Here is a 44,199-nt window from a genome sequence, read left to right on the forward strand (position 1 = left end):
CGACCGTGCTCAGCCCCTCCTTCGTCGGGGCCTGCGCGCGGTCGGCCCCTCGACACCGGCGCGTCCCTGCGGCTCTCTCACGCTGTAGGGCGCCCCATGGCCCTGTACGTCCACCCCGCCCGCCGCCACAGCTCCGGGTCGAGGGCGTTGCGGCCGTCCAGGATGAGCCGCGTCTTGACCGCCTCGCCCAGCGCCGCCGGGTCGAGCTCGCGGAACTCGCGCCACTCGGTCAGGTGCAGGACGACATCGGCGCCGTGCGCGGCCTCGACGGCGGAGTCGGCGTAACCGAGCGTCGGGAAGAGCCGCTGGGCGTTGCCCATGCCCTTCGGGTCGTACACCGTCACCTGGCCGCCCTGGAGGTGGATCTGCCCGGCCACGTTGAGGGCGGGCGAGTCGCGTACGTCGTCGGAGTCGGGCTTGAAGGTGGCGCCGAGGACGGCGACCCGCTTGCCCAGGAACGGCCCGCCCCCGAGGGCCTGCCGGGCCAGTTCCACCATCTGGCCGCGCTGGCGCATGTTGATGGAGTCGATCTCGCGCAGGAAGGTCAGCGCCTGGTCGGCGCCCAGCTCACCGGCGCGCGCCATGAAGGCCCGGATGTCCTTGGGCAGACAGCCACCGCCGAACCCGATCCCGGCCCGCAGGAACTTCTTCCCGATCCGGTCGTCGTACCCGATCGCCTCCGCCAGCTTCGCCACATCCCCGCCCGCGGCCTCGCACACTTCGGCCATCGCGTTGATGAAGGAGATCTTGGTGGCGAGGAAGGAGTTCGCGGAGGTCTTCACGAGCTCGGCGGTGGGGAAGTCGGTGACGACGAACGGCGACCCTTCGCCGACCGGCGTGGCGTACACCTCGCGCAGCAGCTTCTCGGCCCGCTCGCTCCTCACCCCGGCCACGATCCGGTCGGGGTGCAGCGTGTCCTGAACGGCGAACCCCTCCCTCAGGAACTCCGGGTTCCAGGCGAGCTCGGCGTCCTCACCGGCCGGCGCGTGCTCGGCGAGGTAGGCGGCCAGCCGGTCGGCGGACCCGACGGGCACGGTCGACTTGCCGACGACGAGGGCGGGAGCGGTCAGGTGGGGTGCGAGGGAGGCGAAGGCGGCCTCGACGTACGACATGTCGCAGGCGTACTCGCCGTGCCGCTGCGGAGTGTTGACGCACACGAAGTGCACATCGCCGAACGCGGCGACCTCGGCGTAGTCCGTCGTGAACCGCAGCCGTCCGCTGGACCCCTCGATCCCCGCGACATGCTTGCGCAGCAGCTCTTCCAGCCCCGGCTCGTACATGGGGACCTCGCCCCGCCGCAGCATGTCGATCTTCTCTTCGACAACATCGAGCCCGAGCACCTCGAACCCCAGATCAGCCATGGCCGCGGCGTGCGTGGCGCCGAGATAACCGGTGCCGATCACGGTGATCTTGAGGGCCATGGACGCTCCAAACAACTAGGTGCCGGCGCGTCAGCGCCGTCGTTGAGGGGTGGTGGTCGGGTGACGGGTGGGCATACGGGCCGGGGTGCGCTGCCTGAGCATAGTCGGGGCGTGTTCGAGCCCTTCACCGGGCAGATTCCCCCTGTCACCAAGCTCACGTACCCGTCCCGTGAGCCGACCTCTAAAATTTGAGTTACTTAACGGTAGTTAGCGTCAGCACCACACAGTCTCCCCTTCTGTTCTCTTCTATTTCGTCCGTTTTCGTCTGTCTTTCGTCTTTGGAGCGTGAGAGACCTTGGCCGGATCGGCTGATTTCGACCTGTACCGCCCGTCCGAGGAGCACGACATGCTCCGCGACGCGATCCGATCCCTCGCCGAGGCGAAGATCGCGCCGTACGCCGCCGCCGTGGACGAGGAGGCGCGCTTCCCGCAGGAGGCGCTCGACGCCCTGGTCGCCAACGACCTGCACGCGGTGCACGTACCGGAGTCGTACGGCGGCGCGGGCGCGGACGCGCTGGCGACGGTGATCGTGATCGAGGAGGTGGCACGCGTGTGTGCCAGCTCCTCCCTCATCCCCGCGGTGAACAAGCTGGGCTCGCTCCCCGTGATCCTCTCCGGCTCGGAGGACCTGAAGAAGAAGTACCTGTCGCCGCTCGCCAAGGGCGACGCGATGTTCTCGTACTGCCTCTCCGAGCCCGACGCCGGCTCCGACGCGGCCGGCATGAAGACGAAGGCGGTCCGCGACGGCGACCACTACGTCCTCAACGGCGTGAAGCGCTGGATCACCAACGCGGGCGAGTCCGAGTACTACACGGTGATGGCGGTGACGGACCCGGAGAAGCGCTCCAAGGGCATCAGCGCCTTCGTGGTCGAGAAGTCGGACGAGGGGGTCTCCTTCGGTGCCCCGGAGAAGAAGCTCGGTATCAAGGGCTCCCCGACCCGCGAGGTCTACCTCGACAACGTCCGCATCCCGGCGGACCGCATGATCGGCGACGAGGGCACCGGCTTCGCCACCGCCATGAAGACCCTGGACCACACCCGCATCACCATCGCCGCCCAGGCCCTCGGCATCGCCCAGGGCGCCCTCGACTACGCCAAGGGCTACGTCCAGGAACGCAAGCAGTTCGGGAAGCCGATCGCCGACTTCCAGGGCATCCAGTTCATGCTCGCCGACATGGCCATGAAGGTCGAGGCCGCCCGCCAGCTCACGTATGCGGCGGCGGCGAAGTCGGAGCGGGGCGACGCGGACCTCACCTTCCAGGGCGCGGCGGCGAAGTGCTTCGCGTCGGACGTGGCGATGGAGGTCACGACGGACGCGGTGCAGCTGCTGGGCGGGTATGGCTACACACGGGACTATCCGGTGGAGCGGATGATGCGCGACGCGAAAATCACACAGATATATGAAGGCACGAATCAGGTCCAGCGAATCGTGATGGCGCGGAACCTGCCGCAACGATGATGATCGGGAGCAACCCCGGCCGACCGTACGGGCCGGACGGGGCTGCTTCTTCACACATCAAGCCCCTTCACGTACTCCTTGAAGGGCACCGACTCAGCCAGGGCGATGCGCTGGTACTCGCGGATGGGCGTCACGTCGCCCTCGAACACTTCCCGGCCGATCTGCGTACCGTCTGCCTCGTAGTGCATGAGACGACTTCCCCTGGTCAAACAGCCAGAAGTCCTGGACGAGGCTCTATGGCGAGCCGACCAGGGAGGACTCCTTTACGGCGAAGACGGTGTCACATCGGCCGCGGACGTAGTCGCTGTGGGTGGCGATGACCACAGCGCATCCGGCCTCGCTCATCTCACGGAGGATGTCGACGACCATGGTGGTGTTGGCGTCATCGAGGGCGCCGGTCGGCTCGTCCGCGAGCACGAGAGCCGGCTGCTTGACCATGAGGCGGGCCAGGGCCACACGCTGCTGCTCTCCGCCACTGAGGTGGTAGATCTTCTCCTTCTCCCGCCCGCCCAGGCCAACGCGATCGAGGGCCTCGGCGATAGCTGTGCCAGCCTCGCCCTGCGAGGACCGCCGTGGTTTGACGGCCACCTTCAGATTGTCGGCGACGGTCACGTTCTCGATCAGGGCGTAATTCTGGAAGAGGTAGCCGAGAACGTCGCGGCGGAACCCACGGATCTCGCGTCGGCCGAATCGGGTGATGTCCTTTCCCTCATGACGGATCGCCCCCGCGCTCGGCCTGTCGAGCAGGCCAAGACAGTTGAGGAGGGTGGACTTGCCCGATCCGCTGGGGCCGACAAGGGCGAACATCTCGCCGCGGCTGACAGTAAAGGTGACATCGGACCACAGGGTCCGGGAACCGAAGGACTTCGACAGATTCTCGATATCAATCACGACAGTGCTCCTGCTGAGTGGAAGAGGATCGCGCGTGCGGGGGCTCATGCCTCGGTCGCCCCTTCCCTGACGATGCGACCGTGGAAAGCTGCAAGAGCGAGGAGCACAGCACCGAATTCGACAGCGACCAGCACAGCAATGATGCTGAGATCCAGCTCGGTGAGGTGGACGAGTGGGTGAGGGAGAGGGACGCCAGCAGCAGCGAGCTTCTCCAACTCCTGGTTCTGCAGCCATGTTTCGAAAGGCATCCGTGTGGCGAGGAGTACCGCAAGGGCCACCTCTACGCTGAGGATGAAGCGGTGGGTGGCTGTGTATCTCCAACCACTGATGTGCTGTACGAAGATAGCCTGGGCATTCTTACGCGAATAAATGATGCAGACGCCGACGCCAGCGATGAGGAGGACGGTCACAGCCAGCAGGAAGTTGAAGAGCTGCACTCGAAGCTCGTTGACAGCATCCCTCAGTTTCAGGGCAGAGTTCTGGCCGACAGGGCGCACGGCTGTCACATAGGTCTGCAGGCCGTTCGTCTCGATGGCACTCAGGACGTCATCGGGGTCGGGAAAGACGACTCCTTCCTGGGTGGCAAACGCGGTGTAGCCGTCGTCGGAGAGGAATTTCGAGCCGTTGGGGACCACGACAAGAACCGGGTCGCGTACCAGGGACCGGTCCTCCTTCGGACTGTGGGCTGCGTTGTAGACCTGGTTTCCGGGGTTGTAGGCGAAGACGCGCTGGCCGTTCTTCGCCTGGAGCGTCTCCAACTGGGTATGCCGGTCGAAACTCGAAGCCAACACTTCGGGGATTGCTGCGGTGATGGCCGCTGTCTGGCGGCCGAGCGATTCGGGGACGATGAGCCGCACCGGGTGCGTTTCCGGTGCCTTGCCGTCCTGGGCCACTGGGGTGTAGCGCCGTCCCGTCGGGTTGAGGACTCGCTGTTCCGCAAGGAAGGTTTCATTCACGACGAGCACCTCACCCGGCGGCAGTTGCGAGTCCGGGGCAAGGCTCTGGAGATCCCGGCGCCCAGCCAGAATGATCTTGCCTTCCCCGTCAGCTCGGCGCAGCCACGGACCTACCTCCTTGATCACCTGGTCCATCTCGCTGGGCAGGCTGCCGTTGAGGCGGATGGTGACGGCATCACCCGCTTCGGCGTAAGCCTCCCGGCTTTCCTGGCGCGCCAGTACATCCTGGCCCGCCGCTGCCACGTCCATGGCGATACCGAGGGCGAGCAGCAGCGCAGGGATGCGCACCAGGTAGACACTGATGGATGCAGCCCGGGCAGGCAGTTCACCCTTCAGGGCACGCAGTACGTCAACCTTGAACGTGAGGGCGAGCACCGCCGCGTGGGCGGCCAGCACCAGGAGAACGAACAGGCCGGCAAGGCCCGCGGCCACGGTGGCGAACAGCCCCAGCCAAGCAAGGCCGTTGTAGAAGCCGAGGAAAGCGAGCGTCCCGGCTGCCACAGCACCGGCCGCTACCGACCAGGACACCGCCAGCTGCCTCAGATCACGAACAAGGAGGTCTGCGAAGGACAAGCCCTGCAGTCGCAGGACCCCGTATGCCTTTGTGCTGAGCAGCACGCTCGCGCCGGTCATCGTCACCGCAGCGAGAGCAACCACCCAGAAGGACCAGTACAACACACCACCGGTATAGGCAGCGGCCAGTGTGGTGTACGAGAGAGGGTGGGACACGCTTGCACGCAGGCCGAGGTCGGTGAGCTCGGCAACCAGCGCATCAGCAGCCGCAGGTGACCCGAACACGTAGTACTGGCCCCGCGGATCACGCTGTCCGATCTCGGCGATCGGGTGCACGTCAGTCGTGTAGTTTCTGCTGAACGCCGGATAACCCTCGTCAAGCCACGCCCCCGCACCGGACTGCCGATTATCCGGAGCTAGATATAGATGCCGATGGCTGTCGGGGTCCCTCATATCGGGCACCTCACGAGCCACCGTGACGCCACGGTCGTCCGAAAACGATGCGATCGCTTGGGCGACCTGAGCGCCACTCACCGAATCGTCGGAGTCGAACACCCAAACCAGAGCCGAGTTTCCCAGCACCCCGTCCTCGTCCAGCCCTCGCACGAACAGAAACGCCAGCACGGCAGAGAAGGCCAACACGGCGACGTGGACGAACTTAATACCTCGGTGCAGCATTAGTTTCCTAGATCAGGGCACTCGGGAAAGCAAGCATTTTTCAAGACTTGGGATTGTGAACAGCCTGGCCCAGTGGGTGCGGCCGCAAGGCGGCCGAGGGCCCAGGTAGCTTCGCTACCTGGGCCCTCGGCAACGCAGCGAGCCCGCATGCCGGGCAGCGCGAAACTGACCGCGGCTACTGAGGGGCCCGCGAACACAGGACTACTTCGTGCAGCCCTTGTCCCAATATGCCCGGCCAACCGAGGAGCTGTCCTTCTCCGCCGAGGCCAAGGACCATGGCCCGGGCGAGGTGCAGCCGCTGTAGGACCAGTAGTTGCCCTGGACTGAAGACGAGTGGTTTGCAGTCGCGTGCTTGTAGTTCGACCACACGCTGCAGCAGCCCGTGCCGTAAGACCACGTGCCGCCGCCGACGTTGACAGCTGCCAGCGCCGGAGTGGCAGCAGCCATGACGATGGCAGCGCCCGCCAGGGCGGCCTTAACCCCGTTGGAGAATCTCAAGATTGACTCCTAGTCATGTATTGCTTGATCGGGACAGGTCAAGAGGATGGCCGCAGGGCGCGACCTTGTGCAACCAGATATCCATGTGATCTAGGTGACGTCACAATCCGGCCGTGGCCGAAAGGGTAGAGACTGCAGGTGTTCGGGGCGGCGGCAGCAAGTGGCCATCACCTTCCGGAATGTGAGGTCTGCGTGTCTCCAATAGGAAATGAGCACCGGCTGGTGTCAGTGGAAAGGTGGAGTTTGTCCGTTTGTGTCGAGACTCACGCGGACGCGGGAGGCGGTCGAGGTCGCGGAGGTGGAATGCGCCTTTCGACGGCCGACTGATGGTCCAGTGATGATGGCCGAAGAGATGGGCTCTACTCCCGCCCAAAAGCCCTGGACCCGCTTGGGGCTATGGTGATGGCTCCGATCGCGCCGTAGTGTGCGGAGGGCATCAGTATGAAGGCTATCGCTCTGGGGCGCCGGCGGATTCTGATGGCGCTTGCCGCGCCGCAGCCTCGGGAAGTGGCGTTCCCCTCCAGGAGCAGCTGTTGTCGGCGAGTTCCGAAGCAGCGCAGACTATGCCCCCTGTCATCGACGGTCGGTGTGGATTTCACGCCTCTCTGGCGCTCCGCGCTACACAACAGCCGGTCTGATGGCTCACTTTCATGTCCATGGACCGCTGATGTCGGTCCGCATCGCAACCCCGAGGGCCTCACACCTTCATGACTTCCCACATAGCCGTCCTCCGGCGCTGCCTACCCGTATGGCCCATCGTTCTCCAGAGCTGCCTGTCTAGCTGGATGATCCCGATGCTGTGGACTCTCGCCTTCGGCCTGTGGGGGCTGCCCCGGCAGCACAGTGTGTGGCGGGACGAGGCCGCGACCTGGCAGGTGGCCCAGCGGTCGGCAGCCGACATCTGGCACATGCTGGGGCAGGTCGACGCCGTGCACGGGCTCTACTACCTGTTGGTGCACGGACTTTTCGAATGCTTCGGGCCCAGTACCACGACGCTGCGGCTGCCCTCCGTGCTGGCGATGGCGGTGGCGGCGGCCTGTGTGGCGGTCATCGGCCACCGGCTGGCAGGAGCCTGGGCCGGCTTGGGGGGCGGGCTGGCGTTCGGGCTGCTTCCGGCCGTGCAGTTCTATCTCCAAGAAGGCCGCCCGTACGCGCTGGTCATGGCCGCGGCAGCGATCTCGACGCTGCTGCTGGTGACCGTGTTCGAGGAGCGTGGTGGGACGATGCGCTGGGCGGCGTACGGCGGCACGGTCCTGCTGTGCGGGCTACTGAACTGGCTGTCGCTGCTGATACTGCCCGCACACGCGGCGACGCTGGCCTGGACGCAGGCCCGGCGCGGGACCTGGACACGCTGGGTGGCTACCTCGGCGATCGCTACTGCGTGCGTGCTGCCGTTGATCCTGTTCAGCCGAGGCCAGTCCAAACAGATTTCCTGGATACCGCCGCTGACCTGGCACATGATGATCGGCCCGGCTGTCTTGCTTTCGATCGGCGGCCTCGGAGCCCTACTGAATCGGCCGCAAGTAGGCCGACTGTCGGCAGCGGCCGTCGGGCTGCCGCTGCTGGCCGTGCCGCAGATCGGCCTGATCGGTCTCTCGCTCGTCCAGCCACTGTTCTTGGACCGGTACGTTCTGTTCAGCCTGCTGGGTCTGGCACTGCTGATCGGTGCGGGGCTGGGTGCGGCGATACGGGCAGCCACTCCGCGGTTCCCGAGAGCATCGACGTGGATTCTCCCCGTGGTGGTCGCCGTATCGATGTTGGCGCTGCTGCCACAGTCGCTTGCCAAGCGGTCTCCGTCGAGCCGGGTGGACGACGTACTGGCGGTGGCAGCAGACGTGCGGCGTCTGAAAGAGACTGGGAACGCGGTCCTGTTCGTTCCGGCGGCGCGGCGCGACACCAAGTTGGTCTCCCCCGACGCCTTCACAGGTCTGCGGGACGTCGCTCTGGCGGAGAGCCCAGAGGAGTCCGGGACGCTGAAGGGTGTGGAGGCCAGCCCAGTCCGGATACGGGCTGCGATGCTGGCCCAGCGGCGGATCCTGCTGGTCACGGACGCAGCGAAGGTTGCGCAGCCGGTGGCGGCGGAACGGGACAGGGTGAAGATCTCCGTGCTGAGGGAGTACTTCACGGTGGTGGCGGACGAGCAAGTCCGCGGTCGGAGGGTGACGGTGTACAAGTGGCTCGGACCAACTCAACGATCTACCGGCGGAAGTCGAGCGGTTAAGCCGGACGTGTAGTCGGGTACCTTGCCGAGGACATGGGCTCGTCGCCCGGCCTACTGTGTTCCTGCCCGAAGAACGGCGACAGCGTCGCTCTGGACAGCAACCGCTTCAAAGGGCAGGGTGACTGGGCACCTGCCACGGCTGCGGTACTCTTGCGCTGCACGGAGGTCGAGTCCCTGCTCCCCGGTGCCTGCGCCAATGAAGATCCACTATCTTGAAGTCGCTGGTCACAGGGCTGGTGTGAGTCGTTGATCGTGCACTCGTGCGGCGTGTGATGTCGTCGGGTATATCTCGGAGGTGGGCCACGGTGTTCAGTACGGCGCGGGTGTAGGCGGCCGACTGGAGCAGGCCGGGGATCACCCAGGGCTGGTAGACGCGGAAGCGACGGGTGCGCTCGAAGAGCGGCGCCACAGACTGTTGGACGCGCCGCAGGCCCGCCCACTCCATGCGCCGCCATTGGACGTACGCGCCCTCGATACCACATGCCGTGGCGGATCAGGTCGGCGGTTTGGTCCTGGGCGGCGCAGAGCGTCGTGTACGTCCGAATGTCCGCGTCTGACGGGGGGTGCGCCCGTTCTCAAGTCGCGAGCACTTCGACTCGTGCCAGTCGGCACGCAGGGCCAGCTCCCGCGCTGTAAGGCCGGCGTCCTTGCGAATCTCGCGAAGACGCCGACCAAGGGTCTGCTGTGCCTGCTGAACACTGGATGAAGTCACACCGGGGATTGTGGATCAGACGAGCCTGTAGTCCGCGTGCGGCACCGACAGGGCCCAGACGGCCTCGAACGCATTCGAGCACAGCTTCACGACGGCCGGATCGTCGGTGAACTCCTCGTCGTCCGGAGCAAGTTCGCCATCGTCGGCGAAGTGGTGGAAGACGACCGAGCTGTCGTCGAAGAGCCAGAAGTCGTTGCCGGACAGGGCCAGTGCGGACGCGCGACGGCGAGGCAGCCAGCGCACTTGCTCGCCTGCCTCCACGTTGGAGCCGGTCAGGTGGTGTTCGAACCGGATGTAGTCCGACACGGGCTCCGACATGATCCGGGCCCTGCGTACCTCAACCCCCTGGGCTACGAGGTCGGCGACGAGCCGCAGCCACGGCCGACGCTCCGGGTCGCTTTCGGCGGGATCGTCACGGACGCCGTTCTGCCAGGCGACGAACCGAGGGTCGGAGCGCATGTACTCGTCGCGCATCTCCAGATGGACTGCGGACCGGGTGCAGCGCCGCAGCCGGTCCTCAAGAGTGGGCACCGCCACGGTTCTTCACCCCTGGGAAGAGCGCTGTGCCAAGTCCGAGAGGAAGTCCGTCCAGGCGGTGGGCTGGAGGGTGACGTGGGGGCTGGGCGGGTTCTTGGAGTCGCGGATGTGGATGGCGGCGGGGGTGGTGGCTATCTCGACGCAGTTCGAGGCGTCGGGGCTGTAAGTGGATTTCTTCCAGTGGAGTTCGGACACGGTTACCTCAGACGGTCTGGGCGATGCGGTGGATCAGGTCACGGGACTCTGCGGGTTTGAGGGCCTTCGCCTCGATACGGTCGAGTACGAGACGGTACTTGTCCAACTGGGCCTCGGCGTCAAGGAACTCGCAGCCGTGATGGGTATCCAGCTGAACAGTGTCCAGCTGAGGGACCGACCCCAGGAGATAGTCGACGGACTGTCCGGTGCCGGGAAACGAGCCCTTGCCGAACGGGATCACTCTTACGGTGACGTGGTCCAGCTCGCTCATGTCCAGAAGGTGCTGGAGCTGAGCGCGAATGGTCGCGGGGCCGCCGTACCCCATGTGCAGTGCGCACTCGTGGATCATCGCCGTGTACGGGGGCGGGTCCTCGCGGTGGAGGATTCCCTGCCGCTTGATCCGGTGGCTGACGCGGTGCTCGATCTCGTACTGCCGCAGTGCAGGCACCGCCTCCTTGAAGAGGGCGCGGGCATGGTCGGTCGTCTGGAGTAGCGCAGGGATGTGAATGACGAGGGCGACGCGCAGGGCTGCAGCGTGGTGTTCCAGCTCGGCGAGGTCGATGAGGCCGACCGGCAGGTCGTCGCGGTAGCTGTCCCACCAGCCGCGCGACTGGCGCTGCGCCATCGCGGCAAGGGCATCCACGAGAAGGGTGTCTCCGCAGTCGTAGGCCCGTGCGAGGGAGCGGACACGGTCGGCACTGAGGGGGCTGCGCCCTGTTTCGATCATGCTGACCCGTCCTTGGTTGACGCCAAGCCTTGTGGCTGCGCCCGTGGCCGTAAGGCCCGCACGCTCACGGAGCTTTCGCAGCTCAGCCCCCAGACGTCGTTGTCGCAGGGTGGGTGTGCTGGTGGGTGGCAAGGGGGCCTCCTTTCCGGCCGCGGCGCGGCGCTCGGGTACCTCACACGAGGTAACTGCTGATGCATTTCCCTGAATTCACTGAGAAGTATCTCAGTGCTGCGCTAGCGTAGCGCCACATCGCCCCAACTCTCTCCGTCCATAAGCCGGAAGCGCACCGATCCAGGCAATCCCACCGCTCGGCACGGCAGTTGAGCGAGCCCGATCCCCCTTCCCTGCGAGACTTCTGGAGGTTTCCATGCGCACCGTATCCCTGACCGACACCTGGGTGTACGCCCTCCGCCTGCCCCGCGACCCCCGCGCGGCACGGGTCGCACGTATGACCGTACGGTCCGTGCTGGACAGCCACGGCAGACCCGAAGTCCTCGACGCGGTCGAGCTGTTGACCTCCGAGATGGTGACGAACGTCTACCTGCACACCGACGGCCCCGCATCCCTCCGCCTGACCGCGCTCGCCGACGGACGTCTGCGGGTCGGGGTCTGGGACAGTCACCCTCTCATTCCGGCACCCTTCGGCCGACCGCCCCACGACCACGTCCCACTCGGCCCGCCGGACGCCGACGGGGGACGCGGCCTGCGCCTCGTACAGGAATACGCTGACTGCTGGGGCGGCGTGCCCCTCGGCGACGGCCCGTTCGACGGCCGCGCCGGGAAGCTGCTCTGGTTCGAAGTGGGCGGACGGCACCTTGGAGGACACCTTGGACGAGACCTCGGGTGAAACCTCTCCCTCTGCCCCACCGGAGGGGTACGACGGACGGTTGCCGATGTCGCGCACTTCGCCGGAGTGGGCGGGAAGCCGTAACCTCATTGGGCCCAATGGGCGGCCTGGAGCGAAGGCCGCCGGAATGCCCGGCACGGCACCCTGCGCGGCGTCTGTCGCGGACTGTTGGCCCCCTCTGGTCCCCCAGGAGAAGCCATGACTCAGCCCGGAACCACCACGGCCATGAGCAAGGAGATGCAGGACTGCGTCGACGCGTGCATGTCCTGCCACGCCAACTGCGAGGAGACCATGAGCTCCTGCATGCACATGGGCGGTCAGCCGCAGATGCAGATCATGCGCGCGCTGATGGACTGCGCCGAGGCGACCCGTGTGTGCGCGGACATGATGATGCGCCGCTCGCCCATGTCGGCCGAGATGGGCGAGCTGTGCGCGCGGGCCTGCGACATGTGCGCCGAGGCATGTATGTCCATGCCGGACGACCCGCAGATGAGGGGCTGCGCCGAGGCGTGTCGCCGCTGTGCCGAGAGCTGTCGCTCGATGGCGGGTGCCACGATGTGACGGGCGCGTGACGCCGGTCCGGCCGATTCGGGGGCGCCTTCGGGTGCCCCTGAATCGCTGACCAGCCCTTTCGCCGAACTGGATAGGTATACGAAGCTACTTGTACATCCTGATCATGGCGTTCATGTCCTGACATCCGCTCCACTGCTGTCTCCCCCTCCGGATGCAGGAAAGGCAGCGGCGCATGGCGGACACGGACAACAACGGCAGAAACAGCGGGTTCCTCAGAGTCCTCGGCAGAGGAGACGTCCTGGCATTGGCCTTCGGGGCCATGATCGGGTTCGGCTGGATCGTTCTGACTTCCGGTTTCATCAACGACGCCGGGCCGGTGGGCGCGGCGATCGCCATCACCGTCGGCGGCCTGATCGTCGTACTGGTCGGGCTCACCTATGCGGAGCTGGTCTCGGCGATGCCGAAGGCCGGCGGGGAGCACCACTACGCGCTGCGGGCGCTGGGCGGGCGCGGGGCGTTCGTGGCGTCCTGGGCGATGGTCCTCGGCTATGTCTCCGTCGCGGCCTTCGAGGCCGTGGCCCTGCCGCACAGTATGGTCAACCTCTTCCCGGACATGCTCGCCGGCCACATGTGGACGATCGCCGACTACGACGTCTACGCCAGCTGGGTCGCCGTCGGTGTGCTCGCGGCGATCGGCATCACGGCCGTCAACTACATCGGCATCCGCCCGGCCGCCGTCTTCCAGACCATCGCCGTGCTCTTCCTGCTCTGCGCGGGCGCCGCGCTGCTTGTCGGGGCGCTCAAGGGCGGGTCGGCCGACAACATGCGGCCGATGGTCAGCGGGGGCATGGACGGGATCTTCACGGTGCTGGTCGCCGTGCCCTTCCTCTTCGTCGGCTTCGACGTGATCCCGCAGTCCGCCGGGGAGATCAAGCTGCCCTACCGCCAGGTCGGCAAGCTGCTGGTGATCTCCGTGGTGGGCGCGACGGCCTGGTACGTCATGATCATGCTGACCGTGGGTTCCGGGCTCGATGCGGGCTCCCTCTCCGAGTCGAACCTTGCCGCCGCCGACGCCATGGCCGCCCTGTGGAACAGCGAGGCCATGGGCAACGTCCTCATCGTCGGCGGTATCGCGGGCATCCTGACCAGCTGGAACGCCTTCCTCATCGGCGGCAGCCGACTGCTGTACGCCATGGCCGAGTCCCACATGATCCCGGCCTGGTTCGGCAAGCTCCACCCGAAGTACCGCACGCCCGGCAACGCCGTCCTCTTCATCGGCGCCCTGACCGTCCTCGCTCCCTTCTTCGGCCGGGCGATGCTGGTCTGGCTTGTCGACGCGGGCGGCATCAACATCGTCGTCGCGTACGTCGTCGTGGTCCTGTCCTTCCTGGTCCTCCGCCGCCGGGAGCCCGCCATGGAGCGCCCGTTCCGCACCCCGGCCGGTCCCGTCGTCGGGGTCAGCGCCCTTCTGCTCAGCCTCGGCCTGGGCGTCCTGTACCTCCCAGGCATGCCCGCGGCCCTGATCTGGCCCTCGGAGTGGGTGATTGTGGGAGCCTGGTGGCTCGTCGGCGCTGTCTTCCTCTGGCGCCTGCCCAAGATCTCCGCCGGCGAGGACGCCGAGGAGCGCCTGATCGCGGCGGTGGGCGCCCGCTGACGTCGCGTTCTCGAACGCCGGACGGGGCGAAGACCAGCCTCTCCGGCGTTTGGCCTACGCTCCCCCCGGGACGGAGCCCTCATCACAAGCTCAGCACAGGCCTCAACGCCCGCTCCAGGTCTTGCGTCGCCCGGAAGTGCACCCCTCGCATCCCCAACCCCACCGCCGCCTCCACGTTCACCAGAGTGTCGTCCACGAACAGGCACCGGTCGAGCGGGACGCCCGCACGAGTCGCCGCGAGCTCGAAGATGCGGGGGTCGGGTTTGGCGAGCCCGACGCGGGCGCTGCTCACCACGTGGTCCGCGAGGTCGGTCAGGTCGAGGGAGGCGAGGTCGGCCTCCAGGGTGACCGATGCGTTGCTGACCAGGACCAGCGGTACGCGGGCCCGGACCCGGCGGAGCAGCGACACCACGGTGGTGTCGGCGTGGAAGGGCGCACTGGCGAGCGCGTTGCCCAGCTCGTAGGCCAGGGGTTCGGGGACGATCCCGGAGAAGCCCTCCACGATCGACACCACCCACTCCTGCGGGGTGATCCGCCCCAGCAGCAGCGGCAGATCGGTCTCCGGCGCGAACGCCACCTTCATGGTGGTGCCTTCGGCCAGCCCGGCGGAGCGCTCCAGCGCGGCCACCTCGGAGGTGTCGTAGAACCGGATGACGTTGTCGACGTCGCAGAGCACCGCGTCGAACGGTCGTTCATTCATGGCCACGGCGCTCAGTCGCCCGACACCGTCACCTTCTCGTCGTTGTTCAGCTGCTCCACCAGCTGCTTGACCTTCGCCTCGTCCCAGACGAGGTTGCCGCCGGAGGAGCCCGAGATCGGCATGTTCATGGACTTGCCGTCGCCGCCGGTGACGCCCTTCATGGCCCAGAACATGCCGGCGAGATCCCAGAGGCTCATGTCCTTGTCGACGATCAGGGTGTCGAGGCCCGCGCCCATCGTCGGGTAGAGCTTGAAGGGGTTGAGGACCGTGCTCGGCGTCGCGGCCTGACTGGAGAGGGCCGCGAGGAACTTCTGCTGGTTCTTCGTACGGTCGAGGTCGCTGCCCGCGAGCGCGTACCGGGTGCGGACGAAGGCGAGCGCCTCCTCGCCGTTCAGGGTCTGCGGGCCCGCCTCGAAGTCGGCGCCGGACTTCGTGTCCTTCAGGCCGCCCTCGGGGATGTCGATCTCGACACCGCCGACCGCGTCGACGATGTTCGCGAACCCCGCGAAGCCGATCTCGGCGTAGTGGTCTATGCGCAGGCCGGTGTTCGCCTCGACGGTGCGGACCAGCAGCTCGGGTCCGTCCTCCGCGTACGCCGCGTTGAGCTTGACCTGACGGCCGGTGCCCTCGTAGAGCTTGCCGGACTCGGAGCCCTTGAAGGAGGGGATCGTGACGTTCGAGTCACGCGGCAGCGATATCAGCGTCGGCCCGTTGCTGCCCGTGTGCAGGATCATCATCGTGTCCGTGCGCTTGCCCTCGGCGGACCCGGTGCGCAGTTCCTTCTTCTGCTCGTCGGTCAGCCCCTCGCGGCTGTCGGAGCCGACGATCAGGTAGTTCGTGCCCTCGCCCGCCTCCGGCCGCTCGATGACCACCGAGAGGTCCACGTCACGGTTCAGCTTGGAGTCGGCCCAGAAGTACGTACCGACGGCCGTGACGACCAGCACGGTCGTCACCGTGATCGCCGTCAACTTGATCCGGCGCCGCCAGTTCGGTGCGGGCCGGTCGCCGCGCCCGCCATGGCCGGCGGGGCCGCCCGGCCCGCCGGGCGAGCCGTACACCTGGCCGGTGTTGTAGCCGCTGTCGTACGGATCGGCCGCGCCGTATCTGTCGCCGTACCCGTCGCCATACCTGTCGTCGTACGACGGCTGCTGCGGCACCCCACCCTGAGGCACCCCGCCCCGAGGCGGCGCGCCCGCGGGGCCACGCTGCACGCGCCGCATCACGCGCGCGCCCTCAGGCTGTGCGCCGGCGCTGCCGTGTCCGTATCCGCCGCCGCGGTTGCTGTCGGACCATCCCTCGGGCCAATTGTTCATGGGCCCAAGTGTGCAGTGCTGGGCGGTGTGGTTCACAAGGGTCGGAGAAAAACGGAGGCAGGGCTGTTGCGAAGCCGACACAAATCGCACAGATGTCACAGCGGCATAAGGTGGACGCCATGACAGACCAGGCCCCCACCCCGGAACCCAATATTCCGGGCAAGCCGACCTCGGCCTCCCGAACCACCCTCAGCCACATCATGACCCACAGCGACACCAACCTTCTCGGGACGGTGCACGGTGGAGTGATCATGAAACTGGTCGACGACGCGGCCGGCGCCGTGGCGGGGAGGCACTCCGGCGGGCCCGCCGTCACCGCGTCCATGGACGAGATGGCCTTCCTCGAACCGGTCAGGGTGGGCGACCTCGTCCATGTGAAGGCCCAGGTGAACTGGACCGGCCGTACGTCCATGGAGGTCGGCGTCCGCGTGCTCGCAGAACGGTGGAACGAGTCGACGCCGCCGCAGCAGGTCGGCTCGGCCTATCTCGTCTTCGCGGCCGTGGACGCCGACGGCAAGCCGCGCCGGGTGCCTGAGGTGGTCCCGGAGACCGACCGGGACCGGCGGCGGTATCAGGAGGCCCAGATCCGCCGGACCCATCGGCTGGCCCGGCGGAGGGCGATCATGGAACTCCGGGAGCAGCGGGCGGCGGAGGGGTACGCGGACTGAGGGCGCCGTTTCCCGGCGGCAGGACGGCCCCGGCGACAGAGGGCCCCGGCGGCACGACGGCCCAGTGGCACGACTTCCCGCAGCTACGACGGCTACGAGCACGCCACCTCGTCCCCCTTCTTCACCACCCCGGCCTCCCCCTGCCCTTGCCCCTGCTCCTCCCCCTGAGGCTCCTCCGCCCGCACCTTCCGCACCTTGTCGAAGTCCGCCCCCACAATCACCTTCAACGTCGCCCCCAACTCCTCCACCGCCCGCAGCTCACTCCCCGGCAGCGCCGCCGCCAGCGACTTCGCCGAGCGGTCCCAGCGCGGGTCGTACGCCACGACCGTGCGCCGTACGTCACGGTCCTGCGCGTTCACGGGCAGCCGCGTCGTACGGAACCCCGTGGCCGCCAGCTGCCCATCGACCCGCTTGGCGAGCCCGGAGATCGTGGTCCCGTTCTCGACCTGGACGCGGATCTGCCGCGGGGGCACGTCGACGCGGGCGGCGGCGGACGCGCGGCGGACGTTGTGCGGGGCCAGCGGCCTGTCGTCGCGGAGGGCCTTGAAGAGGCGGGCCGACTTCGTCTCGTCCCACTTGAGCGTCGAGCCGATGCCCTCCACCGTGTACCCCATCCGCCCGATCGGCACGGTCGTGAACTCGGAGGAGGAGGGCGAGAAGTTCCGCATCGCGCGGGCCAGGCCGAGCAGCTCTCCCGTGCCGAACTCCTTGTCCGCGCGCACCGATCCGAGCACGGTCCGGGTCACGTCCCGGAGCTTCATCGGGTTGAGCAGGACCCCGGAGGAGGTGCTCTGCGCGATGAGGGAGGCCATGAAACGCTGCTGGCGCTGCATGCGGCCCAGGTCGGAGGAGCCGTCGGCGTGCCGGGAGCGGACGTACTGCAACGCCTCCCCGCCGTTCAGCTCGTGCGAGCCGGCCGCGAGGTCGAGCCCGGTGTAGGAGTCCTTCAGGGGCTTCGCCGTGCAGATCTCGACCCCGCCGAGCACATCCACCGTCTTCATGAAGCTGACGAAGTCGACCTCCACGTAGTGGTCGATCTTGACCTTGGTCATGTGCTCGACCGTGCGCACGGTCAGCCGCGGCCCGCCCTCCGCGTAGGCCGCGTTCAGCTTGACCGGGTGCGAGTCGTGCTTCTCGCCGGTCGTGCGGTCGGTGTGCGGGGGCGTCTCGGCGTACGAGTCGCGCGGCAGGCTCACCACGCTGGCGCGCTTCCGGTCCTCCGAGATGTGCACGATCATCATCGTGTCCGTGCAGTGGCAGGGGGCGCCGCCGAGCCGGTACTCGCGCCGGTCGGCCTCCGTGACCCGGTCCCGGCCGTCCGTGCCGACCAGCAGGACGTTGGTGCCGTGGCCCGCGTCGGGGCGGTTCTTCATGTCCTTGAAGGGGTCGACCCGGGCGATGTCGTCGTCGAGGCTGGTGACCACGGCGTGCCCGATGCCGGCCGCGGCGAGGACCACGACCGAGAGCGTCGTCACCGCCCGCGTGGCCCAGCCGGCCCGCCCGCGTCGTACGGGCGGCCGTCGCTCGGGGGACTGCCGGGGGCGGCGCGACGGAGGGGCGGGGGACGTGGGCACGGGGACACCTCCGCGAAGTTGGGCGTGGGAGCCGCGAGATGGGAGCCGCGAGAACCGTAGGCCCATACGATCTCCGGCCCGGGCCTTCGGGCCGGGCGGCGCGCGTTGGTGTCCCCCGTTCGCGGTAACGTGAGCCCCCTATGAACGCCAAGCCCGACGTGCAGCTCCCCGCCGTGTCTGTGATCATGCCCGTCCTCAACGAGGAACGGCATCTGCGCGGAGCCGTCCAAGCGATCCTCGCGCAGGAGTACGCCGGCGAGATGGAGGTCGTGATCGCCCTCGGTCCGTCCACGGACCGCACGGACGAGATCGCCGCCGAGCTCGCCGGCGAAGACCCGCGGGTGCACACGGTCCCGAATCCCACCGGCCGTACGCCCGCCGCGCTGAACGCCGCGATCAAGGCCTCCCGCCACCCCGTCGTCGTCCGCGTCGACGGCCACGGCATGCTCTCGCCGAACTACATCGCCACGGCCGTACGGCTCCTGGAGGAGACCGGCGCGCAGAACGTCGGCGGGATCATGCACGCCGAGGGCGAGAACGACTGGGAGCACGCGGTCGCCGCCGCGATGACCTCGAAGATCGGCGTCGGCAACGCCGCCTTCCACACGGGCGGACAGGCCGGCCCCGCCGAGACCGTGTACCTCGGGGTCTTCCGGCGCGCGGCCCTCGAACAACAGGGCGGCTACAACGAGGAGTTCATCCGCGCCCAGGACTGGGAGCTGAACTTCCGCATCCGTGAGGCGGGCGGGCTGATCTGGTTCTCGCCCGAGCTGAAGGTGTCGTACCGGCCCCGGCCCTCCGTGCGCGCCCTCGCCAAGCAGTACAAGGACTACGGCCGCTGGCGGCACGTCGTCGCCCGGTACCACGAGGGCTCCATCAACCTGCGCTACCTCGCCCCGCCGACCGCGGTGTGCGCGATCGCGGCGGGCATCGTCCTCGGCGCGCTGGTCACCCCGTGGGCCCTCCTCGTCCCCGGCGGCTACCTCGCGGCGATCGTGGCCGGCTCGGTCCCGGCGGGCAAGGGCCTGTCACTGAAGGCCCGGCTCCAGATCCCCGTCGCCCTCGCCACCATGCACATGTCGTGGGGCTTCGGTTTCCTCACCAGCCCGAGGTCGCTGGCCAAGAGGGTCATCGCCTCGCGGCGCCCGGCGGTGCTCAGCCGGCAGGGCTGAGCGTCACCCCCCGTACCACCGAGTCGGGCTCCTCTCCGCGCGGAGAGGAGCCCGACTGTCGTCCGCCCTGCGGCACTTGTTCCCGGGCGGTCACTCACTCCCAGGTGAACGCCGGGTTCACATGCATGCAGGCCTTGTCGTCGGCGCCGTTGAGGGCGTCCGCGGACTCGGGGGTCTTGTTGTCGTCCTTCGCGGTGTTCTGGGCCTTGTACGCCCTGCCCTCGCGCCAGTCGGCGCCCACGACGAGCGTGACCCCGGTGACGTCGGTCGACCTCTCCACCGAACGCGCCGGAATACCGAGGGCCTTGGCCACGGCCCGGGCGTCGCCCTCCAGCTCGGCGCTCGGGTAGCGCACGACCGTCCTGTCCTCGGTGATGGCCGAGACGGTGTCGGCGGTGGCCCTGGCGAAGCCCTTCTCGACGAGCAGCCCGGCCACCGTGCTCGCCCGGCCGGGGGCGGCGCCGAGGGTGTCGGTGCGGGTGCCGTTCTGCACGAGGACGCCGATCCTGTCCCTCGCCGCGGCCGGGTCGGACGGCTCCGCGGAGGCCTGCGTGGTCTCCTTCTCCGCGTCCTTGCCGTCCAGCGCGATGTCCTCGCGCACGAGCCGGAACAGCTTCTCCGCGTCGCCCTCCTTCGGCACCACACGCGCACCGACGTACGTGAACGGCATGGTCGTCATCGTGATCCGGGCCGGCTCGACCTTGCGCAGCTCGTTGCTGAGGTTGTAGAGGTCCATGACGTCGTCGAGGCCCTCGTCGACGGTGAGCGCCCGGGTGGCCTCCTCGGCGAGCCTGCGCAGCTTCATCGGGTTGCTGATCGTGGCGTTCGCGCGCAGTTCGCGGACCATCGCGTTCATGTACATGTGCTGCGCCTTGGCGCGCGCGATGTCGGTGTTGTCCTCGAACCCGTACCGCGTGCGCAGCCACTGCAGGGCCTGCTCGCCCTTGATGTACGTGGTGCCCTTCTCCAGCCTCAGCTGGGAGCCGTGGCCCTGGCGGTCCTCGGAGTAGATGTTGGCGTCCACGCACACCGGCACGCCGCCGATCGCGTCGGCCATGGACACCACGCCCGCGAAGTCGACCATGATGAAGTGGTCGATGTGGATGCCGGTCAGGTTCTCCCAGGTGGCGACCGTGCAGCCCGGGCCGCCGCGGCCCAGCGACTGGTTGGTCATCACGAGGCCGCTGGACGCCGGGTAGACCGTGCCGTCCCCGGCCGTGCACTTGGGTATCTCCAGCAGCGTGTCGCGCGGCATGCTGACCACCGACATGTTGGTGCGGTCGGCGGACAGGTGCACCAGCATCTGGACGTCCGCGAGCGGGGCGGCCCCGAAGGACGCCTTGGCGCCGCCCAGGTCCTGGTTCTCCTTGGTGTCCCGCGCGTCCGAGCCTATGACCAGGATGTTCAGCGGGGTCTGGCCCTCGGCGTTGGGTGTCGGCCCGGCGATCCTCGTCTCGCCGAGGTGCAGGTCCTCCTTCTTGATGTTGTTGTTGAGGTGCTGGTAGTAGAGATAACCGGCACTCGAGGTGCCGAGTATCAGGACCGCCAGAACCGTCGCGGACCAGCGCAGGATGCGGCGCCTGCGATGCGGCCGCCCGGGGACGACCCCGCTCTCGTCACCGCTGCCGCCACCGTCACCGCCGCTGCCGTCGCCGTCACCACTGCCACCGTCGCCCTTGTCCCGCGGCTCGGTCGGCGGAACGTCGTCGCCGCCGCCGTCCGCGGGCGTCGCGCCGTCCCGGTCGTGCGCGCTGCCGTCCGAGCTGAGTTCGCCGGACTCCTGGACGCCGGACCGCTCCCGGTCCTCGCGCACACCGCTCCGCACCATCTCCCTGCCCCTCCCCACCCTGCCTGCCCGCTCACTTGCTGTCTGCTCTGGAACTGCCTGCACTACGAACTGTCTGCCTACGAACGGGATGTGTCCCGCACGTGTTGGACCACTGAGGTCCCGACTCGGATGTACACCCGCGCCCGTTCTGTTGAACGAGTCATACGCCCGAATCGGCTGACACCTGTGATACCTGCCGCACCTGTGTGCGCGTGCCGCCGTACGCATGCGGCACCTGTGTACACATGGCTCGGGCACGCCCACGCCCAGAGGGATGTGGGTGTGCCCGGTCAGACGCCGGAAGACCCTGTCAGGTCACCGTCGGCAGGCCATCAACTGGCGCACAGTTTCTTGTCCGCCGTGTTCTTCTCGACGTCCACGTTCGCCGTCGTCGCGTTCAGCGGAACCCCGGCGCCCTTGAAGTCCTCGCCCAGGATCAGCACCATCGCGGGCAGCCCCTGGGCGTTGGTCTCGCTGTTGCCCTTGCCGGGCTTCAGCGCGGACGCCTTCAGCCCCATCAGGTCGGCCAGCTTGCGTGCCTGGTCGGCCTGGTCGGGATCGTACGCGAGGGTCGTCTTGGCCTGGGTCGCGTCAGCGTTGCCCAGCTGGCTGGACTTGGCCACGTCCACATCGTTCTGCAGCCAGTTGAGAGTTTCCTGGGCGCTGCCGGCGGGGGCACCGCCGTTGTAGACATGGACCCGGACGTCGGCGGCCTCGGCCCGCGTGCCCTTGAGCTTCGAGGTCTTCTTCTTCTGCTCCTGCTTCTTCACCTCGGTGAGCGAGACGTCCTCGCGGATGGCCTGGAACAGCGACTCGGCTTTGCCCTCGGCGGGCAGCACGGTCGCCTTGTCGGTGTTGTCGACCACCGGCACCGTTGTGAAGGAGATGTTCTTGATGTTGACCTTGCCGACCTCCTGGCCGAGCGCGGCGAGCTTCTTTATGTCCGCGATCTGCGAGTCGACGGTCAGCGCCTCGGTGCCTGCCTCCGCCAGCTTGAGCATCTTCGTCGGGCTGGTGAGGGTGTCGTTCGACTTCAGCTTGCGGATCAGTGAGCTGAGGAACTGCTGCTGGAGCTGGATCCGGCTCAGGTCGCTGCCGAAGCCCACGCTGTAGCGGGTGCGCAGGAACGCCAGTGCCTCCTCGCCTTCCAGCGTGTGGTCGCCCGCGGGCAGACTCAGCTTGGACTTGGGGTCGTTGATGTCCTTCTCCAGGCAGACCTCGACCCCGCCGACCGCCGAGGACAGCGTCTTCACCGCGTTGAAGTCGGCCACCATGAAGTGGTCGATCTCGATCCCGGTGAGTTCGGTGACCGTCCGCATCGTGCAGCTCGGGGTGCGGCCGTCCTGGCCGAGGCTGACGTTGAAGCGTTGGCCGGTGACGCCCGGGATGGTCTCCGTGGTGCCGTCCTCCTGCTCGGTCGGACAGTCCGGGATGTCGACGATCATGTCCCGCGGGATGCTCATCGCGGTCGCGTTCGACCGGTCCTTGGAGACGTGCAGCAGGATCGTCGTGTCCGCGTGGCCGACGCTCTCCGTGTCGCCGTATCCCTCGTCGTCGTTGCCCTCGCCCGTGCGCGTGTCGGTGCCGAGCACCAGCAGGTTGATCGCCCGGTCCTTGCTGAAGCCGCCGGTACCCGCCCCGTCGTCGGAGACGGCCGTGATGTTGTCGTTGAGGTGCTGGTAGTAGAAGTAGCCCACCGCGGTCGTGGCGACCAGGACGAAGGCCAGCGTGCCGCCCGTCCAGATCAGGACCTTCTTGCCCTTGGACTTCTTGGGCTTCGTACGGCCCCTGCGGCGCCCCGGCGGCGGCTCCTCCGGCGCCCCACGGCGACGGCGCGGCCCCACCTCGGGAATCTCCCGGGTGTCCGGAGCGGTCGCGGTGCGCGCACGGGGCTCGGCGGCCCTCATGCCTGCCGTCGCCGAGGCCGTACCGGCGCCGCGCGGTCTCGGCACGGCCGACTGCGGTACGGAAGGAGTCAGTTGCAGTTCGTATTCACCGGTGCTCGGGTTGAGTACCCACTGGTCTGCGGGGTCGATGTCGTCCGCCCGCCCACGGCCTTGCGCGTCCACGGTTTACCGATTCCTCCGTTGGGGCCACGCGGCGCCTTCCCCCTCCAAAGGCGCTCGGGTCTCGTGCAAGTGGTGCGCGACCGCAGGGCCTGACACACCGGATCGCTCACACTATCCGCCCGATCAGCAGCCGAGCGACGACGGTGACAAATTCCACGTCCCTACAACTGGGCAATCCGCCCATTTCTTAGAGTATTTGTTCCTGGCGTTGACGTGCGTTTTACTTACGGGTGCCTTCAGCGGCTCATCCGCAGGCGTCCTCGGCAGCCGTGCTGCCTCGGAAAGTGGGCGCCGGCTCGGGAGTGGAAGAGGGCCTGTAAGGCCGATTTTCGCCGGGAAGTCCCGACTTGGGCACTCCCGATTCGGGAACTTCCCGTGCCACCGCCACCGGCGCGTCCGCGCGCAGCCGTCCGAAGAGTTTCTCCGCCTCGGCCTCCACCAGTTGGTCGCGATTCGCGTTGTGGACGTACGACTGCCGGGGAACGGTCAGGAATTGCACCCGTTCCGTGGGGATCGTGCGCAGCCCTCGCGCGAGATCGTAGAGCCCGCGCAGACTCGCCAGCCCCGGGTCCGTGGTGAGCGACGAGGTGGCCGCGTCGAGCAGCGGATACAGCTTCACGGGATTCATCAGTACGTCGTTGCCGCGGACCTTGCCGGCCAGCGCGCCCAGGAACCGCTGCTGCCGTTCCATCCGCTCGGTGTCGCTGCCGTCGCCCAGCGACTTGCGGGCCCGGACATAGCCGAGGGCCTGCTCCCCGTCGAGCCACACCTTGCCCGCGGGCAGCCTCAGCCTGGCCTCCTCGTCGGCGATCGGCTCCTTCAGGCAGACCTCGACGCCTTCGATCGCGTCGACCATCCTCTTGAACCCGTGGAAGTCCACGACCACATGGTGGTCCACCCGGATGTCCGTCAGCTTCTCGACCGTACGGATCGTGCAGGCCGAACCACCCGCCTCGAACGCGTGGTTGAACATCGTGAACATCGGCCCGGTGCGGCTGCCGTCCGGCCGCCGGCAGTCCGGCACGTCGACCATCAGGTCGCGGGGGATCGAGACGGCGGTCGCGCTGCGCCGGTCGGCCGCCAGATGCAACAGGATCGTGGTGTCGGAACGCTCGGTCCCCGAGTCCCGCCCGTACTTCCCGTTCCCGTGCCCCGAGCGCGTGTCCGACCCGATCAGCAGAATGTTCTGGGCGCCCCGCACCAACGGGGTCGGCCGCTCCTTCTCGTACCGCGCGAGCTCGTCCGCCGCCGTCGTGTCCGACGTGATGTTCCCGTCCAGCTTCTGGTACGCCACCCACCCGCCCCCGACGGCTCCGGCCACCACCAGGGCCGCCCCACCCAGGACCCACCGCACCCAGCGCCACCGGCGCCGCCGCCGTACGGCCCCGGCCTCGGGCCCGGGGAGCCTGCCTTCGGTGTCGGTCACTTCGGGTCCACCCCTCACGGCGTACGAGCGTGTCGTGTAGTTACGACGATGAGGGGGGAGGGGGTGCGGCGCGGCTCGGGTTGGGCCGAACGAGGTGTTTTCAGGGGTGTGTGACATTGTGCGGCTCCGCCGCGTGGGCGTGACCAGCCACAGACGGCCGTCAGACGCGCAATGACGTCAGTGACGCGGCGCCCCAAGCGGAGTGCTACCGCGAAATCGCAGTAACCCGCTCACTCTCGACGCGCTTGTCCACAGCCTCGCCCTCCAGCCGATCAAGGTTCCGGCACAGCACCACAGAACCTCCGGTGGCGAGCGGCGCGTACAACCCGGCGTTCAGTCCTTCCCACGTGTCGTAAGGCAGGGCGGACAGAATCCGCGACCCGGGCCCCGTCAGCCCGAGCCCCGTCGCCTCGTCCCGGGCCCGCTCGACAACCTCCGCCCCCGTGAACTCCCGCCCGGCGACGATCAGCGCGGGCTCCTCGGGGTCGACGGGGGCGTACGGGGCGAAACGGTCGCCCTGGGAGGGGACCTCGACGGCGTAGTCGGCGAAGCCGGCCGGGGCCTGCGGGAAGCGCCCGCCGAGGGGGCGCAGGGCGAGGGCGACGCGCTCACCGGAGCAGGCGCGGGCCGCGTCGAGGGTGTCGGGCCCGCTGACGACGAGGTCGGCCACCGCCGGTTCGCCGTCGACGTCGGCGATCACGCCCACCGAGGAGCAGGCGAGCAGCCACACCGCCGTCTGCCAGTGCGCGGGCAGCAGCAGCGCGAGCCGGTCACCGGGTTCGGCGGACAGGGAGTCCTGGAGGAGGTTGGCGGTCTTGGCCACCCAATTGGCGAAGGTGGCCACGGATAGTTCGACACGTTCGCCTGTGGCGTCGTCGTAGAAGGTCACCAGAGGGCGCGCGGGGTCCGCGGCGAGCGCGGATCGCAGCAGGTCGGCAGGGGTGCGGTCGGTGGCGTTCACGCGCGCAAGCGTACGCGGGGCCGGGGCGGCGGGAGGAAGGGGCGTGTCACCGGTTCGGCTGAGTGGGCCCGACGCCCCGTCAATTCTCGGATGGACATATATGTCTCACTATGTCAAGGATCAGGGACATGCGTAGTTTTTCTGCTTTCCTCGCTTCCGCGATCGGTGTCACCTGCGCCGCCGCCGTCGTCGTGTCGCTCCCGCTCGCCCTCTCCGCGTCCGCCGCGCCTCGCGCGTCCGATGCGTCCGCCGCGTCCGATGCGTCCGCCGCGTCCGATGTGTCCGCGCCCGGCAGTACTCAGTCGGTCCCCCTCACCCCGCTGGGCAGCGACCGCGCGGCCGGGCAGGGCGCGTTCGAACAGGGGATCGGGCGCCGGGGCGTACGGTCGTTCTCGCTGGTCGGCGTCGTATGGGACAACCCCGACGCGGAACTGCACGGCCGTGTCCAGGTCCGTACCCGGGCGACCGGCACGACCCACTGGTCCGGCTGGCAGGACATCGAGACGCACAACCACGCGCACGCGGCCGACCCGGACACCGCCGAGAGCGCCTCCGGCCGGGTGCGCGGATCCACGGCCCCGCTGTGGGTGGGCGACTCGGACGGCGTCGAACTCCGGGTGCGGGCCGAGGCGGAGGAGCGCACCGGCGCTTCGGGTGTCCAGGCGCTGCCGGACGGGCTGCGCCTCGAACTCGTCGACCCCGGAGACGGCCCGGGAGCCGGTCCAGGAGACGGCCCGGGAGCCGGTCCAGGAGACGGCCCGGGAGCCGGTCCAGGAGCCGGTCCCGGAGTCGCCTCCGGAGTCGCCTCCGGAGACGAACCGCCGCTCGCCGAACCGCCGCTCGCCGAACCGCCGCTCGCCGAACCGCCGCTCGCCGAACCGCCGCCCGCCGAACCGCCGCCCGCCGAGCCGCCGCCCGCCGGACCGGCACCCGAGGGCGCGCCCGTGGACACCCCGCGCATCCCGATGACCGTCGAGGGCGCCGCCGCGTCCGCCGTCAACGCCGAACTCGTACCACTGGGCGCCACCGTGATCCCGGCGCTGTCGAAGAAGGAGACCGACCAACAGGTCGTGGACGCGGCAGCGGAGGTGAAGAAGCCGTACATCGGACCGCGTCCGCGCATCATCACCCGGCGCGGCTGGGGCGCGAACGAGAAGCTGCGCGAGCGCGACTTCCTCTACACCAAGCGGGTCCAGGCGGCCTTCGTGCACCACACGGCGTCGGGCAACAACTACCGCTGCTCACAAGCCCCTTCGGTCATCCGCAGTATCTACCGCTACCACGTCGTGAGCAGTGGGTGGCGCGACATCGGCTACAACTTCCTCGTCGACAAGTGCGGAAACCTCTACGAGGGCCGGGCGGGTGGCGTGGCGAAGCCGGTCATGGGCGCCCACACCCTCGGCTTCAACACGAACAGCACGGGGGTCGCCGTTCTCGGCAGTTACGCGAGCACCAAGCCCCCCGCGGCCACGGTCAAGGCCATCTCGAAGCTGACGGCGTGGAAGCTCGGTCTGCACCAGGTGAATCCGCAGGGCAAGACATATCTGACATCGGGTGGCGGCAATCTCTACAGAAAAGGTAAGAAGGTGCGACTGAACGTGATCTCCGGCCACCGCGACGGCTTCGCCACCGAGTGCCCGGGCCAACACCTGTACGGCAAGCTCGGCGCGGCCCGCACGGACGCGGCGCGACTGCAGGGCCGTACCTGAGACGAACGGTCTGCACACACTGGCCGGCCGAAAAACAGTTCGGCCGGTCCTGGCAGGAAGCAGAGACGACAGGTGACTGAAGCGATCCTCCTGGTCGGCGGCAGAGGTACCCGGCTGCGTCCCCTCACGGTCCACACTCCCAAGCCGATGCTTCCGGCGGCCGGGGTCCCCTTCCTCACGCACCAGCTGGCGCGGGCACGGGCGGCGGGCGTCGACCACATCGTCCTCGCGACGTCCTACCTGGCCGAGGTCTTCGAACCGCACTTCGGCGACGGCTCCGCCCTGGGCCTCCACCTGGAGTACGTCACGGAGGAGGAACCGCTCGGCACGGGCGGCGCCATCCGCAACGTCGCCTCCCGGCTCCACTCGGGCCCCGAGGACCCGATCCTGGTCTTCAACGGCGACATCCTGACGGGCCTGGACATCGGCGCCCTGGTGGCCACGCACGAGTCGACGGCGGCGGACGTGTCCCTGCACCTGACGCAGGTCACGGACCCCAGGGCGTACGGCCTGGTGCCGACGGACGGGACGGGCCGGGTCACGGCCTTCCTGGAGAAACCCCAGACCCCGGAAGAGATCGTCACGGACCAGATCAACGCGGGCGCGTACGTCTTCCGCCGCTCCGTCATCGACACGATCCCGGCGGGCCGCCCGGTCTCGGTGGAGCGGGAAACGTTCCCGGACCTGCTCGCGGCAGGCGCCCACCTGCAGGGAATGGTGGACTCCACCTACTGGCTGGACCTGGGCACCCCGGCGGCCTTCGTACGAGGCTCGGCGGACCTCGTCCTGGGCCGTGCCCCTTCCCCCGCGGTCCCGGGCCGCTGCGGCGACCGCCTGATCCTCCCCACCGCCCACGTGGCAGGCGACGCCAAGCTCACCGGCGGCACGGTCGTGGGCGAGGGCGCGCTGGTCGGCGAAGGCGCACGCCTCTCCGGCAGTACCGTCCTGGCCGGCGCCGTCGTCGAGCCCGGCGCCGTCATCACCGACTCCCTCATCGGCGCCCGCGCCCGCATCGGCCAACGCTCCATCCTCACCGGCGCCGTCATCGGCGACGGCGCCGTCATCGGCGCCGACAACGAACTCCACACCGGCGTACGCGTCTGGTGCGACGCCCACATCCCCAAAGCCGCCCTCCGCTTCTCACCGGATCAGTGAGCGGGGGCGCCCCGTCAGGGGCGCGGGGCTGTATCGATATGCGGCTCCGCCGCGTGGGCGCGACCAGCCACACACAACCCGCACTCACCCCACAACCCACACCACCCACCCGAACCACCCCACCCACCCGCTCACAGCCCACCCACCCCACACCCCTCCAAGCGGGGGTCCGGGGGCGGCAGCCCCCAAGCGGGGTCGAAGGGGCGCAGCCCCTGGAGGATGGGAACGGGTAGGGGCGGCGGGGGCGAAAACAACCCCGCACAGCAACCGGCACACACAACCGCCCGCCCCTACAACCGCCCAATATCCCCCCGCGGCATCCGCGGAACCCGCCGCGCCGGCCCCCGCCCACTCAACAAAATGAACCGAGCCGCCCGATGCCGCTGCCCCGCATACGGCTCCAACAGCGACAACATCACCGCGTCATCCGCATCCCGATCCCCCGCCAACGCAAACCCCACAATCCCCGGCAGATGCAGATCCCCCACAGTCACCGCGTCCGCCGCCCCATGACTCCGCTGCACGGTCTCCGCCGAGGTCCACGGCCCCACCCCCGGCACCACCTCCAACCGAGCCCGCGCCTCGACCGGCGACATCCCGACGGCCTCCTCCAACCGCCCCGCCACCCCGACCGCCCGCAACACCGCCGAGGCCCGCTTGTTGTCCACCCCGGCCCGATGCCACTCCCAGGACGGAATCAGGGCCCACTCCCGAGGCCCGGGCATGACACACATCCCCCCGGGCACGGGCCCAGGCGCCGTCTCCCCGTACTTCCGCACGAGCAACCGCCACGCCCGATACGCCTCATCCGTCGTCACCTTCTGCTCCAGAATCGACGGAATCAACGACTCCAACACCAGCCCGGTCCGCGTCAACCGCAACCCCGGCCGCCGCCGCCAAGCCATCGCGACCACCCGATGCCGAGGCGAGAACGCGGACGGATCGTCCAACGCCCCCAGCAACTCCGGAACCCGGTCGAGCAGCCACTCACCCCCCGGCCCCCACGCCTCCGCCGACACCACCCCACCCCGCAGCGCGACCCGCAGGGTCCCGGGCCCCACCGGCGTACGGCTCGCCCGCCACACGGCCCCGTCCGGCGTCGTACGGAACGTCGGATCCCCGGGCCCACGCCGCAACGGCCCGAGCACCAGCCCGAGATCGAGCGGCCCCTCCGGCACCCACGTCCGGCTCCGCCCAGGCCCCACCGGAGGTTTCGGCACACCTCCGGGCACGACAACATGCCCACCACGCACACTCGTACGCGTGGGCCGAGGCGCGAAACGTCCTGCCACGAACAAGGTCCCGGGATCCGAAGTAACAGAAACAACAACAACGGGCAGCGACGTACGGCCGTATCACCGCACCTCAACAGCCGTATCACCACACCACGACAGCGATATCACCGCACCTCGACAGCCATTCACCGCACCTCGATAAAGGCCCCCGCATCCCGCTCACCCCGAGCCCTCGGCTCCTCCGCCGCATGGCCCACCGCCACGGCCCCCATCGGGTCCCACCCCTCCGGCAGCCCCAGCACCTCCCGTACGACATCCCGGCAGAACATCGTCGACGACACCCACGCGGACCCGAGCCGCTCCCCGGCCAGCGCGACGAGGAAGTTCTGCACCCCGGCCCCGGCGGCGACAACGAACATCTCCCGCTCGGCCCCGTCCCGCCGCGCGTCCCCGTACGTGTGCGACCCGTCCATCACGAGACACGGCACCACCAGATACGGCGCGTTCCGCAGCACATCCCCCCGCCGCACCCGCTTCGCGATGGACTCCTCGGTCTTCCCGTCCCGCCGCAGATCCGCGATCCACGCGTCCCGCATGGCGTCGAGCAGCCGTATCCGCGACTCCGCCGACTCAAGGAGCACGAACCGCCAAGGCGTCGTATGGTGCGGCGCCGGCGCGGTGACGGCCGCGGCCACGGCCCGCCGTACTGCACCGGGGTCGACGGCCTCGTCGGTGAACGCCCGTACGGTACGCCGCTGGGTCACCGCCAGCCGTACCGCCTCGGACGTACCGAGCCGGAACAAGTCGTCCCGCGCGTCCCGCACCATCGCCCGCGCCCCCTCACCGTCGTCCTCGGCCACCACGTGCCCCAGCCCGCGCACCACGGCGACGGGCAGCCCGGAGGCCTTCCCCTTGACCAGATCCCCGGCGGCGGCCAGCTCGTCGGCGGTCGCGACGACGGTCGCGCTGAGCGGATTGCCGTACGAGTCCGTCCCGCCCCGCAGATCGTCGAGCACGCGCACGCCCGCGGCCCCGATGGCCACATCCGTCAGACCACTGCGCCAGGGCCGCCCGAAGGTGTCCGTGACGACGACCCCGACGTCGACCCCGAGCACGTCACGCAGCCCCTGCCGCAGCGCACGCGCGGAGGCGTCCGGGTCCTCGGGCAGCAACAGCACGGTCCCGGCAGGGGTGTTGGAGGCGTCGACCCCGGCGGCGGCCATCACCAGCCCCTGCCGGTTCTCGACGATCCGGAACGGCCCCCGCCGCGCCACGACCCGTACGGTCTCGGCGTCGATGGCGGCCTCCCGGTCGGTGGCCTCGACGATCCGCCCCTCCGCCTTGGACACGATCTTCGAGGTGATGAGCAGCACATCACCGTCGACGAGCCCCGGCTCCGCGGCTGCGACGAGCTTGGCGAGATCGTCGCCCGGCCGGACCTCGGGTATCCCGTCCACGGCCCACACCCGGTAGCCGGATGCGGCCCCCGAAGACTGATGAGCCGGGGGCCCTGCGGTAACGCTCGCACCCCGGCCCTCGACCACACGCTCGGACGGCCCGACCGCTCCGCCACCGCCCAGCTGACCGCCCCCGGCCGCTCCGCCCGCGCGGGGTGCACCACCACCCGGGCTCCCCGCCCCCTCGGCAAGCCCGCTGTTCACGCTCTCCGGACTCTGGGAAGGCCCGTTGCTCAGGCGTTTCGCACTCTCGGGGGGCTCGCTGTTCAGGCGCCCCGCCCCCTCGGAAATCCCGCCGCTCAAACCCCCCGCACCTCCTCCGCCAATGCCAGCGCCTCCCCGGCCATCCGGGCCGCCGCGTCCACGTCGGACATCATCAGCGGCACGGCGCGGCACCGGATCCCCGCCGTCTCGACCCGCTCGACCGCACCCGCGTCCACCGTGTCGACCAGCCACCCGTCCAGCAGCCCCGACCCGTAGTGCTCGGCGACAGCCGCCGCCGTGGAGTCGACGCCGACCGCGGCGAGCACCTTGTCGGCCATGCCGCGCACGGGTGCGTCCCCGACGATGGGGGAGAGGCCGACGACGGGCACCCCGGCGTCGGCGATCGCCTCGCGTATGCCGGGCACGGCGAGGATCGTGCCGATGGAGACGACGGGGTTGGACGGCGGGAAGAGGACGACGTCCGACTCGGCGATGGCCTCCAGGACACCCGGCGCGGGCTTCGCCTGCTCGGCGCCCACCGGCACGATCGCCTCGGCGGGCACAGAGGCCCGCAGTCGTACCCAGTACTCCTGGAAGTGGACCGCCTTGCGCTCGCCGTCGACCTCGACGGCGACATGCGTCTCGACCCGGTCGTCGGACATCGGGATGAGCCGCACCCCGGGCTTCCACCGGTCGCACAGCGCCTCGGTGACGGCGCTCAGCGGATAGCCCGCGCCCAGCATCTGGGTGCGCACGATGTGCGTGGCGAAGTCCCGGTCCCCGAGCCCGAACCACTCCGGCCCCACGCCGTACGCGGCAAGCTCCTCCTTGAGATGGAACGTCTCGTCGGCCCGGCCCCAGCCCTGCTCCTCGTTGATGCCGTCGCCGAGCGTGTACATCACCGTGTCGAGGTCCGGGCAGACCTTCAGCCCGAAGAGGTGGATGTCGTCCCCGGTGTTGCCGATGACCGTGACGTCCGCCTCCGGCGCGGCCTGCTTCAGACCACGCAGGAACCGGGCACCACCGATGCCGCCTGCCAGAACCACAATGCGCATGGGAGCAAGTCTGGCAGGCGGGTACGACAACGCGTCGGCCGGTCGCGGCCACGCGCGGTTTTCGGCCGGGTGACACGGGATGCCGGGTGACACGGGAAGCCGGGAGGCACGGGATCAAGGAGCCACGGGATCAAGGAGCCACGGCCTCCACCGGCCTGCCGTGCGGTTCCCCCGCCGCGCAGGCGGAGGCGCGCATCGGCATCTCGGTCAGCCCCGGGTAGTACACGTGCAGGCTGACGGCGGGTTCGAGCGCGTCATTCACGACCTCGTGTACATACCCCGGCGCGAAAACCCGCTGCGCACCGGCGCCGAGCGCGCGCGTGCCCCGCTCGGTGCGCTCGGTCAGGGTGCCGTCGAGGACGGTCAGTACGCCGGAGGAGCGGCCGTGGTCGTGCGGTTCGCTGCCCTGTCCGGGCACCCAGGACAGCAGCCACACCTCGTAGCCGGGTCCGGTGCGCAGCCGGTGGTACCAGCGGGAGGTGGCGTCGTACTGGACGAGGTGCTCCCACTGGGAGCGGTCGGCGGCGATGGAACGGGCGAGGCCGACGAACTCGGCCACGGTGACCGGGTGCTCGCGGGGGGCCTGGAGGAGGTGCGGTACTTCGAGGATGTCGCCGGCGATCTGCAGGTCGCTGTCGCTGTTCATGGGGTGCTGTGATTCCTCGGCGGAGAGTGCGGAGAGCATGGGGCCGGGTGTCGCGGACGGTCCGCCCGGGTCACGGACGTCACGTGTGCCCTGATGTGGGCGTTGGGGAACAAGCAGCCGAGTCGCGGTGGACTCAGTGGCAGCCGGAGCGCGTTGGGCTCAACAGCCGGAACAGCGACAGCTACAGCGAGCGCGGGCAGCACCGAGGGACCCGGCGGGGCGGGTCGAGGTGAGTGCCAAGTTCGCGAGCATGCCCACAAGGACAGCGGTTCACACCTCAGCTGTCAACTTGACGTCCGGAATATGGGAGATGTTTCACCTCATCCGGTTCATCTGGCAGATGAAAGGTTTGTTCAAGGACCCCTGGGGACACATGGCGCACAACCGGGCGCACGGACCTCGTGGCGGTTGTCCGGAACGAGATCGAACTTCTGGGCGTCCTTCCCCGTAAGGGAAGGGAGACCGCTCCGCACCCTGCTGCCGTCAGGCCACTGTCAAGGTTTATGCCGATTTGAACACTTTCCGCATGGCCTTGGTTCCGCAGAGTGAATAAGGGACCCAATAGCAGATCTCGGCTTGACTCGCCCGTAGCAGCACACTTGTAATTTCACTCGTGTCGTTCAGCCGAAATCGGTAACGGCAGCACCACGGGGACGCGAAGACAGACGAGGGGCGCACATGACCGAGCTCGTGCAGCAACTGCTGGTCGACGACGCGGACGAGGAACTCGGCTGGCAGGAGCGCGCGCTGTGCGCCCAGACCGATCCCGAGTCCTTCTTCCCCGAGAAGGGCGGCTCGACCCGCGAGGCCAAGAAGGTCTGCCTCGCGTGCGAGGTCCGCTCCGAATGCCTCGAATACGCGCTCGCCAATGACGAGCGGTTCGGCATCTGGGGCGGCCTGTCGGAGCGCGAGCGCCGCCGCCTGAAGAAGGCCGCCGTCTGACCTGGCCGTTCGAACCAAACGGCGCACACCCTTACGTAACGAACGGCCCGTCGCCGGTGGGTTGTCCACAGGCGGCGGGCCGCGATCTTGTCCAGCCGTTAGTGTGGGCCTCCGTCCAAGACGTCCCGCCGCCACCTGTGGGCACAGACGTCCACCGCAGTCCATCGAACCGGGGCCCGTACCTCGATGTCCGTGCACAGCCACACGGCAGCCCACCAGACCGCTGCCACAGCGTCGTTCGACCCGACCCGTCCGCCCGAGTTCCCGCGTCACGTGGTGACCGCGGTGCTCGTCGCCCACGACGGCGCCCGCTGGCTGCCCGAGGCGCTCGCCGGGCTGCTCGGACAGGAGCGCCCCGTCCAGAACGCCATGGCGGCCGACACCGGTAGCGCGGACGCCTCCGCCCAGCTGCTCACCGAGGCTCTCGGCGCCGACCGGGTCCTCCATCTCGCCCGGCGCACCGGTTTCGGCCAGGCTGTCGACGAGGTCAACCGCACCGCCGGCGTGCTCACTCCGGACGAGCTGACGTACCTCAAGCGCCCCAGCGGCTGGGACCCCGTCACGCGCACGTGGCGCGACGACGCGTACGACATGCCGGAGCTCCCCCACGGCGAGCCCGAGCAGTGGCTGTGGCTCCTGCACGACGACTGCGCCCCCGAACCGGACGCCCTCGCCCAGCTCCTGAGGGTCGTCGAGCACGAGCGCGAGCTGGGCCGGGACGACATCGCAGTCGTCGGCCCCAAGCTGCGCGGCTGGTACGACCGCCGCCAGCTCCTCGAAGTCGGCGTCACCATCGCCAACTCCGGCCGCCGCTGGACCGGCCTGGACCGCCGCGAACAGGACCAGGGCCAGCACGACCACGTCAAACCCACGCTGGCCGTGTCCACCGCCGGCATGCTGATCCGCCGCGACGTCTTCGACCAGCTGGGCGGCTTCGACCGGCGGCTGCCCCTGATGCGCGACGACGTCGACCTGTGCTGGCGCGCCACGGCCGCCGGCCACCGCGTCCTCGTCGCCCCCGAAGCCGTCGTACGGCACGCCGAGGCGGCCTCCCGAGAGCGCCGCACCGTCGACTGCGTGGGCCGCAGCGCCGCCTCCCCGCACATGGTCGACAAGGCGGGCGCCGTCTACACGCTGCTCGTCAACTCCCGTACGGCACAGCTGCCCTGGGTGCTGTTCCGGGTCGTGCTCGGCACCCTGCTGCGGACCGTCGCCTACCTCGTCGGCAAGGTCCCCGGACAGGCCGTCGACGAGATCCGGGGCCTTCTGGGAGTCCTGCTGCGGCCCGAGCGGATCATCGCCGGGCGGCGCAGGAGAGGCAGCCCCCAGGCCGACAAGGGCGAGCTGCGCCCGCTGTTCCCGCCGCCCGGCGCGACCGTACGGGCCACCGTCGAGCAGGCCGCGGGCAACCTGGTGGGCCGCTCCGACCCCGAGGTCGCCTCGGGCGGACGGCACGGCGGAGCGGTGGAGTCCGGGCCCGGCGGAGACGATGCCGACTTCCTGGAAGTCGAACAGTTCGCCCGGCTCAAGCGCGTCGCCCGCAAACCCGGCCCGGTGCTCTTCGCGGTCCTGCTGCTCGTCTCGCTCGTCGCCTGCCGCGCACTGCTCGGCTCGGGCGCGCTCGCGGGCGGCGCGCTGCTGCCCGCCCCCGCCGACTCCTCCGGTCTGTGGGCGCGCTATCTCGACAGCTGGCATCCGGTGGGTGCGGGGGGCTCGCAGTCCGCGCCGCCGTATCTCGCGCTCGTCGCCATGCTCGCCTCGCTGCTCCTCGGCTCCACCGGGCTCGCGGTCACCCTCCTGCTCGTGGCCTCCGTACCGCTGGCCGGCTGCACCGCGTACTTCGCCTCGCGGTCCCTCATCCCCTCGCGGCTGCTGCGCGCCTGGGCGGCCGTCGTCTACGCCTTCCTGCCCGCCGCCACCGGCGCCCTCGCGGGCGGCCGCATCGGCACCGCCGTCCTCGCGGTCCTGCTGCCGCTCATGGCGCGCGCGGGCGTGGTGGCCGCCGGCCTCGCCTCGCCGACGGGGCGCGGAAGCTGGCGGGCCACCTGGGCGTACGCGCTGCTGCTGACGATCACCACCGCGTTCACGCCGGTCGTGTGGCCCATCGCGCTGATCCTCGGCGTCGCGCTCCTCGTGGTGCGCCGCGGCGACATCACCGCCTACGGGCTCCGCTTCCTCGCCCAGCTCGGCACCCCGCTGCTGATCCTCGCCCCCTGGTCGCTGACGCTGCTGCCGTTCGGCTTCTTCAAGGAAGCCGGCCTGGAGTACGGCGCGAGCACGGCCTCCGCGTCCGACCTGCTCGGTGCCAGCCCCGGCGGGCCCGGCACGGTCAGCGGGCTGATGCTCATCGGCGTCGTCCTGGCCGCGCTGGCCGCCCTGCTGCGCTCCGAGCGTCAGTTCGGAATCTGGACGGCCTGGGTCACCGCCCTGGTGGCACTCGTCTTCGCGATCCTCTCCAACAGCTCCACCTGGGCCGGACCCGCCACCCTCGTCTACGGCATCGCCCTCCTCGCCGCCGCCCTGATGGGCGCCGACGGGGCACGCGCGCGCGTGGCCGAGCAGAGCTTCGGCTGGCGTCAGCCACTGGCCGCGCTCATCGCCTTCGCCGCCGCTGCCGGGCCGCTGCTCGTGGCCGCCGGGTGGATGATCGGCGGCGCCGACGGGCCCCTGGAGCGCCGCGACCCGGTGCAGGTGCCCGCGTTCGTCGCCGAGGAGAGCGGCACGCGCGACCAGGCCCGCACCCTGGTCCTCGACAGTGACTCCACCACGCGCGTCGGCTACACCCTGGTCCGCGGCTCCGGCGTCCGCCTCGGCGACGCCGAACTCGCGGCGGAGGCCGGCGAGAACACGCAGCTCGACAACGTCGTCGCCAACCTCGTCGCAGGCTCCGGCGCCGACCAGGCCGACGAACTCGGCGGCTTCGCCGTCCGCTACGTCCTCGTCCACAAAGGCGCGCCCCGCGAGATCGGCCGCGTCCTGGACGCCACGCCCGGCCTGACCCGGCTCAGCCAGCAGGACGGCAGCGCCCTGTGGCGCCTGGACCGCCAGGTCGCCCGCGCCACCATCGTCGCCGACTCCGGCGAACCGCAGCCCATCGCGGCGGGCCCCGTCGAGATCCACACCGACATCCCCACCGGCGACTCGGGCCGCGTCCTGCGCCTCGCCGACACCGCCGACGAGGGCTGGACGGCCACCCTGGACGGCAAGCCGCTCACCCCCACCACGGTCGACGGCTGGGCCCAGGGCTTCCGGCTCCCGGAGTCCGGCGGCAAGCTGGACGTCGTCTTCGACGCCCCCCTGAGCCACACCGGCTGGCTGTGGGCACAGGGCTCGCTCGCCGTCGTCCTCGTGGTTCTCGCCCTCCCCGGCCGCCGCCGGGACGTCGACGACGACCTCCCCGAGGAGCCGTCGCCCGTGCCCGCACAGGACATCACCGGCGACGGCCGCCGCGCCCGCCGCCTGCGCGCCCAGGCGGAGGCCGAGGCCGAACAGTCCGCAGACCCCACCCTGCCTCCTCCGGAGGAGGAGGCCCCCGCCCCGGTCCCGCAGCAGCCGGCCTACGGAGAGTGGGACACCCCGAGCTACGCGGGCGCCGAACAAAGCCAGTACGACCAGTACGACCAGGCGGCCTACCAGGGCACCCAGCAGTACCCGGCGGGCACGTACGAGCAGCCGTACCAGGCGGACCCGTACCAGGGCGGCCAGTACGACCCGTACGCCTACGGGAGCACGACACCGTCGTACGACCAGACGTACGACCAGGGCTACCAGATGCCGTACGACCCGTCGCACGGCACCGACGACAGTGAGCGCCCCGACGGGAGCCAGCAGTGAACCGCACGACCCTGTCCCTGATCGCCGGCGTCACCGCGCTCGCCGGCGTCACCGGCTTCGCCGTACTGAACGAGCCCACCGCCCCCGGCAGCGACACCACCGCCAAGGCGGCCGCCCAGCTGCCCGTGGAGCGCACGAGCCTGCTCTGCCCCCAGCCGAGCACGTCGGGCGTGGCGAAGACGACGTACACGTCGTTCACGCCGGTCACGGAGGGCACGGGAGACGACGGCACGGCCGAACTCGTGGCGGCGGGGAAGAAGAAGCCGGCGAAGGAGAAGCCGGCGAAGGGGAAGGCCGCCAAGCCTGTCGTCGAGCCCAAGGAGCCCGGCAAGCCGGTCGCCAACACCGTCGACGGCTCCGGCACGCCCGCGCTGCTCGGCACGGCCGAGGGACGGTTCGCGCCCGGCTGGACCGTCCAGGAGACCACCGAGGTCGCCGCGGGCAACGGTCGCGGTCTGCTCGGCACCAACTGCACCGCCCCGGACACCGAGTTCTGGTTCCCCGGCGCCGGCACGGCCGAGAACCGCACCGACTACGTCCATCTGACCAACCCGGACGACTCCGCCGCCGTCGTCGACATCGAGCTCTACGGCAAGGACGGCACCCTCGAATCGACGGTGGGGGAGGGCATCACGGTCCAGCCGCTCTCCAGCGAGCCGGTCCTGCTCCCCACGCTGGCCGAGGGCAAGGAGCCGGACGTGACCGTGCACGTGAGCGTGCGCAGCGGCCGGGTCGCCGCGGCGGTCCAGTCCCTGGACGACAAGCTGGGCGGCGACTGGCTGGCGCCCTCCACGGACCCGGCGGGCAGCCTGGTCCTGCCCGGCATCCCGAAGGACGCGACGGCGGTCCGCCTGGTCGCCTTCGCCCCCGGCGACACCGACGCCGACCTCAAGGTCCGCCTGGCCTCCCCCTCCGGCCCGATCACCCCGGCCGGCAACGAGACCCTTCACGTGAAGGCCGGCATGACGGCCGCCGTCGACCTCGGCGACATCACCCGAGGCGAGGCGGGCTCCTTGGTCCTGACCCCCACGGGCACCTCCGTCCCGGTCGTGGCCGCCCTCCAGGTCATCCGGGGCAAGGGTGCCAAGCAGGAGTCGGCCTTCATCCCGGCCGCCCGCCCGGTCGGCGCCCGCGCCACCACCGTCGACAACCGCGCCAAGGGCACCACCCTCGCCCTGACCGCCCCGGACCGCACGGCCGAGGTCAGGGTCACCGCTTCCGAGGGCACCGAGGGCGGCACCTCGGCGACGCAGACCTTCACGATCAAGGCCGGCACGACGGAGAACGTCGAGTTCCCGGTCCCCGAGGGCCTGAAGGGCACCTACGCCCTGACCGTCGAGCCGACCTCCGGGGGCCCTGTCTACGCCTCCCGCATGCTCGCGATCACGGTGGGCGGTGTGCCCGCCTTCACCGTCCAGACCCTGCCGGACGACAGGGGGACGGTGGCGGTACCGGAGGCGGAACAGGACTTGGCGGTACTGCAGAAGTAGAGCGCCTCGGCAGCAGGCATCTCCGTAGCAGGGCCTCTCGGCAGGAGGCGCCTCAGTCCTCGCCGTACCGAGGGTCCACCGTCTCCGGGGTGAGCCCCAGCAGTTCGGCCACCTGCTCCACCACGACCTCGTGAACCAGCGCGGCCCGCTCGTCGCGCCCCTTGGTACGGATCTCGACCGGCCGCCGGTAAACGACGACCCGCGCGGGACGCCCTTCACGGGCGGGGACGATGCCCCCCAGAGGCACGGCCTCGTCGTTCCAGGGCCCACCGGGCCCGTCGAGCCGCGGCACTTCGAGTACCAGAAAATCGATGTCCGCCAGTTGCGGCCACCGCCGCTCGAGCCGCTCCACGGAGTCCTGCACCAGATCCGCGAACACCTCGGCACGGCTCGCGGCGAGCGGCACCTGCGGCGGCGCGATCGGACCGCGCATGCCCCGGCCGTGCCGGTCACGGCGGCGGGGCCCGGGTGCGGCGGCACGGGGCGGTACGGGGTTGTCCATCACCTCCGAAGAGTAATCCCCAGGAGGTCCACACTCCCGAACCCGCTCGGGGACCCGGCCGCGCGCCTCGCCCGGAGGCGCTGGAGAGGGCCCGGAGAGGGCCCGGAGGAGGGTCGTACGGCATGTCGGCGGATGACCATTCCAGCCAAGGTTGGGCTCGATTCCGTATCTCTCCGAGACCGTCGAACTCGCGGCAATTGATAGGGTTTGCGGAAACTCGTGATCGTACTCAGGGTGTTCGGTATCCCGAATGACCTCTTCCGCACAGGTCAGGAAGGTGTGTCCAGAGGGGCGTGTGGGGCGTTTCACACCACGACACGGTGGAGTGACCTGGTGGAGAGTCGTCGCGGCCCGCTCAAGAGTGCGGTACCGTCCAACATCGTGAGCCCTGTACGTCGCTGTTCGCGCACCGCTTGCGGCCGTCCCGCCGTCGCGACGCTGACGTACGTCTACGCCGACTCGACCGCGGTCCTCGGCCCGCTCGCCACCTACGCCGAACCTCACTGCTACGACCTGTGCGCCGAGCACTCCGAGCGCCTCACCGCCCCGCGCGGCTGGGAGGTCGTACGGCTCCTCGACGGCTCGGCCCCCGCCCGGCCCAGCGGTGACGACCTGGAAGCGCTTGCCAACGCCGTACGCGAGGCCGCCCGTCCGCAGCAGCGCGCCGCCGAGGCCGGCGGGAGCGCGCGTACGGCCGACCCGATGGAGGTCGCCCGCCGCGGCCACCTGCGGGTGCTGCGCTCCCCGGACAACTGACCGGGAACAACTGACCGGGAATAGGTGACAGGGAACAGCTGACAGGCGGCAACTGGCCACCGGCAAGCGACAACTGACAGGCGAGATTCGGCCCCTGTCGCGGACGCTCGCCGAACTCCCTTCCCCATGCGCGGGTTTCACTCGTCGGCGCACACGCATTGACGCGAGGTTGTCGCGGACGCAAGCATTCCGCGTACGCGCGAGAAATCGCTTTCCGCGTCGCGGAATCCGGGGATCCCGGGGGCGCCCGTGTACATCCAGGAACTGGAGCCCGTGGCCGACTCGCTCAGCCTCTCCACGCTCATCGCGACCCTGCCCCTGCCCCTCGCCATCGTCCTGGTCCTGCTGGGCGGTGTCCGCATGTCCGCATGAAGGCCCACAGAGCGGGCCTGATCGGGCTCGTGGCGGCCGCGCTGGTCGCCTCTCGCGGTACGGCATGCCGATCGGCCAGACGCTCTCAGGAGCCGTCCAGGGGGCCACCTTCGGGCTCTTCCCCATCATGTGGATCGTCGTCAACGCCCTGTGGGTGTACCGGATGACCGTCCGCACCCGGCACTTCGACATCCTCCGCCGCAACTTCGGGTGGCTCTCCGACGACCCGCGCTTCCAGGCGCTCGTCGTGGCGTTCTGCTTCGGCGCGCTCCTGGAAGCCCTCACGGGCTTCGGCGCGCGGGTCGCCATTCTGCTCGGTGATGCCCGTCGCCCTCGGCTTTGAACCGGTGCGTGCGGCCGTGGTCGCGCTGATCGCCAACACCGCACCGGTCGCCTTCGGCGCCATGGGCACCCCGGTCGTGACACTCACCCAGGTCACCGAACTGCCCCTGGACACCGTCGCCTCGTGGTGGGCCGTCAGACACCGCTGCCGGCCCTCGTGGTGCCGTTCGGCCTGGTCGGCCTGGTCGACGGGCGGCGCCATCAGAAGGGGCCGCGCGAAGCGCGTCGTTGAGGGGCGGTGATCGGGTGACGGGCGGGAGTGAGACCTGGGTGCCCGCCCTGGTGTGCGGAATCGCCTTCGCCCTGGGCCAGTTCGTCGCGTCCAACTACGTCTCCGCCCAACTCGCCGACATCGGAGCCGCCTTGATGGGTGCGGGCGCCCTGGTCGCCGTACCCCACGCGCGCAGGCCCGCCGCCGAACCCGTACGCGCCGCGGTCCTCACCGGCGTAAGCAGCGAGGACCTGGACGAGGAGGACCGCCGCGCGAAGTCGCGCGCGCCTACGCCCCGTACGCCCCATACGCGCTGATCGTCGCCATCTTCGCCATCTTCTCCATCGCCCAACTCCCCGTCGTGAAGGACTGGCCGGCCGAGGCGACCCGCACCTTCGACTGGCCGTTCCTCAACGTGACCGACCCGGACGGCAACCCGGTCGGCGGCAACATCTTCACCTGGCCGATCGTCTCCACCGGCGGCACCCTGGTGCTGCTCGCCGAGCTGCGCACGGCGGTCGTACCGGGGGTCCACGCGCGCGTGGTCGTCAAGGAGTGGGCGGCCACCGTGCGCGAACTGCGGTTCGTGATCCTCACGGTGACGTCCGTACCGGCCCTTGCGTACGTGATGAACCTCTCCGGACAGGCCGCCACGATCGGCCACTTCGTGGCGGCGACCGGGGCCGGGCTCGCCTTCCTGTCGCCCGTGCTCGGGTGGTTCGGCGTCGTGGTCTCCGGCTCGGGCACGTCGGCCAACGCGCTCTTCGGTGCCCTCCAGGTGAGCGCCGCCCGCGAGTCGGGCTTCTCGCCGGAACTCCTCGCCGCCGCCAACAGTTCCGGTGGTGTACTCGGCAAGATGATCTCCCCGCAGAACCTGACCATCGCGTGCGCGGCGGTCGGGCTCGCGGGCCGCGAGGGTGATCTTCTGCGCAAGGTGCTGCCGTGGAGCCTCGGGCTGCTGCTGGTGATGTGCCTGATCGTGGTGGGTCGGAGCTCGCCCGTACTGGAGTGGATGCTTCCGTGAGACGGCACAGCTGACTGTCACTTACGGCAGGTAGTTTGGGGTCATCGATGAGGACTTCAGGAGGGTTGGTCGTGGCTGCTGATCTGTCGACGATCGTGAAGGCGTACGACGTACGCGGAGTGGTCCCCGACCAGTGGGACGAGCCACTGGCCGAGCTCTTCGGAGCGGCCTTCGCCCAGGTCACGGGCGCGGACGCCCTCGTGACCGGGCACGACATGCGGCCCTCGTCGCCGGGGCTCTCACGTGCCTTCGCGCGCGGGGCGGCCGCCCGTGGGGTGAACGTGACCGAGATCGGCCTGTGTTCGACCGACCAGCTCTACTACGCCTCGGGCGCCCTGAACCTGCCCGGCGCGATGTTCACCGCCTCCCACAATCCCGCGCAGTACAACGGCATCAAGATGTGCCGCGCGGGCGCCGCGCCGGTCGGCCAGGACACGGGCCTGGCCGAGATCCGCGAACTGGTCGAGTCCTGGACCGACTCGGGCGCCCCGGAGCCCGCCGCGACGCCGGGAACGATCACGCAACGCGACACGTTGGAGGACTACGCGGCGCACCTCCGCTCCCTCGTCGACCTCGCCTCCATCCGCCCGCTGAAAGTCGTCGTCGACGCCGGCAACGGCATGGGCGGCCACACCGTCCCCACGGTCTTCGCCGGCCTGCCCCTCGACCTCGTCCCGATGTACTTCGAGCTGGACGGCACCTTCCCGAACCACGAGGCCAACCCCCTCGACCCCGCCAACATCGTCGACCTCCAGAAGCGCGTCCGCGAGGAGAGCGCCGACCTCGGCATCGCCTTCGACGGCGACGCGGACCGCTGCTTCGTGGTCGACGAGCAGGGCGCTCCGATCTCCCCCTCCGCCATCACGGCCCTGGTCGCGGCCCGCGAACTCGCCAAGCACGGTGGCAAGGGCACGATCATCCACAACCTGATCACCTCCTGGTCCGTCCCGGAGGTCGTCAAGGAGAACGGCGGCACACCGGTCCGCACCCGCGTCGGCCACTCCTTCATCAAGGCCGAGATGGCCCGCACCGGCGCGATCTTCGGAGGCGAACACTCCGCCCACTACTACTTCGCCGACTTCTGGAACGCCGACACGGGCATGCTCGCCGCCCTGCACGTCCTGGCGGCCCTCGGCGGCCAGGAAGGCCCCCTCTCCTCCCTGGTGGCCCAGTACGACCGCTACGCGGCCTCCGGCGAGATCAACTCCACGGTCGACGACCAGACAGGCCGCCTGGCCGCCCTGAAGACCGCCTTCGAAGGCCGTGAAGGCGTCGAACTCGACGAACTGGACGGCCTGACCGTCTCCTCCGCCGACTGGTGGTTCAACGTCCGCCCCTCCAACACAGAACCCCTGCTCCGCCTCAACGCCGAGGCCCGCGACGAGACCACGATGACCAAGATCCGGGACGAGGCGCTGGGGATCATCAGAGGCTGACGCCACGGGAGGGCAGGGCGACGATGGGGGGGTTGGAGGAGAACGGCTGACGGGAGCCATCCACCACCCTCCCGCACATTCCCACCCACCCAGCGGCACTTGTCATCCAACCCGAGCCCCTCCAGCCTGTCCGGCGTTTGAGGACGAAGCCGCCAGGCCGACAGACCACCCACTCAGCAGTACTCGTCATCCCACCCCAGCCCCCTCCAGCCTGTCCGGCGTTTGAGGACGAAGCCGCCAGGCCGACAGACCACCCACTCAGCAGTACTCGTCATCCCACCCCAGCCCCCTCCAGC

The 44,199-nt window shown here is 69.6% G+C and carries 35 protein-coding genes and 2 pseudogenes; 15 read left to right on the top strand and 22 right to left on the bottom strand.

The annotated features are described in order from the left end of the window. Positions 1-77 precede the first annotated feature (77 nt). Positions 78-1,421: a UDP-glucose dehydrogenase family protein gene (locus tag ACWD3C_RS38695; protein WP_451151689.1), complete on the bottom strand. Its 1,344-nt coding sequence runs from the start codon at positions 1,419-1,421 to the stop codon at positions 78-80. A gap of 295 nt (positions 1,422-1,716) precedes the next feature. On the opposite strand from ACWD3C_RS38695, the gene ACWD3C_RS38700 reads away from it, so the two are divergent. Beyond that, positions 1,717-2,880 carry an acyl-CoA dehydrogenase gene (locus ACWD3C_RS38700; protein ID WP_451151691.1) on the top strand — a complete coding sequence of 388 codons (1,164 nt, stop codon included), beginning with the start codon at positions 1,717-1,719 and terminating at the stop codon, positions 2,878-2,880. A gap of 50 nt (positions 2,881-2,930) precedes the next feature. On the opposite strand, the pseudogene ACWD3C_RS38705 reads toward ACWD3C_RS38700, so the two are convergent. The 4 genes and pseudogenes from ACWD3C_RS38705 to ACWD3C_RS38720 form a co-directional block, all read right to left on the bottom strand. Then, positions 2,931-3,108: pseudogene (locus tag ACWD3C_RS38705) on the bottom strand (DUF6879 family protein); the annotation flags it as partial. A 6-nt stretch (positions 3,109-3,114) separates the two neighbouring features. Then, positions 3,115-3,771: an ATP-binding cassette domain-containing protein gene (locus ACWD3C_RS38710; protein WP_451151693.1), complete on the bottom strand. Its 657-nt coding sequence runs from the start codon at positions 3,769-3,771 to the stop codon at positions 3,115-3,117. A 44-nt stretch (positions 3,772-3,815) separates the two neighbouring features. Then, on the bottom strand, positions 3,816-5,918 hold the full coding sequence (locus tag ACWD3C_RS38715) for a bacteriocin-associated integral membrane family protein (RefSeq protein ID WP_451151695.1): 2,103 nt from the start codon (positions 5,916-5,918) through the stop codon (positions 3,816-3,818). Positions 5,919-6,119: 201 nt separating this feature from the next. Then, positions 6,120-6,365 (bottom strand): lactococcin 972 family bacteriocin, encoded by a 246-nt coding sequence (locus tag ACWD3C_RS38720; RefSeq protein ID WP_451151749.1) that lies wholly within the window; start codon positions 6,363-6,365, stop codon positions 6,120-6,122. Positions 6,366-7,210: 845 nt separating this feature from the next. On the opposite strand from ACWD3C_RS38720, the gene ACWD3C_RS38725 reads away from it, so the two are divergent. Beyond that, positions 7,211-8,650 (top strand): glycosyltransferase family 39 protein, encoded by a 1,440-nt coding sequence (locus ACWD3C_RS38725; RefSeq protein ID WP_451151697.1) that lies wholly within the window; start codon positions 7,211-7,213, stop codon positions 8,648-8,650. A 93-nt stretch (positions 8,651-8,743) separates the two neighbouring features. Here the strand turns inward: ACWD3C_RS38725 and ACWD3C_RS38730 are convergent, their stop codons facing one another. The 5 genes from ACWD3C_RS38730 to ACWD3C_RS38750 are packed head-to-tail and all read right to left on the bottom strand — an operon-like array spanning position 8,744 to position 10,940. Beyond that, on the bottom strand, positions 8,744-9,082 hold the full coding sequence (locus tag ACWD3C_RS38730) for a Scr1 family TA system antitoxin-like transcriptional regulator (protein WP_451151699.1): 339 nt from the start codon (positions 9,080-9,082) through the stop codon (positions 8,744-8,746). A gap of 48 nt (positions 9,083-9,130) precedes the next feature. Beyond that, positions 9,131-9,349, bottom strand: coding sequence for a helix-turn-helix domain-containing protein (locus tag ACWD3C_RS38735; protein ID WP_451151701.1), 219 nt, complete (start codon positions 9,347-9,349; stop codon positions 9,131-9,133). A 15-nt stretch (positions 9,350-9,364) separates the two neighbouring features. Next, positions 9,365-9,880 carry a DUF6879 family protein gene (locus ACWD3C_RS38740; RefSeq protein WP_451151703.1) on the bottom strand — a complete coding sequence of 172 codons (516 nt, stop codon included), beginning with the start codon at positions 9,878-9,880 and terminating at the stop codon, positions 9,365-9,367. Between the two features lie 12 nt (positions 9,881-9,892). Beyond that, a complete protein-coding gene (locus ACWD3C_RS38745) occupies positions 9,893-10,081 on the bottom strand; it encodes a DUF397 domain-containing protein (RefSeq protein ID WP_451151705.1) in 189 nt (62 codons plus the stop codon). 7 nt (positions 10,082-10,088) lie between these two features. After that, a complete protein-coding gene (locus ACWD3C_RS38750; RefSeq protein WP_451151707.1) occupies positions 10,089-10,940 on the bottom strand; it encodes a helix-turn-helix domain-containing protein in 852 nt (283 codons plus the stop codon). A gap of 235 nt (positions 10,941-11,175) precedes the next feature. Here ACWD3C_RS38750 and ACWD3C_RS38755 point away from each other — a divergent pair, with 235 nt between their 5' ends. The 3 genes from ACWD3C_RS38755 (at position 11,176) to ACWD3C_RS38765 (ending at position 13,822) form a co-directional block, all read left to right on the top strand. After that, on the top strand, positions 11,176-11,655 hold the full coding sequence (locus ACWD3C_RS38755; RefSeq protein ID WP_451151709.1) for an ATP-binding protein: 480 nt from the start codon (positions 11,176-11,178) through the stop codon (positions 11,653-11,655). 198 nt (positions 11,656-11,853) lie between these two features. After that, the gene (locus tag ACWD3C_RS38760) at positions 11,854-12,216 is read left to right on the top strand and encodes a four-helix bundle copper-binding protein (protein ID WP_451151711.1); all 363 of its coding nucleotides are present in this window, start codon (positions 11,854-11,856) and stop codon (positions 12,214-12,216) included. A gap of 184 nt (positions 12,217-12,400) precedes the next feature. Next, on the top strand, positions 12,401-13,822 hold the full coding sequence (locus ACWD3C_RS38765; protein WP_451151713.1) for an APC family permease: 1,422 nt from the start codon (positions 12,401-12,403) through the stop codon (positions 13,820-13,822). Positions 13,823-13,904: 82 nt separating this feature from the next. Here ACWD3C_RS38765 and ACWD3C_RS38770 read toward each other — a convergent pair whose 3' ends face one another. Next, positions 13,905-14,522 carry an HAD family hydrolase gene (locus ACWD3C_RS38770; protein ID WP_451151715.1) on the bottom strand — a complete coding sequence of 206 codons (618 nt, stop codon included), beginning with the start codon at positions 14,520-14,522 and terminating at the stop codon, positions 13,905-13,907. A gap of 11 nt (positions 14,523-14,533) precedes the next feature. Then, positions 14,534-15,835 carry an LCP family protein gene (locus ACWD3C_RS38775; RefSeq protein WP_451151717.1) on the bottom strand — a complete coding sequence of 434 codons (1,302 nt, stop codon included), beginning with the start codon at positions 15,833-15,835 and terminating at the stop codon, positions 14,534-14,536. 119 nt (positions 15,836-15,954) lie between these two features. Here ACWD3C_RS38775 and ACWD3C_RS38780 point away from each other — a divergent pair, with 119 nt between their 5' ends. Beyond that, positions 15,955-16,503, top strand: coding sequence for an acyl-CoA thioesterase (locus ACWD3C_RS38780; protein ID WP_451151719.1), 549 nt, complete (start codon positions 15,955-15,957; stop codon positions 16,501-16,503). A 92-nt stretch (positions 16,504-16,595) separates the two neighbouring features. Here the strand turns inward: ACWD3C_RS38780 and ACWD3C_RS38785 are convergent, their stop codons facing one another. After that, positions 16,596-18,077, bottom strand: coding sequence for an LCP family protein (locus tag ACWD3C_RS38785; RefSeq protein ID WP_451151721.1), 1,482 nt, complete (start codon positions 18,075-18,077; stop codon positions 16,596-16,598). A 140-nt stretch (positions 18,078-18,217) separates the two neighbouring features. Here ACWD3C_RS38785 and ACWD3C_RS38790 point away from each other — a divergent pair, with 140 nt between their 5' ends. Beyond that, complete coding sequence (locus ACWD3C_RS38790; protein ID WP_451151723.1) at positions 18,218-19,249, top strand: glycosyltransferase family 2 protein; 1,032 nt, start codon at positions 18,218-18,220, stop codon at positions 19,247-19,249. Between the two features lie 94 nt (positions 19,250-19,343). Here ACWD3C_RS38790 and ACWD3C_RS38795 read toward each other — a convergent pair whose 3' ends face one another. From ACWD3C_RS38795 to ACWD3C_RS38810, 4 genes are all read right to left on the bottom strand, one after another. After that, positions 19,344-21,077 carry an LCP family protein gene (locus tag ACWD3C_RS38795; RefSeq protein ID WP_451151725.1) on the bottom strand — a complete coding sequence of 578 codons (1,734 nt, stop codon included), beginning with the start codon at positions 21,075-21,077 and terminating at the stop codon, positions 19,344-19,346. A 332-nt stretch (positions 21,078-21,409) separates the two neighbouring features. Beyond that, positions 21,410-23,146 (bottom strand): LCP family protein, encoded by a 1,737-nt coding sequence (locus ACWD3C_RS38800; protein ID WP_451151727.1) that lies wholly within the window; start codon positions 23,144-23,146, stop codon positions 21,410-21,412. 244 nt (positions 23,147-23,390) lie between these two features. After that, positions 23,391-24,572, bottom strand: coding sequence for an LCP family protein (locus ACWD3C_RS38805; RefSeq protein WP_451151729.1), 1,182 nt, complete (start codon positions 24,570-24,572; stop codon positions 23,391-23,393). A 205-nt stretch (positions 24,573-24,777) separates the two neighbouring features. Continuing rightward, complete coding sequence (locus ACWD3C_RS38810) at positions 24,778-25,533, bottom strand: TIGR03089 family protein (protein WP_451151731.1); 756 nt, start codon at positions 25,531-25,533, stop codon at positions 24,778-24,780. A gap of 128 nt (positions 25,534-25,661) precedes the next feature. Between ACWD3C_RS38810 and ACWD3C_RS38815 the strand changes: the two genes are divergently transcribed. Then, positions 25,662-27,242 carry a peptidoglycan recognition protein family protein gene (locus tag ACWD3C_RS38815; RefSeq protein WP_451151733.1) on the top strand — a complete coding sequence of 527 codons (1,581 nt, stop codon included), beginning with the start codon at positions 25,662-25,664 and terminating at the stop codon, positions 27,240-27,242. Positions 27,243-27,314: 72 nt separating this feature from the next. Next, complete coding sequence (locus ACWD3C_RS38820) at positions 27,315-28,397, top strand: sugar phosphate nucleotidyltransferase (RefSeq protein ID WP_451151735.1); 1,083 nt, start codon at positions 27,315-27,317, stop codon at positions 28,395-28,397. Positions 28,398-28,687: 290 nt separating this feature from the next. On the opposite strand, the gene ACWD3C_RS38825 is transcribed toward ACWD3C_RS38820, so the two are convergent. The 4 genes from ACWD3C_RS38825 to ACWD3C_RS38840 all read right to left on the bottom strand — a co-directional run bounded on the left by ACWD3C_RS38825 (position 28,688) and on the right by ACWD3C_RS38840 (position 32,994). Next, positions 28,688-29,689, bottom strand: coding sequence for a DNA-3-methyladenine glycosylase family protein (locus tag ACWD3C_RS38825; RefSeq protein WP_451151737.1), 1,002 nt, complete (start codon positions 29,687-29,689; stop codon positions 28,688-28,690). 128 nt (positions 29,690-29,817) lie between these two features. Continuing rightward, the gene (locus ACWD3C_RS38830; protein ID WP_451151751.1) at positions 29,818-31,176 is read right to left on the bottom strand and encodes a coenzyme F420-0:L-glutamate ligase; all 1,359 of its coding nucleotides are present in this window, start codon (positions 31,174-31,176) and stop codon (positions 29,818-29,820) included. Positions 31,177-31,388: 212 nt separating this feature from the next. Next, positions 31,389-32,348 carry a 2-phospho-L-lactate transferase gene (gene cofD, locus ACWD3C_RS38835; RefSeq protein WP_451151739.1) on the bottom strand — a complete coding sequence of 320 codons (960 nt, stop codon included), beginning with the start codon at positions 32,346-32,348 and terminating at the stop codon, positions 31,389-31,391. A gap of 130 nt (positions 32,349-32,478) precedes the next feature. After that, complete coding sequence (locus ACWD3C_RS38840; RefSeq protein WP_451151753.1) at positions 32,479-32,994, bottom strand: cysteine dioxygenase; 516 nt, start codon at positions 32,992-32,994, stop codon at positions 32,479-32,481. A gap of 678 nt (positions 32,995-33,672) precedes the next feature. Here ACWD3C_RS38840 and ACWD3C_RS38845 point away from each other — a divergent pair. From ACWD3C_RS38845 to ACWD3C_RS38855, 3 genes are all read left to right on the top strand, one after another. Then, positions 33,673-33,936: a WhiB family transcriptional regulator gene (locus tag ACWD3C_RS38845; protein WP_003975777.1), complete on the top strand. Its 264-nt coding sequence runs from the start codon at positions 33,673-33,675 to the stop codon at positions 33,934-33,936. Positions 33,937-34,122: 186 nt separating this feature from the next. Then, positions 34,123-37,770 (top strand): glycosyltransferase, encoded by a 3,648-nt coding sequence (locus ACWD3C_RS38850; protein ID WP_451151741.1) that lies wholly within the window; start codon positions 34,123-34,125, stop codon positions 37,768-37,770. Beyond that, on the top strand, positions 37,767-39,260 hold the full coding sequence (locus ACWD3C_RS38855; RefSeq protein ID WP_451151743.1) for a DUF5719 family protein: 1,494 nt from the start codon (positions 37,767-37,769) through the stop codon (positions 39,258-39,260). The genes ACWD3C_RS38850 and ACWD3C_RS38855 overlap by 4 nt, the downstream gene beginning before the upstream one ends. A 52-nt stretch (positions 39,261-39,312) precedes the next feature. On the opposite strand, the gene ACWD3C_RS38860 is transcribed toward ACWD3C_RS38855, so the two are convergent. Further along, positions 39,313-39,762: a metallopeptidase family protein gene (locus ACWD3C_RS38860; protein WP_451151755.1), complete on the bottom strand. Its 450-nt coding sequence runs from the start codon at positions 39,760-39,762 to the stop codon at positions 39,313-39,315. Between the two features lie 333 nt (positions 39,763-40,095). Between ACWD3C_RS38860 and ACWD3C_RS38865 the strand changes: the two genes are divergently transcribed. The 3 genes and pseudogenes from ACWD3C_RS38865 (at position 40,096) to ACWD3C_RS38875 (ending at position 43,903) form a co-directional block, all read left to right on the top strand. Beyond that, positions 40,096-40,518 carry a DUF3499 domain-containing protein gene (locus tag ACWD3C_RS38865; RefSeq protein ID WP_451151745.1) on the top strand — a complete coding sequence of 141 codons (423 nt, stop codon included), beginning with the start codon at positions 40,096-40,098 and terminating at the stop codon, positions 40,516-40,518. A 249-nt stretch (positions 40,519-40,767) separates the two neighbouring features. Beyond that, positions 40,768-42,467: pseudogene (locus ACWD3C_RS38870) on the top strand (L-lactate permease). 71 nt (positions 42,468-42,538) lie between these two features. After that, a complete protein-coding gene (locus ACWD3C_RS38875; RefSeq protein WP_451151747.1) occupies positions 42,539-43,903 on the top strand; it encodes a phosphomannomutase/phosphoglucomutase in 1,365 nt (454 codons plus the stop codon). The last annotated feature ends 296 nt before the right edge of the window (positions 43,904-44,199 follow it).

Source organism: Streptomyces sp. NPDC002845 (genome assembly GCF_053591955.1).

What these genes read in the sequence shown, in the direction of transcription:
- ACWD3C_RS38695 (WP_451151689.1), bottom strand. Translation starts at nt 1,421, where the DNA reads ATGGCCCTCAAGATCACCGTGATCGGCACCGGTTATCTCGGCGCCACG.
- ACWD3C_RS38715 (WP_451151695.1), bottom strand. Translation starts at nt 5,918, where the DNA reads ATGCTGCACCGAGGTATTAAGTTCGTCCACGTCGCCGTGTTGGCCTTC.
- ACWD3C_RS38720 (WP_451151749.1), bottom strand. Translation starts at nt 6,365, where the DNA reads ATGGCTGCTGCCACTCCGGCGCTGGCAGCTGTCAACGTCGGCGGCGGC.
- ACWD3C_RS38725 (WP_451151697.1), top strand. Translation starts at nt 7,211, where the DNA reads ATGCTGTGGACTCTCGCCTTCGGCCTGTGGGGGCTGCCCCGGCAGCAC.
- ACWD3C_RS38730 (WP_451151699.1), bottom strand. Translation starts at nt 9,082, where the DNA reads ATGGAGTGGGCGGGCCTGCGGCGCGTCCAACAGTCTGTGGCGCCGCTC.
- ACWD3C_RS38755 (WP_451151709.1), top strand. Translation starts at nt 11,176, where the DNA reads ATGCGCACCGTATCCCTGACCGACACCTGGGTGTACGCCCTCCGCCTG.
- ACWD3C_RS38760 (WP_451151711.1), top strand. Translation starts at nt 11,854, where the DNA reads ATGACTCAGCCCGGAACCACCACGGCCATGAGCAAGGAGATGCAGGAC.
- ACWD3C_RS38765 (WP_451151713.1), top strand. Translation starts at nt 12,401, where the DNA reads ATGGCGGACACGGACAACAACGGCAGAAACAGCGGGTTCCTCAGAGTC.
- ACWD3C_RS38770 (WP_451151715.1), bottom strand. Translation starts at nt 14,522, where the DNA reads ATGAATGAACGACCGTTCGACGCGGTGCTCTGCGACGTCGACAACGTC.
- ACWD3C_RS38775 (WP_451151717.1), bottom strand. Translation starts at nt 15,835, where the DNA reads ATGAACAATTGGCCCGAGGGATGGTCCGACAGCAACCGCGGCGGCGGA.
- ACWD3C_RS38780 (WP_451151719.1), top strand. Translation starts at nt 15,955, where the DNA reads ATGACAGACCAGGCCCCCACCCCGGAACCCAATATTCCGGGCAAGCCG.
- ACWD3C_RS38790 (WP_451151723.1), top strand. Translation starts at nt 18,218, where the DNA reads ATGAACGCCAAGCCCGACGTGCAGCTCCCCGCCGTGTCTGTGATCATG.
- ACWD3C_RS38795 (WP_451151725.1), bottom strand. Translation starts at nt 21,077, where the DNA reads ATGGTGCGGAGCGGTGTGCGCGAGGACCGGGAGCGGTCCGGCGTCCAG.
- ACWD3C_RS38815 (WP_451151733.1), top strand. Translation starts at nt 25,662, where the DNA reads ATGCGTAGTTTTTCTGCTTTCCTCGCTTCCGCGATCGGTGTCACCTGC.
- cofD (WP_451151739.1), bottom strand. Translation starts at nt 32,348, where the DNA reads ATGCGCATTGTGGTTCTGGCAGGCGGCATCGGTGGTGCCCGGTTCCTG.
- ACWD3C_RS38840 (WP_451151753.1), bottom strand. Translation starts at nt 32,994, where the DNA reads ATGAACAGCGACAGCGACCTGCAGATCGCCGGCGACATCCTCGAAGTA.
- ACWD3C_RS38845 (WP_003975777.1), top strand. Translation starts at nt 33,673, where the DNA reads ATGACCGAGCTCGTGCAGCAACTGCTGGTCGACGACGCGGACGAGGAA.
- ACWD3C_RS38850 (WP_451151741.1), top strand. Translation starts at nt 34,123, where the DNA reads ATGTCCGTGCACAGCCACACGGCAGCCCACCAGACCGCTGCCACAGCG.
- ACWD3C_RS38860 (WP_451151755.1), bottom strand. Translation starts at nt 39,762, where the DNA reads ATGGACAACCCCGTACCGCCCCGTGCCGCCGCACCCGGGCCCCGCCGC.